Source organism: Streptomyces sp. NPDC013317 (assembly GCF_055563155.1).
The window spans coordinates 115344-173014 of record NZ_JBVHDX010000001.1; the positions used below are offsets into that span (position 1 = coordinate 115344).

The 57671-nt window shown below is 72.5% G+C and carries 47 protein-coding genes and 1 riboswitch (1 of these 48 only partly in view); of the genes, 27 read left to right on the forward strand and 20 right to left on the reverse strand.

Annotated elements, in window-relative coordinates:
* Positions 1-2338: the 5' portion of a DNA gyrase/topoisomerase IV subunit A gene (locus tag ACZ3IJ_RS00475; protein ID WP_467465419.1), read on the reverse strand. The gene continues 119 nt to the left of window position 1, outside the view; only the first 2338 of its 2457 coding nucleotides appear in the window; it begins with the start codon at positions 2336-2338; the stop codon falls past the left edge of the window.
* 224 nt (positions 2339-2562) lie between these two features.
* On the opposite strand from ACZ3IJ_RS00475, the gene ACZ3IJ_RS00480 reads away from it, so the two are divergent.
* The 4 genes from ACZ3IJ_RS00480 (at position 2563) to ACZ3IJ_RS00495 (ending at position 7350) form a co-directional block, all read left to right on the forward strand.
* A complete protein-coding gene (locus ACZ3IJ_RS00480; RefSeq protein WP_467465420.1) occupies positions 2563-3924 on the forward strand; it encodes a M16 family metallopeptidase in 1362 nt (453 codons plus the stop codon).
* A 26-nt stretch (positions 3925-3950) separates the two neighbouring features.
* Positions 3951-5318, forward strand: coding sequence for a M16 family metallopeptidase (locus ACZ3IJ_RS00485; RefSeq protein WP_467466240.1), 1368 nt, complete (start codon positions 3951-3953; stop codon positions 5316-5318).
* A 212-nt stretch (positions 5319-5530) separates the two neighbouring features.
* Positions 5531-5696, forward strand: a riboswitch (cyclic di-AMP (ydaO/yuaA leader).
* A gap of 13 nt (positions 5697-5709) precedes the next feature.
* Positions 5710-6495, forward strand: coding sequence for a M23 family metallopeptidase (locus ACZ3IJ_RS00490; protein WP_391801168.1), 786 nt, complete (start codon positions 5710-5712; stop codon positions 6493-6495).
* A gap of 171 nt (positions 6496-6666) precedes the next feature.
* Complete coding sequence (locus ACZ3IJ_RS00495; protein ID WP_467465421.1) at positions 6667-7350, forward strand: GntR family transcriptional regulator; 684 nt, start codon at positions 6667-6669, stop codon at positions 7348-7350.
* Between the two features lie 252 nt (positions 7351-7602).
* On the opposite strand, the gene ACZ3IJ_RS00500 is transcribed toward ACZ3IJ_RS00495, so the two are convergent.
* The gene (locus tag ACZ3IJ_RS00500; RefSeq protein ID WP_361767649.1) at positions 7603-7884 is read right to left on the reverse strand and encodes an HPr family phosphocarrier protein; all 282 of its coding nucleotides are present in this window, start codon (positions 7882-7884) and stop codon (positions 7603-7605) included.
* Between the two features lie 176 nt (positions 7885-8060).
* On the opposite strand from ACZ3IJ_RS00500, the gene ACZ3IJ_RS00505 reads away from it, so the two are divergent.
* The 4 genes from ACZ3IJ_RS00505 (at position 8061) to ACZ3IJ_RS00520 (ending at position 13844) form a co-directional block, all read left to right on the forward strand.
* A complete protein-coding gene (locus tag ACZ3IJ_RS00505) occupies positions 8061-11264 on the forward strand; it encodes a bifunctional acetate--CoA ligase family protein/GNAT family N-acetyltransferase (RefSeq protein WP_467465422.1) in 3204 nt (1067 codons plus the stop codon).
* Positions 11265-11329: 65 nt separating this feature from the next.
* On the forward strand, positions 11330-11914 hold the full coding sequence (locus ACZ3IJ_RS00510) for a DUF5998 family protein (RefSeq protein ID WP_391801171.1): 585 nt from the start codon (positions 11330-11332) through the stop codon (positions 11912-11914).
* A complete protein-coding gene (locus ACZ3IJ_RS00515) occupies positions 11914-13119 on the forward strand; it encodes an alkaline phosphatase family protein (RefSeq protein ID WP_467465423.1) in 1206 nt (401 codons plus the stop codon). The genes ACZ3IJ_RS00510 and ACZ3IJ_RS00515 overlap by 1 nt, the downstream gene beginning before the upstream one ends.
* 77 nt (positions 13120-13196) lie before the next feature.
* On the forward strand, positions 13197-13844 hold the full coding sequence (locus ACZ3IJ_RS00520) for a thymidine kinase (protein WP_467465424.1): 648 nt from the start codon (positions 13197-13199) through the stop codon (positions 13842-13844).
* A 54-nt stretch (positions 13845-13898) separates the two neighbouring features.
* Here the strand turns inward: ACZ3IJ_RS00520 and ACZ3IJ_RS00525 are convergent, their stop codons facing one another.
* The 5 genes from ACZ3IJ_RS00525 to ACZ3IJ_RS00545 form a co-directional block, all read right to left on the reverse strand.
* Positions 13899-14978 carry a C40 family peptidase gene (locus ACZ3IJ_RS00525; RefSeq protein ID WP_467465425.1) on the reverse strand — a complete coding sequence of 360 codons (1080 nt, stop codon included), beginning with the start codon at positions 14976-14978 and terminating at the stop codon, positions 13899-13901.
* 16 nt (positions 14979-14994) lie between these two features.
* Complete coding sequence (locus ACZ3IJ_RS00530; protein WP_467465426.1) at positions 14995-15477, reverse strand: poly-gamma-glutamate biosynthesis protein PgsC/CapC; 483 nt, start codon at positions 15475-15477, stop codon at positions 14995-14997.
* Between the two features lie 67 nt (positions 15478-15544).
* Entirely contained in the window at positions 15545-17023 is a 1479-nt protein-coding gene (pgsB, locus tag ACZ3IJ_RS00535; RefSeq protein ID WP_467465427.1) for a poly-gamma-glutamate synthase PgsB, read from the reverse strand.
* Between the two features lie 7 nt (positions 17024-17030).
* Positions 17031-19292, reverse strand: a complete 2262-nt coding sequence (locus ACZ3IJ_RS00540) for a HAMP domain-containing protein (protein WP_467466241.1) — start codon at positions 19290-19292, stop codon at positions 17031-17033.
* A gap of 173 nt (positions 19293-19465) precedes the next feature.
* Positions 19466-20644, reverse strand: a complete 1179-nt coding sequence (locus ACZ3IJ_RS00545) for a CapA family protein (protein ID WP_467465428.1) — start codon at positions 20642-20644, stop codon at positions 19466-19468.
* A gap of 104 nt (positions 20645-20748) precedes the next feature.
* Between ACZ3IJ_RS00545 and ACZ3IJ_RS00550 the strand changes: the two genes are divergently transcribed.
* Positions 20749-21687, forward strand: coding sequence for a hypothetical protein (locus ACZ3IJ_RS00550; RefSeq protein ID WP_467465429.1), 939 nt, complete (start codon positions 20749-20751; stop codon positions 21685-21687).
* Positions 21688-21776: 89 nt separating this feature from the next.
* On the opposite strand, the gene ACZ3IJ_RS00555 is transcribed toward ACZ3IJ_RS00550, so the two are convergent.
* Positions 21777-22217: a GlcG/HbpS family heme-binding protein gene (locus tag ACZ3IJ_RS00555; protein ID WP_467465430.1), complete on the reverse strand. Its 441-nt coding sequence runs from the start codon at positions 22215-22217 to the stop codon at positions 21777-21779.
* Positions 22218-22321: 104 nt separating this feature from the next.
* Positions 22322-23566, reverse strand: a complete 1245-nt coding sequence (locus ACZ3IJ_RS00560; RefSeq protein ID WP_467465431.1) for an MFS transporter — start codon at positions 23564-23566, stop codon at positions 22322-22324.
* 331 nt (positions 23567-23897) lie between these two features.
* On the opposite strand from ACZ3IJ_RS00560, the gene ACZ3IJ_RS00565 reads away from it, so the two are divergent.
* The 3 genes from ACZ3IJ_RS00565 (at position 23898) to ACZ3IJ_RS00575 (ending at position 28985) form a co-directional block, all read left to right on the forward strand.
* Positions 23898-26543, forward strand: a complete 2646-nt coding sequence (locus ACZ3IJ_RS00565; RefSeq protein ID WP_467465432.1) for a YfhO family protein — start codon at positions 23898-23900, stop codon at positions 26541-26543.
* A gap of 113 nt (positions 26544-26656) precedes the next feature.
* Positions 26657-27622, forward strand: coding sequence for a glycosyltransferase family 2 protein (locus ACZ3IJ_RS00570; protein WP_467465433.1), 966 nt, complete (start codon positions 26657-26659; stop codon positions 27620-27622).
* A gap of 4 nt (positions 27623-27626) precedes the next feature.
* Positions 27627-28985, forward strand: a complete 1359-nt coding sequence (locus tag ACZ3IJ_RS00575; protein WP_467465434.1) for a polysialyltransferase family glycosyltransferase — start codon at positions 27627-27629, stop codon at positions 28983-28985.
* 22 nt (positions 28986-29007) lie between these two features.
* Here ACZ3IJ_RS00575 and ACZ3IJ_RS00580 read toward each other — a convergent pair whose 3' ends face one another.
* A complete protein-coding gene (locus ACZ3IJ_RS00580) occupies positions 29008-29778 on the reverse strand; it encodes a VOC family protein (protein ID WP_467465435.1) in 771 nt (256 codons plus the stop codon).
* A 289-nt stretch (positions 29779-30067) separates the two neighbouring features.
* Here ACZ3IJ_RS00580 and ACZ3IJ_RS00585 point away from each other — a divergent pair, with 289 nt between their 5' ends.
* Positions 30068-30904, forward strand: coding sequence for a sulfurtransferase (locus ACZ3IJ_RS00585; protein ID WP_467465436.1), 837 nt, complete (start codon positions 30068-30070; stop codon positions 30902-30904).
* Positions 30905-31078: 174 nt separating this feature from the next.
* A complete protein-coding gene (locus ACZ3IJ_RS00590) occupies positions 31079-31288 on the forward strand; it encodes a hypothetical protein (protein ID WP_467465437.1) in 210 nt (69 codons plus the stop codon).
* Between the two features lie 103 nt (positions 31289-31391).
* Here the strand turns inward: ACZ3IJ_RS00590 and sepH are convergent, their stop codons facing one another.
* Positions 31392-32456 (reverse strand): septation protein SepH, encoded by a 1065-nt coding sequence (gene sepH, locus ACZ3IJ_RS00595; protein ID WP_467465438.1) that lies wholly within the window; start codon positions 32454-32456, stop codon positions 31392-31394.
* 417 nt (positions 32457-32873) lie between these two features.
* Between sepH and ACZ3IJ_RS00600 the strand changes: the two genes are divergently transcribed.
* Positions 32874-33695 (forward strand): hypothetical protein, encoded by an 822-nt coding sequence (locus tag ACZ3IJ_RS00600; protein ID WP_467465439.1) that lies wholly within the window; start codon positions 32874-32876, stop codon positions 33693-33695.
* 3 nt (positions 33696-33698) lie between these two features.
* Here the strand turns inward: ACZ3IJ_RS00600 and ACZ3IJ_RS00605 are convergent, their stop codons facing one another.
* Positions 33699-35039 carry a D-arabinono-1,4-lactone oxidase gene (locus ACZ3IJ_RS00605; RefSeq protein WP_467465440.1) on the reverse strand — a complete coding sequence of 447 codons (1341 nt, stop codon included), beginning with the start codon at positions 35037-35039 and terminating at the stop codon, positions 33699-33701.
* Positions 34978-36240 carry an MFS transporter gene (locus ACZ3IJ_RS00610; RefSeq protein WP_467465441.1) on the reverse strand — a complete coding sequence of 421 codons (1263 nt, stop codon included), beginning with the start codon at positions 36238-36240 and terminating at the stop codon, positions 34978-34980. Before ACZ3IJ_RS00610 ends, ACZ3IJ_RS00605 begins: the two co-directional genes overlap by 62 nt.
* A 133-nt stretch (positions 36241-36373) precedes the next feature.
* Here ACZ3IJ_RS00610 and ACZ3IJ_RS00615 point away from each other — a divergent pair, with 133 nt between their 5' ends.
* Positions 36374-37501 (forward strand): ferrochelatase, encoded by a 1128-nt coding sequence (locus ACZ3IJ_RS00615; protein WP_467465442.1) that lies wholly within the window; start codon positions 36374-36376, stop codon positions 37499-37501.
* 9 nt (positions 37502-37510) lie between these two features.
* Positions 37511-38347, forward strand: coding sequence for an inositol monophosphatase family protein (locus ACZ3IJ_RS00620; protein WP_467465443.1), 837 nt, complete (start codon positions 37511-37513; stop codon positions 38345-38347).
* 121 nt (positions 38348-38468) lie between these two features.
* On the opposite strand, the gene ACZ3IJ_RS00625 is transcribed toward ACZ3IJ_RS00620, so the two are convergent.
* The gene (locus tag ACZ3IJ_RS00625; RefSeq protein WP_352188021.1) at positions 38469-38642 is read right to left on the reverse strand and encodes a hypothetical protein; all 174 of its coding nucleotides are present in this window, start codon (positions 38640-38642) and stop codon (positions 38469-38471) included.
* Positions 38643-39035: 393 nt separating this feature from the next.
* Here ACZ3IJ_RS00625 and ACZ3IJ_RS00630 point away from each other — a divergent pair, with 393 nt between their 5' ends.
* From ACZ3IJ_RS00630 to ACZ3IJ_RS00645, 4 genes are all read left to right on the forward strand, one after another.
* Positions 39036-39689 (forward strand): response regulator transcription factor, encoded by a 654-nt coding sequence (locus ACZ3IJ_RS00630; protein WP_024758527.1) that lies wholly within the window; start codon positions 39036-39038, stop codon positions 39687-39689.
* A 4-nt stretch (positions 39690-39693) separates the two neighbouring features.
* The gene (locus ACZ3IJ_RS00635; protein ID WP_467465444.1) at positions 39694-40929 is read left to right on the forward strand and encodes a sensor histidine kinase; all 1236 of its coding nucleotides are present in this window, start codon (positions 39694-39696) and stop codon (positions 40927-40929) included.
* Between the two features lie 394 nt (positions 40930-41323).
* Positions 41324-41620 carry a DUF4193 domain-containing protein gene (locus ACZ3IJ_RS00640; RefSeq protein ID WP_003955561.1) on the forward strand — a complete coding sequence of 99 codons (297 nt, stop codon included), beginning with the start codon at positions 41324-41326 and terminating at the stop codon, positions 41618-41620.
* Between the two features lie 12 nt (positions 41621-41632).
* Entirely contained in the window at positions 41633-42676 is a 1044-nt protein-coding gene (locus tag ACZ3IJ_RS00645) for a hypothetical protein (RefSeq protein ID WP_467465445.1), read from the forward strand.
* Positions 42677-42730: 54 nt separating this feature from the next.
* On the opposite strand, the gene ACZ3IJ_RS00650 is transcribed toward ACZ3IJ_RS00645, so the two are convergent.
* Entirely contained in the window at positions 42731-43237 is a 507-nt protein-coding gene (locus ACZ3IJ_RS00650; protein ID WP_467465446.1) for a DUF3093 domain-containing protein, read from the reverse strand.
* A gap of 58 nt (positions 43238-43295) precedes the next feature.
* Here ACZ3IJ_RS00650 and ACZ3IJ_RS00655 point away from each other — a divergent pair, with 58 nt between their 5' ends.
* The 4 genes from ACZ3IJ_RS00655 to ACZ3IJ_RS00670 all read left to right on the forward strand — a co-directional run bounded on the left by ACZ3IJ_RS00655 (position 43296) and on the right by ACZ3IJ_RS00670 (position 46058).
* Positions 43296-43880: a PaaI family thioesterase gene (locus ACZ3IJ_RS00655; protein ID WP_352188026.1), complete on the forward strand. Its 585-nt coding sequence runs from the start codon at positions 43296-43298 to the stop codon at positions 43878-43880.
* A complete protein-coding gene (dut, locus tag ACZ3IJ_RS00660; protein WP_030146953.1) occupies positions 43880-44392 on the forward strand; it encodes a dUTP diphosphatase in 513 nt (170 codons plus the stop codon). Before ACZ3IJ_RS00655 ends, dut begins: the two co-directional genes overlap by 1 nt.
* Before the next feature lies 1 nt (position 44393).
* Positions 44394-45155 (forward strand): DUF3710 domain-containing protein, encoded by a 762-nt coding sequence (locus ACZ3IJ_RS00665; protein WP_352188027.1) that lies wholly within the window; start codon positions 44394-44396, stop codon positions 45153-45155.
* 168 nt (positions 45156-45323) lie between these two features.
* On the forward strand, positions 45324-46058 hold the full coding sequence (locus ACZ3IJ_RS00670; RefSeq protein ID WP_467465447.1) for an ABC transporter ATP-binding protein: 735 nt from the start codon (positions 45324-45326) through the stop codon (positions 46056-46058).
* A gap of 126 nt (positions 46059-46184) precedes the next feature.
* Here the strand turns inward: ACZ3IJ_RS00670 and ACZ3IJ_RS00675 are convergent, their stop codons facing one another.
* Complete coding sequence (locus ACZ3IJ_RS00675) at positions 46185-48824, reverse strand: SpoIIE family protein phosphatase (RefSeq protein ID WP_467465448.1); 2640 nt, start codon at positions 48822-48824, stop codon at positions 46185-46187.
* Entirely contained in the window at positions 48821-50947 is a 2127-nt protein-coding gene (locus ACZ3IJ_RS00680) for a SpoIIE family protein phosphatase (RefSeq protein WP_467465449.1), read from the reverse strand. Before ACZ3IJ_RS00680 ends, ACZ3IJ_RS00675 begins: the two co-directional genes overlap by 4 nt.
* 259 nt (positions 50948-51206) lie before the next feature.
* Between ACZ3IJ_RS00680 and ACZ3IJ_RS00685 the strand changes: the two genes are divergently transcribed.
* The gene (locus tag ACZ3IJ_RS00685) at positions 51207-51974 is read left to right on the forward strand and encodes an SDR family NAD(P)-dependent oxidoreductase (RefSeq protein WP_467465450.1); all 768 of its coding nucleotides are present in this window, start codon (positions 51207-51209) and stop codon (positions 51972-51974) included.
* Between the two features lie 171 nt (positions 51975-52145).
* On the forward strand, positions 52146-52538 hold the full coding sequence (locus tag ACZ3IJ_RS00690; protein ID WP_467466242.1) for a nuclear transport factor 2 family protein: 393 nt from the start codon (positions 52146-52148) through the stop codon (positions 52536-52538).
* A gap of 122 nt (positions 52539-52660) precedes the next feature.
* On the opposite strand, the gene ACZ3IJ_RS00695 is transcribed toward ACZ3IJ_RS00690, so the two are convergent.
* From ACZ3IJ_RS00695 to ACZ3IJ_RS00705, 3 genes are all read right to left on the reverse strand, one after another.
* Complete coding sequence (locus ACZ3IJ_RS00695; protein WP_467465452.1) at positions 52661-53356, reverse strand: type 1 glutamine amidotransferase domain-containing protein; 696 nt, start codon at positions 53354-53356, stop codon at positions 52661-52663.
* A 168-nt stretch (positions 53357-53524) separates the two neighbouring features.
* Entirely contained in the window at positions 53525-54448 is a 924-nt protein-coding gene (locus ACZ3IJ_RS00700; protein ID WP_467465453.1) for a DNA/RNA non-specific endonuclease, read from the reverse strand.
* A 101-nt stretch (positions 54449-54549) separates the two neighbouring features.
* The gene (locus ACZ3IJ_RS00705) at positions 54550-57582 is read right to left on the reverse strand and encodes a helix-turn-helix transcriptional regulator (RefSeq protein ID WP_467466243.1); all 3033 of its coding nucleotides are present in this window, start codon (positions 57580-57582) and stop codon (positions 54550-54552) included.
* Positions 57583-57671: the final 89 nt, after the last annotated feature.

Below are 57671 nucleotides of genomic sequence, written 5' to 3' on the forward strand. Positions count from 1 at the left end.
CCGGGGTGGCGCCCGCCCAGGCCAGGATCAGCACGTCCTCGCCCTTCAGGAACCGCTGGCAGCGCACACCGCCGGTCGCACGCCCCTTGCGGGGGTACTGGTCGAACGGAGTCAGCTTCGCCGACGTGGCGGCCGAACCGTCCAGCGTGCCCGTGGAGCCCGCGACGGTGAACACCACCGCGTCCGCAGCCGGGTCCACCGCGGTGAACGAGAGCACCTCGGCGCCCTCGGCGAGCTTGATGCCCGCCATACCGCCCGCCGGTCGGCCCTGGGGCCGTACCTGCGAGGCCTGGTAGCGCAGCAGCTGGGCGTCGGAGGTGATGAAGACCAGGTCCTCCTCGCCCGTCCGCAGCTCGGTCGCCCCGACGATCCGGTCACCCTCCTTGAGGGTGATGACCTCCAGCTCGTCCTTGTTCGCCGGGTAGTCCGGCACGACGCGCTTCACCACGCCCTGGAGCGTGCCGAGCGCCAGGCCCGGGGAGGCCTCGTCGAGCGTGGTCAGGCAGACGACCGTCTCGTCGTCCTCCAGGGTGAGGAACTCCGCCAGCGGCGCCCCGCCCGCCAGGTTCGGCGCGGCGGCCGTGTTCGGCAGCTGGGGCAGGTCGATCACCGCGATCCGCAGCAGGCGTCCGGCGGAGGTCACCGCGCCGACGTCGCCGCGCTGGGTCGCCGGGACCACGGAGACGATCGCGTCGTGCTTGGCGCGCTTGCCGTCCGAGGCGGCCGGGATCTCCTCCGTCGCCGTACGGGCCAGCAGCCCCGTCGAGGACAGCAGGACGCGGCAGGGGTCGTCCGCGACCTCCAGGGACGTCGCGGCGATCGGCGCGCCCGCCGACTCCAGCAGGACCGTACGCCGGTCGGTGCCGAACTTCTTCGCCACTGCGGCCAGTTCGCCGGAGACCAGCTTGCGCAGCTCGCTGTCGGAGTCCAGGATCCCGGTCAGCTCGTCGATCTCGCCGTTGAGCCGGTCGCGCTCGGTCTCCAGCTCGATCCGGTCGAACTTGGTGAGCCGGCGCAGCGGGGTGTCGAGGATGTACTGCGTCTGGACCTCGCTCAGCGAGAAGTGCTCGACGAGGCGCTCCTTGGCCTGCGCCGAGTTCTCGCTGGAGCGGATGAGACGGATGACCTCGTCGATGTCGAGCAGGGCGACGAGCAGCCCCTCGACCAGGTGCAGCCGGTCGCGCTTCTTGCCCCGGCGGAACTCGGAGCGTCGGCGCACCACGTCGAAGCGGTGGTCGAGATAGACCTCCAGGAGCTCCTTGAGGCCCAGCGTGAGCGGCTGGCCGTCGACCAGCGCCACGTTGTTGATACCGAAGGACTCCTCCATCGGCGTCAGCTTGTAGAGCTGCTCCAGGACCGCCTCGGGCACGAAGCCGTTCTTGACCTCGATCACCAGGCGCAGACCGTGGTTGCGGTCGGTGAGGTCCTTGACGTCCGCGATGCCCTGCAGCTTCTTGGAGCCGACCAGGTCCTTGATCTTGGAGATGACCTTCTCGGGGCCGACCGTGAAGGGCAGCTCGGTGACGACGATGCCCTTGCGGCGGGCCGTCACGGTCTCCACCGTCGCCGTGGCGCGGATCTTGAACGTGCCGCGGCCGGTCTCGTACGCGTCCTTGATGCCCGACAGGCCGACGATCCGGCCGCCGGTGGGCAGGTCGGGGCCGGGGACGAAGCGCATGAGCGCCTCGAGGTCCGCGTTCGGGTACCGGATCAGGTGCCGGGCGGCGGCGATGACCTCGCCCAGGTTGTGCGGGGGCATGTTGGTCGCCATACCGACCGCGATGCCGGACGCGCCGTTGACCAGCAGGTTCGGATACGCGGCGGGGAGCGTGACCGGCTCCCGCTCCTGGCCGTCGTAGTTCGGCGAGAAGTCGACGGTGTCCTCGTCGATCGACTCCGTCATCATGAGCGCCGCGGCGGCCATCTTCGACTCGGTGTACCGCATGGCGGCCGGCGGGTCGTCGTTGCCCAGCGAGCCGAAGTTGCCGTGGCCGTCGACCAGCGGGAGGCGCATGGAGAACGGCTGGGCCATGCGCACCATCGCGTCGTAGATCGACGCGTCGCCGTGCGGGTGCAGCTTGCCCATGACCTCGCCGACGACGCGGGCGCACTTCACATAGCCGCGGTCGGGGCGCAGGCCCATCTCGTTCATCTGGTACACGATGCGGCGCTGGACGGGCTTCATGCCGTCGCGGGCGTCCGGCAGCGCGCGGGAGTAGATCACCGAGTACGCGTACTCGAGGAAGGAGCCCTGCATCTCGTCGACGACGTCGATGTCGAGGATCCTCTCCTCGAACGCGTCGTCCGGCGGCGGTGTCTTCGTGCTGCGGCGGGCCATCGCGGCTGCGGCTCCTTCACCAACAAGGTTGATCTGACGCGGACCATTGTGGACCGTCCCACCGACAACGCCGACCGCGACCCGGGTACGGGCCGCCGTCAGCCGTGCGCGACGCCCCCGCGACCCGGAAGAGGGACGCCGGGAACCTGCGGGAACTTCGCCAGGTGCCGGTGCGCTTGCATAGGGTGGCAGGACTTTTCCATATCGCGATCGAAGGGACGTACATGCCCATGGGTCACACGGCCACGGCAGAGGCCGGCTCCGGCGGCCTGACAGCGACCGAGCACCGGCTGGCCAACGGCCTGCGCGTGGTGCTCTCCGAGGACCACCTGACCCCGGTCGCCGCGGTGTGCCTCTGGTACGACGTCGGTTCCCGCCACGAGGTCGCGGGCCGCACCGGCCTCGCCCACCTCTTCGAGCACCTGATGTTCCAGGGCTCGAAGCAGGTCCACGGCAACGGCCACTTCGAGCTGGTGCAGGGCGCGGGCGGCTCGCTCAACGGCACGACGAGCTTCGAGCGCACCAACTACTTCGAGACCATGCCCACGCACCAGCTGGAGCTCGCGCTCTGGCTGGAGGCGGACCGCATGGGCTCGCTGCTCTCCGCCCTGGACGACGAGTCCATGGAGAACCAGCGGGACGTCGTCAAGAACGAGCGCCGTCAGCGGTACGACAACGTGCCCTACGGCACGGCCTTCGAGAAGCTGACCGCGCTGGCCTACCCCGAGGGCCACCCCTACCACCACACGCCGATCGGCTCCATGGCCGACCTGGACGCGGCGACGCTGGAGGACGCGCGGGCCTTCTTCCGCACGTACTACGCGCCGAACAACGCGGTCCTCTCGGTCGTCGGCGACATCGACCCGGCGCAGACCCTGGCCTGGATCGAGAAGTACTTCGGCTCCATCCCGTCCCACGACGGCAAGCTGCCCCCGCGCGACGGCACGCTGCCCGACGTCCTCGGGGAGCAGCTGCGCGAGGTCGTCGAGGAGGAGGTCCCGGCCCGCGCGCTGATGGCCGCCTACCGGCTTCCGCACGACGGCACGCGCGAGTGCGACGCCGCCGACCTCGCCCTGACCGTCCTCGGCGGCGGCGAGTCGTCCCGGCTCCACAACCGTCTGGTCCGCCGCGACCGTACGGCCGTGGCCGCGGGCTTCGGTCTCCTCCGCCTGGCCGGCGCGCCCTCGCTCGGCTGGCTGGACGTCAAGACGTCCGGCGGGGTCGAGGTGCCCGTGATCGAGGCCGCCGTCGACGAGGAGCTGGCCCGGTTCGCCGCCGAGGGCCCGACGCCCGAGGAGATGGAGCGCGCGCAGGCCCAGTTGGAGCGCGAGTGGCTGGACCGGCTCGGCACGGTCGCGGGCCGCGCCGACGAACTCTGCCGCTACGCGGTCCTGTTCGGCGACCCGCAGCTCGCCCTGACCGCCGTCAACCGGGTCCTCGACGTCACCGCCGAGGAGGTGCGGGCCGCCGCCGCGGCCCGGCTGCGCCCGGACAACCGCGCGGTGCTGGTCTACGAGCCGGTCGGCACCGAACAGAACGACGCCGACCAGGCCGACAGCGACGAGGAAGAGGGAGCGGACCAGTGACCGACGCTGCCGCGTCTTTGACGAACATGACGTTCCACCCGCAGCCGGAGCCGGGGGTTGCCCGGCCCTGGGCCTTCCCGGCCCCGGACCGCGGAGCGCTGGACAACGGCCTGACGGTGCTGCGCTGCCACCGCCCCGGCCAGCAGGTCGTCGCCGTCGAGATCTTCCTCGACGCACCGCTGGAGGCCGAGCCCGCGGGCCTCGACGGTGTCGCCACGATCATGGCCCGCGCGCTCTCCGAGGGCACGGACCAGCACACCGCCGAGGAGTTCGCCGCCGAGCTGGAGCGCTGCGGCGCCACGCTCGACGCGCACGCCGACCACCCGGGCGTACGAGTTTCCCTGGAGGTCCCCGTCTCCCGGCTGCCCAAGGCGCTCGGGCTGCTCTCCGAGGCCCTGATCGCGCCGGCGTTCCTCGAGACCGAGGTCGAGCGTCTGGTGCGCAACCGGCTCGACGAGATCCCGCACGAGGCGGCCAACCCGGCCCGCCGGGCGGCCAAGCAGCTCTCCAAGGAGCTCTTCCCGGCGGACTCGCGCATGTCCCGGCCGCGCCAGGGCACCGAGGAGACGGTGGAGCCGATCGACGCCGCCGCCGTCCGTGCCTTCTTCGACGCGCACATCCGGCCGTCCACGGCCACGGCCGTCGTCGTCGGCGACCTGACCGACGTGGACCTGGACAAGGTGCTCGCCGAGTCGCTCGGCGCCTGGACGGGCGACACCGCCGAGCCGCGCCCGGTCCCGCCGATCACGGCGGACGACACCGGCCGTGTGGTCATCGTCGACCGCCCGGGTGCCGTCCAGACCCAGTTGCTGATCGGCCGCGTCGGCGCCGACCGGCACGACCGTGTCTGGCCGGCCCAGGTCCTCGGCACGTACTGCCTCGGTGGCACGCTCACCTCCCGCCTGGACCGTGTCCTGCGCGAGGAGAAGGGCTACACCTACGGTGTCCGTGCCTTCGGCCAGGTGTTGCGCTCCGACGGCGAGGGCAACGGCGCCTCGATGCTCGCCATCAGCGGATCCGTCGACACCCCCAACACCGGTCCGGCACTTGACGACCTGTGGAAGGTGCTGCGCACCCTCGCCGCGGAAGGTCTGACGGACGCCGAGCGCGATGTGGCCGTGCAGAACCTGGTGGGCGTGGCGCCGCTCAAGTACGAGACCGCCGCCTCGGTCGCCGCGACCCTCGCCGACCAGGTCGAGCAGCACCTTCCGGACGATTTCCAGGCGCAGTTGTACGCGCGTCTCGCCGAGACCGGCACGGTGGAGGCGACGGCCGCGGTCGTCAACGCCTTCCCCGTGGACCGACTCGTCACCGTGCTCGTGGGTGACGCGTCGGAGATCGAGGAGCCCGTACGCGCCCTCGGCCTCGGCGAAGTGACCGTCGTCACCGGCTGATCGAGTCGCCGTGCCGCCGCGTCCGGCGGCACCGGAGGACCCCGACGTCACGGTACGTCGGGGTCCTCCTCTTTGTCCGTATTGCTGCGGACGGTGGCTGTATGGCCTGTGGCATGTCTTACAAACAGGCGTGTCTGTTTGGTGATTGAAAGACGGTCCGCTTAGCGTCAATCCGGCTGTTCGCCAGTTGCACCCGCCGCACCCGCGGCATCGGACAGTCATCGCCGAGTCCCCGTCAGGCGCGAGCCTGGGGAGCCGGGGACCCACACGAAGTCCCTGGGGTGAATCGGACGCCTTCGCACCCGTGCGGAGGGGCCCGTAGGAGACCTTCCTGCTCCGAACCCGTCAGCTAACCCGGTAGGCGAGAAGGAAGGAAAGGAACAGCCCCTACATGGCGTTCACCCGTGCCACCGGGAAGCATCGTGGTCCGAGTCGTCTGTCGCGCCGCACCGCCGGCATCGCCGGCGTCGCGACCCTCGCCACCACCGGCGTCATCGGAACCCTCGCCTCCCCGGCACTCGCCGTCGACGCGGACGCTGCCCCCTCGGTCGAGGACACCGGGCTGACCCAGATCATCGCCGCCGACTCGCTCGCCGACACCATCGACGCCCAGGCCGCCGCCCAGGAGCGCGAGGCCGCCGAGGCCGAGGCGAAGCGCCAGGCGGAGGCCCGTGCCAGGGCCGAGGCGAAGCGCAAGGCCGAGGCCCGCGCCAAGGAGATCCGCGAGGCCAAGGAGCGCGCCGCCCGTGAGGCGGAGCGCAAGCGCCTGAACTCCTTCCAGCTCCCCGTGGCCGGCTCGTACGTCAGCACCGGCTACAAGACCGGCGGTGCGCTCTGGTCCTCCGGCAGCCATTCCGGCGTCGACTTCCACGCCGCCTCCGGCACCAAGGTCGTCTCCGTCGGCTCCGGCACCGTCGTCGAGGCGGGCTGGGGCGGTGCGTACGGCAACAACGTCGTCATCCGGATGAACGACGGCACGTACACCCAGTACGGTCACCTCTCCGCCATCAGTGTCGGGGTCGGCCAGTCCGTCACCCCGGGCCAGCAGATAGGCATCTCCGGCTCGACCGGCAACTCCACGGGGCCCCACCTCCACTTCGAGGCCCGCACCACCGCCGAGTACGGCTCCGACATCAACCCGATCGCGTACCTCCGCGCGCGTGGTGTGAACGTCTGACCGTTCGAGGTCTTTCCCGGCTTCTCAGAAAAGCCCCGGCTCGTACCGAGCCGGGGCTTTTCGCTGACCGAAAACATATCCATGGATCCTTGAGAGCCGTCGGAAACAAAGCCCTGCTGCAATAGAGTCGCCGGAGAACCGGTTTCGCGCGGATCAAGGCGGAGGTCGAACATGCGCATTCCCGCGCACTCTGTATGCACGGCGATCCGGGACGACATCGTCACCGGGGTCTTCGCGCGCGGCAGCCGGCTGACGGAGGAGCAGCTCGCCCGCCGTTACGGAGTCTCCCGCGTCCCCGTCCGGGAGGCGCTGCGCACCCTGGAGTCCGAGGGCTTCGTGATCACCCGCCGCCACGCGGGCGCCCAGGTCGCCGAGCCCACCGAGCAGGAGGCGGCGGACCTGCTGGACGTCCGGTCCCTGCTGGAGCCGCTGGGGGCCGCGCGCGCCGCGCAGCGCCGCACCGAAGCGCACCTCAAGGTGCTGCGGGGCCTGGTCAGGCTGGGGCAGGAGCGGGCCAGGCGGGGCCAGGCGGAGGACCTGCGCCCGCTCGGCGGCTGGTTCCACGAGACGCTGGCCCAGGCCTCGGGCAGCCCGGCGCTCAGCGCCCTGCTCACCCAGCTGCGGCACAAGATCGACTGGATGTACGCGATCGAGCTCCCGGCCCAGCCGGCCGAGGCGTGGGCCGAGCACGGGGCGATCGTGGACGCGGTGGCACGCGGCGACGCGGAGCGGGCCCGTGCGCTGACCGCGACGCACGCCGAGCGGTCACTGGTGCTGCACCGGCTGAAGCGCCCGGAGCACGGGCGCGTGAGGGTTTCGCAACATGTCGTAAACACCGCGAGCGTCCGGAATTAACGAGCGGGCCGTATACAAAGAGCACTGAATTTCGCGGGCCGGTTCTGTCCTGCCCGGAATGGTGCTTGTCCGGATCGGCGTCCGCCTGGAATGACGTCCGCCCGGAATGGCACTCGGAAATGCGCAGTGCGCGACGCGCCGTGCACAATTCGCTGTCCGTGATGCGTCGCAGGGAATGTGCCCGCGGAATCGGGGGGACGAAAAAGCCGCGCCGCCGGTGTTCCGGCGTGCGCGGCTTCTTCGGAGATCGGGTCAGACGGTCTCGGGAAGCTCCTCGAGCCCCTCGGCAACCAGCTTCGCCAGACGGTCGAGCGCGACCTCGGCGCCCTCGGCGTCCGAAGCGAGAACGATCTCCTCGCCGCCCTGCGCGCCCAGACCGAGCACCGCGAGCATCGACGCGGCGTTGACCGGGTTGCCGTCGGCCTTGGCGATCGTCACGGGGACGCCGGAGGCCGTGGCGGCACGGACGAAGATGGAGGCGGGGCGGGCGTGCAGGCCCTCGGCCCAGCCGACGTTGACGCGGCGCTCAGCCATGGTGTTGCCCTTCAAGTCTCAAGCGGGTTGTCTAGACCAGTCTCCCACAGGCCGCGGGGTGCTCGTGGCCGACCTCCGGCCCCCGCGCGAGGGCCGATCGGTCCTCCTTACCTTGCATGGCGCACAGGTGCCGCGCGACCGGTGCCCGTGTCGGACCCCGGCCGTAGGCTTGCCCCATGCAGAGCGCGTCGGAACAGCCGGGCCGGCCGGGGGAGCCGGTACAGGCAGTGCAGTCGCCACAGGCGGCCCAGGCGACACAGCCGGAGCACGCCTACCCCGACCACTGGGAAGCGGACGTGGTCCTCCGCGACGGCGGCACGGCACGCATCAGGCCCATCACCGCCGACGACGCCGAACGGCTGGTCAGCTTCTACGAGCAGGTCTCCGACGAGTCGAAGTACTACCGCTTCTTCGCGCCGTACCCACGGCTCTCCGCCAAGGACGTGCACCGCTTCACCCACCACGACTTCGTCGACCGGGTGGGGCTCGCGGCGACGGTCGGCGGGGAGTTCATCGCCACGGTGCGGTACGACCGGATCGACGACCGCGGCATGCCCGCCTCCGCGCCGGCCGACGAGGCCGAGGTCGCCTTCCTGGTCCAGGACGCCCACCAGGGGCGCGGCGTGGCGTCCGCGCTGCTCGAACACATCGCGGCGGTGGCGCGCGAGCGCGACATCCGGCGGTTCGCGGCGGAGGTGCTGCCGGCGAACACCAAGATGATCAAGGTCTTCACCGACGCGGGGTACACCCAGAAGCGAAGCTTCGAGGACGGCTCGGTACGGCTCCACCTCGACCTGGAGCCCACGGACCGCTCGCTCGCCGTGCAGCGCGCGCGGGAGCAGCGGGCGGAGGCGCGTTCCGTGCAGCGGCTCCTCACACCCGGCTCGGTCGCCGTCGTCGGCGCCGGACGCACACCGGGCGGCGTGGGCCGGGCGGTCCTGCGCAACCTCCTCGACGGCGGGTTCGGCGGACGGACGTACGCGGTGAACCGCGCGCTCCCCGCGGAGACCCACACGCTCGACGGAGTACCGGCCTTCCGCTCCGTCGGGGACATCGGCGAACCGGTGGACCTCGCGATCGTCGCCGTTCCCGCCGAGCGCGTGCCGGAGGCGGTCGCGGACTGCGGGGAGCACGGGGTGCGGGGACTTGTCGTGCTCTCGGCGGGCTACGCGGAGACGGGCACGGCCGAGGGCCGGGACCGGCAGCGGGAGCTGGTGCGGCAGGCCCGCTCGTACGGGATGCGGATCATCGGGCCGAACGCGTTCGGGATCATCAACACCTCGGCCGGTGTCCGGCTGAACGCCTCGCTCGCGCCGCAGGCGCCGGCCGCCGGACGCATCGGGCTCTTCACCCAGTCCGGCGCCATCGGTATCGCGCTCCTCGCCGGGCTGCACCGGCACGGCGCGGGCATCTCCTCCTTCATCTCGGCGGGCAACCGGGCCGACGTCTCCGGCAACGACTTCCTCCAGCACTGGTACGACGACCCGGAGACGGACGTCGTCCTGCTGTACCTGGAGTCCATCGGGAACCCCCGGAAGTTCACCCGGCTCGCCCGTCGCACGGCGGCGGTCAAACCGGTCGTCGTGGTCAAGGGCGCGCGGCACAGCGGGAGCGCGCCGCCGGGGCACCGGGTGCCGGTCACCCGGATCCCGCACGCCACGGTCTCGGCGCTGCTCCGGCAGGCCGGGGTCATCCGCGTCGACACGGTCACCGAACTCGTCGACGCGGGGCTGCTCCTGGCGGGCCAGCCGCTGCCCGCCGGGCCGCGCGTGGCGATCCTCGGCAACTCCGAGTCGCTCGGGCTGCTGACGTACGACGCCTGTCTGACGGAGGGGCTCCGTCCGCACCGCCCGCTGGACCTGACGACGGGCGCGAGCCCCGCGGACTTCCGCGCCGCGCTGGCGGCGGCGCTCGCGGACGACGCCTGCGACGCGGTCGTCGTGACCGCGATCCCCTGGGTCGGCGAGAACGGGGCGGTCGAGTCCGGCGACGGCGAGGTCCTCGCGGCGTACCTCCGCGAGGCGGTCGCCTCCGCCCCGTCCCCGGCGAAGCCGGTGGTGGTGGTCCACGTGGAGATGGGCGGCCTGGCGGAAGCGCTCTCGGCGGCGACGAGCACCCGCCCGCCCACCCGGGCCCGCCGACTTCCCGAGCCCGCGGCCCCAGACAACGCCCCCCCGGCCGGCGCGCCCGTACGCCCCGACGCCACCGTGCCCGGGGGCCCGGGCGCCCGCCCGACCTCCACCGACCCTGCGACCGGCGGGCCGACGCCGCCGGACAGCGCCGCGCCGCCGCGCCGATCGGCGGACGGCACCCCGGCGCCCGGCGCCGACGGCTCCGGCGGCGCCATGGGCGACCCGCGCACCGGCGGCTCCGGCGGCGCCGGGGATCTCGCCTCCGGCTCGGGCGGTCCTGGCGCCGGCGCCGCCGCAGCCCACCCCCGTGCCGGCGCCGCCGTCCCCCGCGACGCCGGCGAGGGCTCGGCCGCCGCAGACGGCGCCGGGCCCCTCGGCGGGGGGATTCCCGCCTACCCCGCCGCCGAGCGGGCCGTGCGGGCGCTGGCCGAGGCCGTGCGGTACGGGCAGTGGCGGCGACAGGCGGCCGAGCCCGGGCGGGTGCCCGAGTTCGAGGACATCGACGAGGGCGGGGCCGCCGCACAGATCGAGCGCGTACTCGGGGAGGACACGGACACCCGGGGGGCCACGCTCGACGCCGACGCGGCGCGCGAACTGCTCGGGCGGTACGGGATCGACGTGCTCCCCACCCTCCCCGCGCCCACCCCCGACGACGCCGTCCTCGCCGCCGCCCGGCTCGGATACCCGGTCGCCCTCAAGACGACCGCCCCCCACCTGCGCCACCGTCCCGACCTCGGGGGCGTACGGCTCGACCTGGCGGGGGAGGAACAACTCCGCACCGCCTACGCCGAACTGACCGAGGCGCTCGGCAAGCCCGCCGAGCTCCAGCCTGTCGTCCAGGCCATGGTTCCCCGCGGCGTCGACACCGTCGTCCGCTCGGCCATCGACCCCGCCGTCGGTGCCGTGCTCTCCTTCGGACTCGCCGGAGCCGCCTCCGAGCTGCTCGGGGACATGTCCCACCGTCTCGTCCCCGCCACCGACCGCGACGCCGCCGAACTCGTCCGCTCCATCCGCACCGCCCCGCTCCTCTTCGGCTGGCGCGGCTCCGCCCCCGTCGACACACCCGCCCTGGAGGAACTGCTGCTGCGCGTCTCCCGGCTCGTCGACGACCATCCCGAAGTGGTGGCGATCACGCTGGAGCCCGTGGTCGTCGCCCCGCACGGCCTCTCCGTGCTCGGCGCGACGGTCCGGCTGGCCCCGCCCCCGCCCCGCACGGACCTCGGTCCCCGCAGCCTTCCGAGCTACTGAAACCCGCCTCAACCCGGCCCCGGAGCGTCCCGGAGTGCCCCTTCCGACGGATTAGGATGGAGTCCATGGCGAAGACCGGTACGACGACCCAGGGGCTGCGCGCGGCGATCGAGCGCAGCGGCTACTACCCGGCCCTCGTGGCCGAGGCGGTGGAGGCCGCCGTCGGTGGCGAGGCGATCGCGTCGTACGTGGTGCACCAGGAGACCACGTTCGACTCCAACGAGGTCCGTCGTCATGTCACGGTCCTCGTCCTGACGGCCAACCGTTTCATCGTCAGCCACACCGACGAGCAGGCCGCCGACAACAGCTCCCCGACGCCGTACGCCACGACGTCCACCGAGTCGGTCAAGCTCGACCGGATCTCCTCCGTCGTCGTCAGCCGCGTCGTCGCCAACCCGGAGTCCTACACGCCCGGCACCCTGCCCCGTGAGGTCGTCCTCACCATCGGCTGGGGCGCCGTCTCGCGGATCGACCTGGAGCCCGCCGCCTGCGGCGACCCCAACTGCGACGCCGACCACGGCTACACCGGCAACGCCACCGCGGACGACCTCAGCCTGCGCGTCAGCGACGCCGGAGACGGCCCGGACACCGTGCGCCAGACCCTCGCCTTCGCCCAGTCGCTCTCCGAAGCCACCGCGGCGACCCGCTGATGGTCCAGCCCACCGCCGTCACCCCCGGCTGGCCGGACGAACCCGTCCCGCTCGACCCCGCCACGGCACCGGTCCCCGCGTACGGCACGGCCTCGCTCGCCGACGTCCTCCCGACGCTCGTCGCCGGCCAGGGCGTCCCCGGCTTCGAGGCACGGATCTCCGAGCTGTCGCCCGCCGACCGGAACTGCGTCTTCCTGATCGACGGACTCGGCTGGGAGCAGATCAAGGCCCACCCGGACGAGGCCCCGTACCTCACCTCGCTCCTCGGCACCTCGCGTGGCGGTACGGGCCGTCCGGTCACCGCCGGTTTCCCGGCCACCACGGCGACCTCGCTCGCCTCGGTGGGCACCGGTCTCGTCCCCGGCGCGCACGGACTGCCCGGCTACACCGTCCGCAACCCCGACACGGGCGAGCTGATGAACCAGCTCCGCTGGAAGCCGTGGACCTCGCCGCAGGTCTGGCAGCCGTACCCCACCGTCTTCGGGCTCGCGCACGAGGCGGGCATCCACACCGCCCAGGTCTCCTCGCCGATCTTCCAGGACACTCCCCTCACCAAGATCGCGTTGAGTGGCGGAACGTTCCACGGCCGGCTCTCCGGCGAGGAGCGGATGGACTTCGCCGCGGAGCAGCTCGCCGGCGGCGACCGTTCCCTGGTCTACACGTACTACAGCGAACTCGACGGGGCCGGACACCGCTTCGGCATCGACTCCGACGCCTGGCGCGGGCAGCTGATGTTCGTCGACCGGCTCGTGCAGCGGCTCGCCGAGCAGCTGCCGCCCCACTCGGCCCTGTACGTGACGGCCGACCACGGCATGGTGGACATCCCCTTCGACGACCGGCACCGGATCGACTTCGACGAGGACTGGGAGCTGCGCGCCGGGGTCGCCCTGCTCGGCGGCGAGGGCCGTGCCCGCCATGTCTACGCGGTGCCGGGTGCCGCGGCCGATGTGCTGACGTGCTGGCGGGAGGTGCTCGGCGAGCAGTTCTGGGTGGCGAGCCGCGACGAGGCCATCGCGCTCGGCTGGTTCGGCGACGCGGTCGACGAGCGCGTGTACGGCAGGATCGGCGACGTGGTCGCCGCCGCCCATGACGATGTCATCATCACCGCGTCCGTCAACGAGCCCCACGAGTCGGCGATGGTCGGCGTGCACGGTTCGATGACGCCGGCGGAGCAGCTGGTGCCGCTCATCGAAGTCCGTTCCTGAGCCGTACCTCCTCGTCCCCTCCTCCCGGATTCCCCCGGATTCCCCGCATCCCCTCGCCTGAAAGGCCCCGACTTCCCATGCCCGAGCTGGTGTTCTTCTCCGGAACGATGGACTGCGGGAAGAGCACATTGGCGTTGCAGATCACCCACAACCGCTCGGCCCGCGGCCTCCAGAGCGTGATCTTCACCCGCCAGGACCGCGCCGGCGAGGGCAAGCTCTCCTCCCGTCTGGGCCTGGTCACGGACGCGGTCGAGGTGACTGACGCGATGGACCTGTACGCGTACGTGGTCGGTGAGCTGTCCCAGGGTGGGAGAGCGGACTACGTGATCGTGGACGAGGCCCAGTTCCTGGCATCGGAGCAGATCGACCAGCTGGCCCGGATCGTGGACGACCTCGACATGGACGTCTTCGCCTTCGGGATCACGACGGACTTCCGCACGAAGCTCTTCCCAGGCTCTCAGCGCCTCATCGAACTCGCGGACCGCATAGAGCAGCTTCAGGTGGAGGCGCTCTGCTGGTGCGGTGCACGTGCCACCCACAACGCCCGTACCGTGGACGGGGAGATGGTGGTCGAGGGCGAACAGGTCGTCGTGGGCGACGTCAACCGGACCGTCGAGGTCGGTTACGAGGTCCTCTGCCGTCGCCACCACCGCCGGTTCATGACCTCGGCCACGGCGCACGCGGGTGCGCTCTCCCCCGATGTCCTCCCCGTCAATTCGGACTGACGCCTTCCCCTCGGCGCGGCAGGGCGAGAGGGCCCTGCCGGCCGCAGCGGTGCCTCACAGCCGCTTCGCGCTGCGCAGGGTCTTGGCGTAGTAGCCGTTGCCGTCCAGTCGGGAGACCCCACCGATGTCGCCGATGGTCGGGCCGTTCACCTCCTCGCGGCTGGACACGAAGATCAGGTGACCCTGGGTGTCGTAGCCGAGCACCATGCCCACGTGGTCCAGCCGCTTTCCCGTACGCCCGTCGAGCTTGAAGAAGACGATGTCGCCCGGCTGCAGCTCGTCGATGGTCGCGGGACGGTCCTTCGCCGACACTCCGGTCAGCGGCAGGATGTTCACGCCCTGCCGGGAGCGTGCCATGCCGTTGGCGGTGCGCGGCAGACCGTCGCCGGCCTTGTCCGACGACATCAGGGGGTAGCGCGCGCGGTAGCCCAGGACCATGCGGATGAAGCCGGAGCAGTCCAGTGACCGGGCGCGCATGGCTTCCGGCGTGCCGACGGCACCGTCCCGGAAGGGGTACGGGACGCCGAGGTAGTCGTAGAAGTCGGACTGCTCGAGGCGCAGGTCGCCGCCCTCGGCTCCGGAGGTGTTGAGCGGGCCGAAGTTGGCATCACCAGCGAAGGCGACGCCCTCCTTGTCCTTCTGCCGTGGCGCGCCCGCCACGTACTGGAAGGCGAAGGCGAAGAGGTCGTCCTTCTTGCTGCCGGCGTACTCGTCGTACCAGTCCTTGAACCACTTCTGCTTCTCCGCGCCCTTGGACCAGGGCCGAGGCATCAGGCGTACCCAGTCCGTCGTGGAGACCTTGGACGCCGTGGAGGCGGGTTCGGCGAAGACCCGGGCGGGGCCGGTCAGTCTCGCGGTCCGCGCTCCGTCGGTCATGGTGGCCTTGACCTGCCCCTGCGCGTCCCGGAGGACGCTGCGTCCGGGGTTCTCCATCCGGGACCACCGTTCCACGGCCGCGTCCTCGGCCATGCCGGCCTTCGCCCGGCCGCCGTCGAGTACGCCGACGTTCCGTATCTCGGTGACACCCGGCTCCTCCTGCTTGCGCAGTTCCAGGGTGAGGTATCCGGAGGTCGCGACGAGTCCGAGGATCACGAGGCCCGTGACGAGCGGGCGCGTCTTCTTCTTGCCTGCCATGATTCTTCCTCGATTCTCAGACGGCGGGCATGACGCCGAGCAGCAGGCCGGCGGCCACGACGATGTAGGCCAGCAGGGAGACGGAGGCCGTCGCCAGCAGCGTGGGCCCCTTGGGCTGGCGAACCAGCTGGTAGGCGATGAGGCCGGGGACGATGAAGCCGAGGGTCTGGTTGCCGTAGAGCAGGGGGAACTCGATCGACAGGACGATCATCACCGTGGCCTGCAGCAGGACGCCCAGCAGGACCACCGCGGCGAACAGCCTCTTGCCGTAGAGGATCACCAGCCGCTGCATGAGCTTGGTGCCCGCGTAGGTCAGCGCCGTGACGCCCACGACCATGGCGGCCCGCTGGAGGTCCTCGATGAGGGTCAGGGCGAGCCAGCCCGGGGTGATCATGCCACCGGGGGAGAGGTTGGTCGTGAGGTAGCACAGCAGGGAGAAGAACAGACCTATGGCGATGCCCAGGGCGGCCATCTCGGGGGTCAGGGCGGCGGTGGTCAACGGGAGCTCCGGGCGCGTGGGCGCGTAGTCAGGCGGGAGGGTCGGCAGGGGCCGGTGGCCGGCAGGGTCAGGAGTGCGGAGAGGGGCGGTCGGCCTCGTGGGCCGAGGGCTGGAACCATCCGTAGGTCTCGTCCTCCGCGTGCCCGCTCCGTATGTCCTCGGGTTCCGGCCACACGGTGGACGGCGCGGGTCCGCGTCCCTCACCCACCTGTCGGACCGGGATCCGTACGAGGGGGATCTCCTGGGTCTGGGCAGCCTGGTACCGCTCCTCGTGGGCCGAGGGGTAGGACGCGTAGGGGTCCAGACGCGCCGACTGGGAGGGGATGCTGTCGCGCGCCGCGCCCGGACCGGCTTCGGAGCCACTGTCGTCCGCCGGGAGTTCGGCGAGGTACTCCAGCAGTTCTTCGCCCTGGCCGTGGATGTTGCCGATGGCGACGAGTGAGGAGCCGTCGGGCATCCGCCCGAGCATGGCGGGCATGAAGTCCTCGGCGGGGCGCTTCTCGCCGCCCAGGTCGACCGCCCGGTCGCGCCACTCGGCGGGAATGGCGTCGATGGCACTCTTCGCGGGGTGCCCGATGACGAAGACGTTGTCCGGCTGCAGGTCGGGAATGATCTCCCCCATCTGCCCGTTGCGTTCGACGCGGTCGGGCCGGCAGTTGATCACGACGTTCAGCGGGCGGCCGACGGCCCCCAGGTCGAGCAACTGGTTGACGTTCATCAGCGTCGACTCGGGGTCGTTCGCCGCGAAGACGTTGGCGAAGGAGAGACGCCTGTTCTCGGGGGTGACGTAGCGCTCCACGGACAGGACACCCGGGTCCGGGGGCGCGTCGTACATGCCCTGCAGAGCGACCTGCCGTTCGATGCCGAGGAGTTCCGCCACGGCCAGGGCGATGGCGACGTTCTCCTTGAAGGTGAACCAGCTGAAGCCCCGAAGCTCCGCGTCACTGACCGTCTCGGGGTCGGCGTAGACGAGCTGACAGTCACGGGCGTCCGCCTCCTCCTGGAGGATGTGGAACCGCTCCTTCTCCGCCGTCACGCAGATGCCGTGCTCCGGCATCGAGCGGCACAGGGACCGGGCCACGTCGTCCAGGGTGGGGCCCATCTCCGCGAGGTGGTCTTCGCGGACGTTGCAGAGGACGCCGATGGTGGAACGGATCAGCTTGCTCTGGTTGACCTCCTGCAGGGCCGGCATGACGGCCATGCACTCGATGACGAGGGCGTGCGGCCGGTACGTCGCCGCCCGCCGCACGATGCCGATCTGCTCCACCACGTTCGCGATGCCGAACTTGCGGTAGACCGGCTCCTCCGTCGCGTCGGGGTGGATGAAGCGCGCGGCCGTCCCCGTGGTCTTCGCGACCGTGACGAGCCCTCCGCCGCGCAGGGCTCCGGCGCACAGCCGGGTGATCGAGGACTTGCCCCGGATGCCGTTGACGAGGACCCGGGTGGGGATGGTGTGCAGGGCGGCGTAGTGCCTGCGCTGTTCGACGATGCCCGCGATCAGCAGGAACACCCCGCCCGTCAGCAGGACGAAGTAGAGGTAGAGCACGGCCTTGTCACCTTCCGCCGACGCTGGACCGCGGCTCGGCGAGCCGGCGCGTCTGGTTGTGTCTGTGGGCCTGCGACTGCTGGCGCAGCAGTTCCAGGCTGCGGACGACGGCGCCGACCTCGTCCTGGTACCGGGGGTACAGCACGGTCTTGAGGTCGCCGTCCGCGAGCTTCTCGGCGGCTGTGGCGAGAGCTCGCAGCGGTCGTACGACGACCAGGTAGATCCACCCCAGGCAGAAGATGATCGCGGCCAGCCCGAGCATCCCGGCGAGCACGCTGCGGTCCTCACGTTCGTACGGGGCGATCTGGAAGCGCTCGGCGTCCTGATGGCTGACGATCGTCCAGCCGATGTCGGCCGTGACGCCGCCACCGGAGAACGGGGCCGCCGCGGCGACGCTGACACGGTCCCCCTCGCGGACGAGCAGGGCGTTCTCGACCGGGCCCGCGCCGATCCGGACGCCGGCCGCCCGGACGAGGCCGGGCAGGACCGTGCCGGGCAGTTCCTCGAACGCGAGGAAGCCGTCGCTGGCGGCGAGCGTCCGGCCGGCGGAGTCCACGATACGGACCTCCCCGAGGCCGGGCCGGGCGAGGAGCGAGTTGAGGAACTCCACCCGGATCTCTCCGACGAGGGTGCCGCCCTTGAGCTCGGGCACCGGAGCTCCGGCCTGGATCACCGGCTCCTTGCCGCCTTCGCCGGACACCCGGACCAGGGGCAGCTCCTCGCCCTGCTCCCAGGGGTGGGGCTCCGCGCCCGCGCGGGCAGTCACCCGGCCCGCGGGGTCCACGACGTACAGCGCCTGGTAGCGGGTGTGCTTCTGCAGGGTGTCCTCGAGGAGGCGGGTGGTGCCCTCGTGACCGTCCGCGTCGAGCAGACGGGAGGTGGAGACGAGGTCCGCCTGTGCCTCGTTGAGTGCCCGGCGGACCCGGTCGGCGATCAGATCCGTACGGTCGCGCTGGTCGTTGACCATGGTGGTCGGGACGCTGACGGACTCGTCGGTCCGGTTCAGCAGCAGACCGACGGGCACGCACCACAGGAGCAGCAGAGCGGCCGTCACCACGAGCGGTCCCCGGCCTCCGACCAGGTTCCTCTTCCGACGGGCGGAGCCGCTGTCGGCGTCGGTGTCATGTACGGAGCCGTCACTGCCGAGCTGCCGGCGCAGGGTCTCCAGGGCGGCCCCGACGCGGGCGGCCTCGCCCCAGCGGGGCGACGTGACCGGCCGGACGAGATCGCCCCGGGCGATCCGGCGTGACTCCAGGAACAGTCGCAGCAGGGGCCGCTGCACCGTCGCCCAGAGCACCCCCACCGCCAGCAGCCCGAGGAGCACGAGGGCGCCGGCCGCCACCAGGCCGTACAGCTCACGGCCCTGGTCGGCGGTGTCCTGCTGGATGACGGGCAGCAGTGCCACGACGGTCAGCCCGAGACCGGCGGCCACGCTCTGCTTCTCCTCCGGGTCGGAGGAGGCGAGCGAGGCGTACCCGGCGGTGGCCACACGGCCGTTGTACTCGTCGCCGACGAGTGTGCCGCTGACACCGGGGTAGCCCCGTGCGCCGGGTTCCTTGGCGCGGACGGGATGCTGCTCGGTCCGCGTCGCGGCCTGGTCGGAGAGCAGGCTCATCTGCTTCTGGAGGAAGGCGAGTTCCTTGCGCTCCTGGTCGGAGTTGAGTGCCTCGGCCCGCTCGAAGCCGGCCGTGCCGAGGACCTCACCGTCCTCGGCGACCACCGCCATGGTGCGGAACGGGCCGAGGTTGATGGCGGGCACGGACAGGCTGCTGGACGCGATCAGAAGTTGCTGCGGCCGGTCCTGCCAGTCCAGGACCGCCGTGGTCATCAGGCGTACGTCCCCGGTCTCCAGCCGCACCATCCGCGGTGTCAGAGCCCGCTCGCCGGTGAGGACGTCCTTGTCCAGCCAGGCGAGAGGGATCGCTTCCCCCCGCGCGGCGAGGATCTCTCCGCTCTCCAGGTCGAGCACGGTGGTGCCGGTCCATTTCTGGTAGGTCCGGCCCAGGTCCGACAGGACGCGTTCGGGCTTCACCGGGGCACCCGCGCTCAGCGCCGCGGCGGTGCGCTCCAGGTCCGTCAGCCGTTCGTCGATCGAGGCGCGCAGGGCGATGGCGCCGTCCTCCGCGAAGTGCTGCTGCGAGGACAGCACCGCCTGCGGCGCACCGATGTCCTTGCCGGGGCCGAGTACCCGCGCCGTCAGGCCGGCCAGGGCGAGGACGAGCACGCACAGCACCGCGATCGGGGGGCGGATGCCGCCGAGGAGCGGCATGTCCGCGCGTCGGCGGCTCCGTCGCCGCCCTCCGCGGACGGAGTACGCGGCATTTCTCGATGTCACTGGGGTTCTTTCCTGATGTCTACGGCCATGGCTCACTCGGGCGAGCGCACGTGGCGCGGGCCCGGGACGCCGGAAGGCGAATGCGCGAGACGGGGTTGTGCTGCCGCTCAGTCCTTCAGGGAGAGCTCGGCCAGACCGTCGCCGCCCGGGGCCCCCCGGTTGAAGAGGTAGCCACTCGTCCGGTCCGCGGCGAGGCGGTATCGGGCGAGGCGGTCCGCCGACAGTTCGCCGGGGCTGTCGAGCACCTGCCTCACGTCCACGAGCCGGTGCTCCTCGACTGCGCCTTCCGGGAGCTTCTCGCCCGGCTCGACCTCGGGCGGAATGTCCACCAGCGTGGTGCGGTACCGGGCTTCGACGTCCCATCCGGACGCCGTCTCCCGGAACTCGAACCAGCCGATCGCCCCTTCTTCGGTGAGCCCCGTCGGCGAGGAGTGGCGGGCCACCTGGTTGCCCAGGCTGTAGGCGACCCAGGTGCCGTTCAGCTTCTGGATCGGCTGCACCACGTGCGCGTGGTGGCCGATGACCAGATCGATCCCGGTCTCCTTGGTGATCCGCTCCGCGAGCTGCAGCTGCGGGACGCTCGGCTCGTTGTAGTGCTCCAGGCCCCAGTGGACCGAGAGAAGCACCACCTCGGCCCCTTGCTTCCGGGCCCGGGACTCGGCTGCCTTGATCTCGTCCGTGCTGATCCGGTTGAAGGCCCAGCGTTCCTTCCCGGGTGTCGGGTTGAGGAACGACTCCCACGAGTAGGACAGGTGGGCGACCTTGACGCCCTTGACGTCGCGGATGTTGATCTTCTCCGCTTCCTCGGGGGTGCGTGCCGAGCCGGCGTGGCCGAGCCCCACCCGGTCCATGGTGTCCAGGGTGCGGCGGATGGCCTTCAGTCCGTGGTCATAGGTGTGGTTCGAGGCGGTCGAGCAGGTGTCGTACCCCACGTCCTTGAGGGAGGTGAGGATCTGTGGCGGCACCAGGAACTCCGGGTACCCCTCGAAGGGGCCCCGGGGCTTGCCCACGGGGGTCTCCATGTGACAGATGGCCAGGTCGGCCTTGCTGATGACCGGCTCAACGCCGGCGAGCAGCGGGCCGAAGTCCAGGCCTGCGCTGCCCTTGCCGGTCTTCTTCGCGTCCTTGGCGGCCTGCTCCACCAGCTCCGGATGGATGAGAACATCTCCTGCGGCGGCGACGGTGAACGACCGGCCGCCCGGCTTGCTCTGCGACTCGTCGGGGGTCGGTGCACAGCCGACCGCGAGGACCGCGAAGGCCGCCACCCCTGTCAGCACGCGATGCATGCGGAGAGAATCACAGAATGTCACTGCCTGATTTTCACACGCGTTCCAAGATCCAATGCGCAAGGGTCGTCACAAGATCATCACATTCCCTTCGCATCGTCAGTGTGATAAGCGTGCTTCTGCTGCTGTCGGGCTGCCAGGCGATCCAGGGCAGCGACGGGGAGGCGGGGCGCTCGAACTACCGCGAACTGGTCGACCTCGGCGACCGGATCCTCGAATACGCGGACGAAGCCCAAGCCGGGGCGCGCTACACGCCCCCGAGCGACACCCAGCGGGAACGCCTCGCACGCGGGGTGGGCCACCTCCTGGACGGCGATGCCGAGAAGGCCGAACAGGTCCTCGACACCGTCGGCTTCCGGGTGACCGCGCTCATGGACACGGCCTCCGGCCGCCGCTACGACGAGGTCGCCGCCCGCGACTCCGGGGCCGAGGCGCGATGGGGGCGGCTGTACGTCAACGCGGACTCAGGCGTCCGCTGGAGCGTGCAGGTGCCGCATCCGGTGGCGGACCGCGGCACGGAAGCCCTCGGGGCCCGGCTTCTGGAGGAGACGCCGGGCGGCGCGCTGGTCCTCGCCGGCGCCCACCGCACCTCCGGGAGGGGTGACGCGGCGGATGTCGCGCACCGCACCGACAGCGTCTTCCATGCGATCGTCTCGGAGCTGCAGAAGCGGGGCGTTCCGGGCATGCAGGTGCACGGCTTCGCCAGAACGCCCGACCGCCCCTACGACGCCATCCTCTCCACCGGTGCCGCAGAGGCTGCACCCGGCGATGTCGCCATGCTGGCCGACCTCATGGAGGACGACGATCTCCGCGTCTGCCGGGGGTGGGCTGATCGGTGCCCCCTGGAAGGGACGACGAACGTCCAGGGGAAGGCGGCGAAGCGGCACCGTTCGACGTTCGTCCATGTCGAACTCGCTCCGGCGGCCCGGGGTGACGAACCTGAGGCCGCGCGAGCGCTGACCGCCCTCAGCAAGCTCCTCTCGACCTGGTCCGACACCGGTGGATCGAGCGCCACTGCTCCAGCCGACGGCTCCGAGGAGTGACTTCGGGCGGGCCGACCGCGGCGCACGCGACCCGGTGCCGAAGGCACCGGGCGGGCGCATGATCGGGTGAGCGGCGTCCCCGTGCCGGGTCAGCGTGTACCGGCGCCGAGGGAGTCGACGGCCGCCGTGGCGAAGCCGTGGTCCTGCTCGGGCGCGCCGCCGCCGACGCCGATGGCGCCGACGAGCCGGCCGTCGCGGTGGACCGGCAGGCCGCCGGCGATGAAGAGCAGCGGACGGTCGAGCGCCGTGGTGAGGCTGTGGAACGGGCCGTCGGGCTTGACCAGGTCGACGAGGTCGGCGGTCGGGGCGTCGAGCTGGAGGGCCGTGTACGCCTTGCGGGTGCTCGTCTCGCCCGAGATCAGTACGGCGCGGTCGTCGCGGCGGAAGGCGAGCAGATGGCCGCCCGCGTCCAGGACGGTGACGCTGACGGTGACCCCGCCGGCCTCGGCGGCGCGGACGGCGGTGGTGAGCAGGATCTCGGCGTCCCGCGTGCTCAGCGGGGTGACGGCGGGGGCGGTGGTGGTGCTCACGGTGGTGACTTCCTTGTAGGCGGGGGATGGATCTTCGGGGGTACGGGGGTACGGGGGTACGGGGTAAGGGGGTACGGGGTACGGGGGTGCCGGGGTGCCGGGGTTCAGCGCAGCCCGGCCGGGACCCGCTCGGCGTCGCTCCGGACCCGGACGGCAGCGTCGTCGGCAGCGGCCCCGGCCTCCGTACGGATCGACGCGGCGGCCCGGGTCCGCCGGTCCAGGAACGCGGCGAGGAAGGCCAGCAGGAGGGCGGTTCCGGAGAGGAGCGCGCCCACCCGGTTCGGGGCGGTGAAGCCGAGGCCCGAGGCGATGACGACACCGCCGAGCCAGGCGGCCAGGGCGTTGCCGAGGTTGAAGGCGCCGATGTTGGCGGCCGACGCGAGCGTCGGGGCCTGCTTCGCCTGGTCCAGGACCCACTTCTGCAGCGGGGGCACGGTGGCGAAGCCCAGCGCGCCGATCAGGGTGAGCGTGATCGCGGCGAGGACCTTGTGGTGGGCGGTGGCCGTGAAGGTCAGCAGCGTCAGGGACAGCGCGCCGAGGGCCACGAAGAGCATGGGCATCAGGGCGCGGTCGGCGAACTTTCCGCCGAGCAGGTTGCCGAGGAACATGCCGATGCCGAAGAGGACGAGCAGCCAGGTGACGGCGCCTTCGCTGTAGCCGGCGACCTCGGTCATCATCGGGGTGATGTACGTGACGGCCGCGAACACGCCTCCGTAGCCGAGGACGGTCATCGCCATGGCGAGCCAGACCTGGACGTTCCTGAAGGCGGCGAACTCGGTGCGGACGCCAGAGGTCTCCGGCGGGCCCGTCTCGGGCACGAGCCTGGCCACGCCGAGGAAGCCGACCACGCCGAGCGCCGCGACGACGGTGAAGGTGACGCGCCAGCCGGCCGCCTGCCCGATGTAGGTGCCGAGCGGGACGCCGACGACGTTGGCGACGGTCAGGCCCATGAACATCAGCGAGATCGCCGACGCCTTCTTCTCCGGGGCGACCAGGTCCGCGGCGACGACCGAGCCGATGCCGAAGAACGCGCCGTGGGCGAGGGAGGCCACGATCCGGCCGGTCAGCATCATCCCGAAGGTCGGGGCGACGGCGGAGAGCAGGTTGCCGACGACGAAGAGGCCCATCAGGAAGAGGAGCATCTTCTTGCGGGACACCTTGGTGCCGAGCACGGTCAGGAGCGGGGCGCCGAACACGACACCGAGGGCGTAGCCGGTCACCAGCCAGCCGGCCGTGGGAATGGTGACACCGAAGTCCCCGGCGACCTGAGGCAGCACGCCCATGATCACGAACTCGGTGGTGCCGATCCCGAAGGCCCCGATGGCCAGGGCCAGGAGCGCGAGAGGCATGGTGAAGCACCTTCCAGAAATGATTGCAGGGGGGTCTTGCACGCCTCGACAATAGTTGCAGACGCTGGCTAAGTGCAAGCGGAGGGTATTGCGGACGGCGGATACCGCCGTGCGCAGCGATCCGATCCCGTCGGTCCCGCACGACGGTGGCACCTCGTGTTCACCTCCGGTGTGCCGGAAGACCGCCTGCTGATCGGATTCGAGACGCCCGGCTCGGCGGTAATGGCCCTCTGCCCGTGACGTGGACGTGGACGTGACCACCGGGCCCACGCCCGAACGACCGCGCGCCGCCCGACTGACCGCGCGCCGCCCGACACACCCCGGAGGACATGTGCCCCCTGCTGCCGAGACCGTGCCCGACCAGGGCGAAGGCGCGCGCACCGAGGGCGGGCAGCCCGGCGCGGCGAAGGAAACGGGGAACCGGACGGGGAAGCGCCCGCGGCGGTACCTCGACCGGGCCCGGCACAGCATCCGCGTACGCGGCGCCCTCGCCGCGGCCCTGCTGACGTCCCTCGTCTTCTGCCTCGGCACACGGCTCGCCGGCAGCCATCCGTTCGGGTCCACCACCCGCAACACGGTCGACCTCGGCCAGCAGTACCTGCCGTTCCACGCCCACTGGCGCAAGGTCCTGCTCGGCGAGGCCGACGGCGACCTGTTCCTCAACTGGAGCGCGGGCTTCGGGTCGAACTTCCTCGGCGACTACGGCACGTACCTGAGCAGCCCGTTCGACCTGATGGTCGTGCTCTTCCCGGCCGACCGCATGGAACTGGCCCTCTACGTCATCACCGCAGCCAAGATCACCGCCGCCGGTGCGGCCATGGCGATCCTGCTCCTCAGGCTGCGCCGCGGCCCCTGGCAGGTGGCGGCCGTCCTGGGCGCGGCGTACGCACTGTGCGGCTGGACCCTCAACTACGGCGCCACCGTCCCGATGTGGCTCGACGGACTGCTCGCCCTTCCCCTGCTCTGTCTGGTGGGGGAGTGGGCCCGCACCGCGCGCCGCCCCGTCCTCGGCCCGCTCGTCGTCGCCCTCGCCTGGTACGCCAACTTCTACACCGCGTACATGGCCACCCTCGGCGCCGCCGTCGTCCTGACCGTCCGTCTGCTCACGGAGGGCACGACCGCCCGCCGGCGACTGGCCGGACTGCTGCGCGCAAGCCGCTCCGTCCTCCTCGGCATCGCGCTCGCCTCCCCGCTCATCCTGGTGATCTTCCTGGCCACCCGGGTCGCCGACCCGACCCCCGAGGTGACGTTCGCCCCCGTCACCTGGACCGAGGTGTTCGCCCGGCTGCTCCCGGCCACGGCCAGCGTCGCCACCCCCGCCCTCTTCATCGGCACCCCTGCCCTCGCACTCGCGCTGACGCTCCCCTTCAACAGCGCCGTGGCCCCCGGGCCCCGTATCGCCTGGACCGCCGCGATCGTCCTGGTCGGGCTCTCGCTCCAGTGGGGCCCCACCCATCTGCTCTGGCACGCGGGCGCCTCGCCCAACGGGCTGCCGTACCGTCAGACCTTCGTACTCTGCGGGCTGCTGATCGTCGCGGCCTGGCTGTCCACCGCCCGCGGACTGCCCCCGTTGCCCGCCCTCCTCGGCGGCGCCGCACTCCTCGCCGCCCTCGCCCTCGTCGCCCGCGACAGCCTCGTCGTCGACCGCTGGACCTATCCCGCCTTCGCCGCCGCCCTGGCCCTCGCGGTGCTCGCCGCCGTCGCCGTGCTGCTCGCCCGGCGGTACGCGGCCGGAGCCCGAGGCCTGTCGGCCCTGGCGGTCGTCCTCCTCGTCGTCGCCCAGGCCGGGGAGACCGCGCTCACCGGAGGCAGGATCGCGGAGCAGGAGCTGACCAAGGTCCAGTGGAACCCGCGCCTCGGACCCTGGCAGGAGGACATGGCGCGCGCCGTGGAGGCGCAGGACGCCTGGCCGCGCCACCGTACGGATCCGGGCGAGATCCCGGGCGGCAACGACGTCCTGCTCGTCGGCGGCCAAGGAGCCGAGTACTACTCCAGCCTCACGGCGGACACGTACGCGCGCACCCTCTCCGCCCTCGGCTTCGGCTTCTGGGCCAAGGGCCGCCACCCGGTCACCCTCGACAACCCGGTGACCGACGCGATCTTCTCCATCGGCACCCGGATGCGCTCCACGCCCTCGGCGCCGGTCACCCCGGACACCCTGCCCGAGGGCCGGATCACGGTCACCGACACACCCGTGCCCCCGCTCGTGACGGTCCGTCCGGACGTGAAGCTGCCCGCGCGGGACGCCGCGTTCGGCGACTCCCCGTTCGCCAACCAGGAGTTGCTGCTGGGCTCGACCGTCTACACGGTGCCGGGCTCGCTCCGCCGTACGGACGGTCCCGGCCGCGTCACCACGCTCAACGCCTCGTGCCCCGCGGGCAGTCAGGTCTGGCTCTGGGCGCCCGAGCTCAAGGGCACCGCCGCCCTGGCCGGGCAGCCGGCCGTGACCTTCTTCGGCGGACTGCCCTCGGTCCAGGGCCCGATGCAGACGCTCGGCGCGGTACCCGCATCCGGCGCCGTACGGATCGAACTGCGCGGCGACGCGCGGGCGGCCTCCCTGCCACGGGAGCCCGTGGCCTGCCTGGACAGGGCGCGCCTCGACACCGCCGTACAGCGGCTGACGGCGACCGGCGCCACCTCCGTCCATGTCGCCGGCCACACGCTCACCGCCGAACTCCCGGCGGGCAGCGGAGGAACGGCCCTCATCGCCGCCCCCCGCGTCTCCGGCTGGAGCTGCGCGGCCGGGGACGCCTCGCCGGCCCCCGCGCAGCGCTACCTCGGACTCCTGGCCGTCCCGATCGACCCCACGACGACCTCGGTCAGCTGCACCTTCCGGCCCCCGGGGCTGCGCCTCGGCGGCGCGGTCGCCGCCACAGCGCTGCTCGTCCTGCTCGCGCTCGGCTTCCGGCACCGGTTCGCACGCGCGGCGACAAGAGTTCATCTGGAGGCCACATCGGGCTCCACCGGCGGGAGATGACGACGGATACGCTGCCCGCCTGACCGGCGTCCGCCCTGGTGAAGACCGTGAGCCGAGTCGCCTGAGTGATCGATTGCCTGTCAGTACGTCTGGTTGAGTGTGGGGATCTCCGAGTGCCGAAGTTGTCCGTCATCGTCCCGTTCCACAATGTCGGGATCTATGCGCCCGACACCATGCGAAGCCTCGCGAACAACGCGGACCCGGAGTTCGAGTTCCTGCTGATCGACGACTGCTCGACGGACGAGACGCCGTACGTCCTCGACCGCTGGCAGAGCCGCATCCCGAACGCCAGGGTCATCCGCCACGAGACCAACCTCGGCGTGGCGCAGGCGCGCAACACCGGGATCGACGCGGCCACCGGCGACCACATCACCTTCCTCGACGGTGACGACTGGTACGCACCGGGCCATCTGCGCGGCATGGTCCGCGGCATCGAGGCCCTCGGCTGCGACTTCGCCCGCACCGACCACGTCCTGTCCACCGGCACCAAGCGCGCCATCCGGTACGCCCCCGCCAAGCGCCGTGAGACGGTGATGGATCCGCGCGACGGGATCGCGCCCGCCAGCATGGTGACGATGGTCGACTACCCCTTCGTCCCCTTCGGGATCTACAGCGGCCGGCTCTTCGAGAACGGCGAGTCCCGCTTCGAGACGAAGCTGCGCACGGCCGAGGACCGGCTCTGGATCTGGCGCCTCCACCTGAAGGCCACCAGCTACGCGGCCCTCAACCTGCACGGAGTCTTCTACCGGCGCGGCGTCACCACCTCGCTCACCCAGATCACCGACAACCGCCAGCTCGACTTCATCCCCTCGTACGACCTCCTGCTCGACGAGGTGTCCGCCGACCGTGACGCCGACCGCTTCCTGCCCAAGGCGGTCCGCACGTACTGCGCCATGATCGCCTTCCACATGGGCAAGGCCGGTCAGTACGAGCCTGCCGTCACCAAGCGACTCAAGCGGAACGTGACCGATGCCCTGCGCCGCATGCCGCAGCAGGTGCTCGACGAGACGCTGGCGACGATGGACTCCGCGCGCAGCACCCTGCTCCGCGGCCTGCGCGCCACCGGAAGGACGGCCTGACCCCATGACCGCGACGACAGCGAAGAGCGCGACCGCGCGTATCCAGATCTTCGAGGTGTCCACGCTCTACGGCGCGGCCACGCTCGCGGCGGCGGTCGACGCCGGCCGGTTCGGAGCCCCCGACGACGCCCGGCGCATCCTGCTCGTGTCGAACAACGCGGCGATCCCGGAGACCTCGCTGCGCCTGGAGACGATGACCGGCTACGACCGGATCGCCTCCCGCTTCGACGAGGTGATCGACTGGAACGAGGCCATCCACCCGCACCACCCCGCCACCTGGGCGCCCCGCCCGGAGGAGGCACCGCTGTGGCAGCGGGTGTTCCGGACGGCCTGGGAGCTGGGCACCGCACCGGTCGAGTTGATCGTCGAGTCCATCCAGGTCAACCCGGCCAAGGCCCTCGCGGCGGTCTTCGCCGAGAGCACCGTCGACGTCTACGCCGACGGCCTGATGAGCTACGGCCCGACGCGCGAGGAGCTGCCGCAGTCGATCGCCTGCCGGATCGGACGGCTGCTCCACCTCGACCTCGTGCCCGGTCTGCGTCCCCTGCTGCTCTCCGAGTACGGCGTCGAGCCCGAGCTCGTACCCGACGAGGCGTTCCGGCGGGTCCTCGCGGAGATCGCCGAGGCCGCCGAGGGCGACCGGCAGGTCGCCGCGGCGGTCGAGGCCGAGCCGACGGCGCTTCTCCTCGGCCAGTACCTCGCCTCGCTGGGCATCCTCACCGCCGACGAGGAGGAGGAGCTGCACATCCGGATGCTGCGCGGTGCCGCGGCCGCCGGGCACACGTCGGTGATCTTCAAGCCGCACCCGACGGCGCCCGCCCGTTACGGCACGGCGCTGAACGAAGCCGCGGACGAGGCCGGCGTACGGCTGACGGTCCTGGACGGCCCCCTGCTCGCCGAGACCTTCTACGAGCGCTGCCGGCCGACGCTCGTCGTCGGCTGCTTCTCGACCGCGATGGTCACCGCGTCCGTCTACTACGGGGTCCCCATCGCCCGGGTGGGCACGGAGACGGTCCTGGCCCGGCTCACGCCCTTCGAGAACAGCAACCGCATGCCGCTGACCGTCGTCGACCACATCGTGCCCGACCTCGGGACCGGTACGGGACCGGCCGTCCCCGGAGCCGGACCGGAGACCCTGACGCCGCTGGTCCGTGCCGTGGGCTTCTGCATGCAGTCCAGGCTCCACCCGCTGCTGCGCGACGAGACCGCCGCGTTCCTGGAGAGCCACCGCGGCGACGCGGACACCGCGCGGTACTTCGACGCCGAGCGGCTGACGAAGCTCGGCCTGCCCGGCGGCGATCCGGCCGGTCCGCCCGGCGCCTCCCGGCTGCGCCGGACCCTGACGCGCAGCGGCAGGAGCTGAACCCGGGGCGCGGCCCGTTCGGTCAGTTCGCCGAGTGGACGATCGTGAAGACCGCGCCCTCCGGGTCCGCCACCAGCGCGCTCCGGCCCCCCGCACCCTCCCTGGGCGGCCGCAGCACGTGGCCGCCCAGCTCGGTGACGAGCCTGGCGGCCGCGTCGGTGTCGGTGACCTCGAAGTACGTCAGCCAGTGCGCGCCCCGGTCACGGGGGAGCGCGGTGCCGGCGCCGTGCAGGGCCGCCACCGGACGTCCGTCGAGGTGGAGGGTCACATAGTCGAAGTCGGCCGAGACGACCGGCTCGGCGTCGTACCCGAACACCGACCGGTAGAACTTGGCGATCGCCGACGTCTCGTACGTCAGGAGCTCGTTCCAGACCGGCGTGCCCGGAGGCCCCGCCGCCGCCGTGCCCCGGTGCGCCCCGGCCTGCCATACGCCGAACACGGCGCCGACCGGATCCGAACAGATCACCATCCGGCCGGCCTCGCCCGCGTCGAGCGGGCCGACGGCGACCGTGCCGCCGCAGCAGCGGATGGTCTCCGCGGTCTCGTCGGCGTCGTCGGTGGCCAGATACGTGGTCCAGGCGACCGGCAGATGCCGGTCGGGGGGCAGCTGGCCGATGCCCGCCACCTCCCTGCCGTCGAGCAGGGCGCGCACGTACGGGCCGAGCTGTTGCGGGCCGGGCTCGAACTCCCAGCCGAAGAGCCCGCCGTAGAACTCCTGCGTCGCGTCAATGCCGTGCACCATCAAGCTCACCCAACAGGGTGTACCGGGTGTGCGCCGAGTCGCCTCGGTCATCGTCACTCTCTCCTCGGACCATCGTCGTGGCCGTGCGGGGGGACCGAGCGTGCGCACGAGCTCGTACGGGCGGGTGGGAGCGGGGCCCTGGGGCCCGCCTCGGGTTCCTGCCCGCCGATCACCCGCCGTACACGCGCGGTCGCGCGTCCCGTGCAGATGCTCGCACCCCTGAGCCCTTCTCGCGCCACGGCCGCGCCGCCGCGGGGCCGCCGTGCCGTCCTGGCGTCACCGTGGCACGGTCCGGGGGAAGGTGCTCCGGGGCAGCGCGGGCTGCGCGAGGATGGCACCCATGAAGCCCATCATCACCGCAGGCGAACTCGCGAGCGAGTCGGCCGGGGCCCGCCGCCCGGTCCTCCTGGACGTCCGCTGGCAGCTCGGCGGCCCGCCGGGGCTGCCCGACTACGAGGCCGGGCACATCCCCGGCGCGGTCTACGTCGACCTGGACACGGAACTCGCCGGGCCTCCCGGCAGCGGCGGTCGGCACCCGCTGCCCGACCCGGAGGTCTTCGGCGCGGCGATGCGCCGGGCGGGTCTCTCGGCGGACACCCCGGTCGTCGTCTACGACGGCGGACTCGGGTGGGGCGCCGCTCGCGCCTGGTGGCTGCTGCGCTGGACGGGCCACACGGACGTACGGGTCCTGGACGGCGGTCTCGCGGCGTGGACGGCCGCCGGGCACGAGCTGTCGAAGGAGACCCCGGAGCCCGAGCCGGGCGACTTCGTGCCGCACCCGAGCGAGGTCGGGCTGCTGGACGCGGACGGGGCGGCCGCGCTGGCGCGCTCCGGGCTGCTGCTCGACGCGCGGGCGGCGGAGCGGTACCGGGGCGACGTGGAGCCGATCGACCCGGTCGGCGGCCACATCCCGGGCGCGGTCTCGGCGCCGACGACCGGGAACGTGGACGAGGAAGGTCTCTTCCTCCCGGCGCGGGCGCTGGCGGCCCGCTTCGCCGAGCTCGGCGCCCGGGAGGACGGCGCGGTCGGCGTGTACTGCGGCTCGGGCGTCTCGGGCGCGCACGAGGTGCTCGCCCTCGCGATCGCGGGCATCCCCTCCGCGCTGTACGCCGGCTCCTGGTCGGAATGGTCGAACGATCCCACGCGCCCGGTCGCCAAGGGCGCGGACCCGCAGTAGCCGTCGGCGTCCGGCCGGCTCGTGAGCCGGCCGGACGCCCGGCCGGCTTCGCCGAGCCGAGCACGGAAGGGGGCCACAGCATGAGCTGGGTTTCCGGCTGCGGCCCGGGGCCTCCTCACCCGTTCCCACGGCACGGGCGGTGGCGACCCGGAGGGCCAGGGCACCAGGACCCCCTTGCCCTGGTTGCGGTGGGCCTCCAGATCTGCTTGGGACCGGGACGCCTCCGCCAGCCATGCACTGCACAAGGAAGTCGCACAGCTGTGGCGTCAGCTCGAAGACGCCACCGTCGGCGACGCCACGGACGAGGAACAGGCTTCCGTCCTGCGCGCCCTGGAAGGCATCGAGAAGCGGCTCACCCGCACCGCGGCACAGCTGGAAACCTGACGGCGCGCCACGGCGGGGAATTGGCAGGCCCCTACGTGTCTGTCCGGGAACGAGACGAGGGGCCCGCACCGATCGCCGGTGCGGGCCCCTCGTCGTACGGGCGTCAGTCCTGCTTCTTCCTTCGCGTGCCGAAGACGATCTCGTCCCAGCTCGGGACCGCCGCCCGGCGGCCCGGGCGGACGCCGTCCGCCTCGGCCTGACGGTCCGTCGTGCCGGTGAGACGGTCGCGGTGGCCCGACACCGCGCGCGGCATCAGGACGTCGGCGTAGGCCGAGCCGGCGCCGGCCGAGGCCGCCGGGGCCGGCGGTTCCTCCGCCTCCGGCTCGTCGGTCGGCTCGGTGGAGGCCGGGTCGGCGCCGCGGTCCGGGACGACCATGTCGCCACGGAAGCTCGGCACCGCCTCCAGCAGGCTGGTCAGCGAGTCCCGTTCCTCCTCCGGATCGGGAACCGGCGCCGGACGCTCGATCTGGCGGTCGAGCGCGCGGTCCAGCGGACGGTCGCGCGGCAGCCGTGCGATCCGCGGGACGAAGGGGAAGCTCGGCTCCGGCGCGGCGGCGATCGTGTCGTCGGTCTCGCCGATCAGCGCGCGCGCCTCGTCGTCCACGGCCTGGACGAGCCGCCGGGGCGGGTCGTACGTCCAGCTGGCCGTGTGCACCTCGCCCGCCACGCGGTAGACGAGCAGCACCTCCCATGTGCCGTCGTCACGGCGCCAGGAGTCCCACTGCACGGTGTCCTTCTCGGCGCCGCGCAGCAGCAGCCGCTCCTGCACCGCCTCGCCGAGCTGAGGACCGGTGTTCTCGCCGGGCCGGCGCACGGGCGTCTTGCGGGCCCGCTCGGCCATGAACGCCCGCTCCGCGAGCACGGGGCCCTCGAAGCGCCGTACGCGGTCGACGGGGATCCCGGCGAGCTGGGCGACCTCCTCGGCGGAGGCACCGGCACGTATCCGCGCCTGGATGTCGCGGGGGCGGAGGTGGCTCTCCACCTCGATCTCGATCTGACCGAGCCGCGCGCGGTCGTTGCGCACGGCGGCGCGCAGCCGCTCGTCGATCGGAAGCGTGTACTCCGTGCTGTCAGCAGCCTTCAGCACCAGTCGTGTGCCGTCGTTGGAGACGGCCACGACACGCAGTTCGGGCATGGGGACCTCCCGGGTGGTGCCTGCCGACGTCACGTGCGTCGCTGCTTCCGCTAGTCGAGTGTGGCCTGCCCGGGTGCAGCCTGCCACAACCTTGCCGAGTTGCCCGGCGTGTCGGGCCTGGACCCTGGAACGCCGTTATGGCACGGTTACCCGTCTGCGACGCAGAGTGACCGATGGTCACGCTCTGCAGCGGGCTACCGCGCGATGCCTTGGCGCCGCCGGTTCGAGTGCCGTTTTCGGCCCCCTCCCCGCGTCCCGGCACCCATGAGGGAGCCCAGACCCAGGGATCGCCACAGTACTCCATTCGGGCCACCTGGGTGGACCGGCGCGCCGCCCAACTTCTCCGGGGGTACGGGAGTTGAGTCTCCGTGGTCGCCGCCGCCGCGTGGCGCTCTTCACAGAAACCGCAGAAACGGAACTTTTCACTTCGCCCATTTGTCCCTTCTGGGTATGGATCACGAGAAGAACGGTGAGAAGAAGAAGCTCGACCTGAGCATCGCTCAGGTCTCGGGCTCCGCGGTCGCCGCGGTCATCGCGGCCAAACTCGCCTCCACGCTCGGCGTGTACGGCACGATCCTGGGCGCGGGTGTGATCAGTGTCATCGCGACCTGCGGCGGCTCGGTCTTCCACCACCTCTTCACGCGCACGGGGGAGCAGATCCGGGAGGTCACCGTCCCCGCCGAGCCGTCGAAGCCCCAGGCGCTCCGGACGACTCCCGACCGGACCCAGGTCCTCACGGCCGTCGGCGGGCCCGCCGCGCCGCCGTACGACGGGGAGTTCGGCTCGGCGACCACGCACGGCACGCGCGTCCGAGGCTGGAAGCGCTCCGCCGTCGGCGCCGCGCTCGTCTTCCTGGTGGCCATGGGAGGCATCACCGCCTACGAACTGATATCCGATCAGGACTTCAGCGGCACGAAGGGGCGGACGACCTTCGGCTCGGTCGTCCGCGGCGACGGAGAGGCGAGGAACGGGACGGCGCCGTCCGACGACGAGCCGACGCGGCAGCAGGGGCGACCGGCGCAGCAGGACGACGGCGGCACCCCCGCCGACGGCGGGACGCGGGGCACGGGCGAGAGCGCCGCCCCCGACCCTTCGCCGACCCCCTCCGGCTCCACGGGCGAGGACCCGACGCCCACACCGCCCCCGACCCCGCCCGTGACGCCGACGCCCACTCCGGCGCCGTCGGACCCGACTCCGACGCCTCCTCCGACTCCCACGGGCACGCCGTCCGCCGGCGCGGGCGCCCCGGAGGACGGGGCACCCGCCGAATGACCGTCAGTCGCCCAGTACCCGGCGCAGATAGTCGTTGGCGAAGAGCCGAGCGGGGTCGAGCCGGTCACGCAGCGCCGTGAACTCGCCGAAGCGCGGGTAGACCTCGGAGAAGTAGGCGGCGTCCCGGGTGTGCACCTTGCCCCAGTGCGGCCGGCCGCCGTGCGCGGTCATGATGCGCTCCACCGCGGTGAAGTAGGCGCGGTGAGGCGTGCCCTTGTAGAGGTGCACGGCGATGTACGCCGTCTCCCGTCCCGAGGCCGTGGAGAGCGCGATGTCGTCGGCGGGCGCCGTCCGCACCTCCACCGGGAAGCTCACCTTCAGCGGAGAGCGCTCGACCATCGCCTTCACCTCGCGCAGCGCCGAAACGGCGGCCGCTCGCGGCAGGGCGTACTCCATCTCCATGAAGCGCACCCGGCGCGGGGACGTGAAGACCTTGTACGGGATGTCGGTGTACGTACGGGCCGACAGCGCGCGGCTGGAGACCTTGGCCAGCGAGGGGATGACCGGAGGGACCGCGCGACCCAGCGAACAGGCCAGCTGGAAGACCCCGTTGGAGAGCAGCTCGTCCTCGACCCAGGAGCTGACCTTCCCGGGCGGGGCGGCGGGACCCGCGCTGCGGTTGTTGCGCTTGGTGTTGCAGTTGTCCGTGTGGGGGAACCAGTAGAACTCGAAGTGCTCGTTCTCCGCGTGCAGCGCGTCGAACTCCGAGGTGACCCTGTCGAAGGTCATCGGCTCCTCGCGCGCGGTGAGCAGGAAGACCGGCTCCACCGCGAAGGTGATCGCCGTGACCACGCCGAGCGCGCCGAGTCCTGTCCGGGCGGCGGCGAAGACCTCCGGATTCTCCTTCCCGGAGCAGGTGAGCAGCTGTCCGTCCGCGGTGACCAGCTCCAGCTCCCGGATCTGCGCGGCGATGGAGGCCGAGTCGCGGCCGGTGCCGTGCGTTCCGGTGGAGGTGGCCCCGGCGACCGTCTGCTCCATGATGTCGCCCATGTTCGTGAGCGACAGACCCTCGCGTGCCAGCGCCACGTTCAGCCGCTTGAGCGGAGTGCCGGACTCCACGGTCACGGTCATCGCCTCGCGGTCGATCCGCCGGATGCCGGTCAGCAGGTCCGGGCGGATCAGCACCCCGTCCGTGGCGGCGATCGCGGTGAAGGAGTGCCCGGTGCCGACCGTCTTCACCCGCAACCCGTCCGCGGCCGCCTGACGCACCGCGTCGGCCAGCTCGTTCGCCGAGGCGGGCGTCACCTCCCGCGCGGGGCGGGAGGTGACGTTCCCCGCCCAGTTACGCCACGGGCTGTTCGTCGCCCTCGTGCTCGTCCACCGCTTCGTCGGCGTACTGCTCACGCTGCCCCTCCCGTGTCGGCACCGGCCTGCCCAGCCGGCGATACCCCAGGAGACCCACCGCGACCGCGAGCGCGCCCGAGACGACGGGCACCACGTACGCCGCTTCCGCGCCCGACGCGTCGACCACCCAGCCGGCGGCCGAGGAGCCGAGCGCCACTCCGACGGCCAGCCCGGTCCCTGTCCAGGTCATGCCCTCGGTCAGCTTGGTGCGGGGTACGTGCGCTTCGACGAGGGCCATGGAGATCACCATCGTCGGTGCGATGGAGAGGCCCGCGACAAAGAGCGCCACGGCCAGCAACGGCAGGTTCCCGGCCAGTAGGAGGGGGATCATACTCACGGCCATCGCACAGACACCCAGGAACCACATGCGTGACGGCTCGCCCTTGAGGTGCAGCAGACCGAAGACGGCGCCGGCCAGACACGAGCCCAGCGCGTAGACCGCGAGCACCAGGCTGGCGGCCGCCTTGCTGCCCTGCTCCTCGGCGAAGGCCACGGTCACCACGTCGATCGAACCGAAGATCGCGCCCGTGGCGACGAAGGCCAGGGCCAGTACCTGCAGTCCGGGGGAGCGGAGCGCGGAGCCGCCCGAACTTCCGTCGTGCGGGTGGGGCGTGGGCTCGGTGGCGGTCAGCGAGGTCAGCCAGAAGACACCGACGGCGAGGAAGACGGCCGCGAAGAGCGGGCCGGCCTCGGGGAACCAGATCGTCGACAGACCGATCGAGATGATCGGCCCGAAGATGAAGCACACCTCGTCGACGATCGACTCCCAGGAGTACGCGGTGTGGAGCCGGCGGGCCTCGCCGTGGTAAATCGCCGCCCAGCGGGCCCGGGTCATCGCCCCGAGACTCGGCACACTGCCGATCAGGGCCGTGAAGACGAACAGCGACCAGTCGGGCGCGCCCAGCTGGACGCAGAGCAGCAGCCCCGCCGCCGCGGCCAGCGAGACGAGCGTGACCGGGCGCAGCACGCGCCGCTGGCCGTAGCGGTCGACGAGCCGGGAGACCTGCGGGCCCAGCACGGCCGCGGACATCGCCATGGTCGCGGAGAGCGCGCCCGCGAGTCCGTACCGCCCCGTGACCTGGGAGATCATCGTGACCACACCGATGCCCATCATGGACAGCGGCATCCTGCCGACGAAGCCGGCGACCGAGAACGATCTGGTGCCGGGCGCCGCGAAGATCGCGCGGTAGGGACTGGGCAAGGGGATCTCCGGGGCGTTCGCTCAACACGTGTAATTAATAGCTAAAGCCTACGGCGTTGAACTCGATGGCGCACCAACTTTCTCGGTCGGGGCGGGCCGTCGGCCGTCACAGGGGGGTGGGAGGATCGGTGCCATGTCCGATCAGCACGATCCCGCACCGTACGACGCCCTCCTGCTTCTCTCCTTCGGCGGCCCCGAGGGCCCGGACGACGTCGTCCCGTTCCTCGAGAACGTCACCAGAGGCCGGGGCATCCCCAAGGAGCGGCTGAAGGAAGTGGGGCAGCACTACTTCCTCTTCGGCGGCGTCAGCCCGATCAACGACCAGAACCGCGCGCTGCTCGACGCGCTGCGCGAGGACTTCGCGGAGGCCGGGCTCGACCTGCCGGTCTACTGGGGGAACCGGAACTGGGCGCCGTACCTCACCGACACCCTGCGGGAGATGGTCACCGACGGCAGGCGCCACATCGCCGTCCTCGCCACCAGCGCCTACGCCTCGTACTCCGGCTGCCGCCAGTACCGCGAGAACCTCGCCGACGCGCTCTCGGAGCTGGAGGCGGAAGGCTTCCCGCTGCCCCGGGTCGACAAGCTGCGGCACTACTTCAACCACCCCGGCTTCGTCGAACCCATGGTCGAGGGCGTGCTCACCTCGCTCGCCGAACTCGACGAGTCCGTCCGGGCCGGCGCCCACCTCGCCTTCACCACCCACTCCATCCCCGACTCGGCCGCCGACTCCTCCGGTCCCCTCGGCGAGCACGGCGAGGGCGGCGCCTACGTCAAGCAGCACCTGGACGTGGCCCGCGTGATCGTCGACGAGGTCCGCCGCAGGACCGGCGTCGAGCACCCCTGGCAGCTCGTCTACCAGTCCCGCAGCGGCGCCCCCCACATCCCCTGGCTGGAACCGGACATCTGCGACCACCTGGAGGAGCTGCACGGCGCCGGCGTCCCGGCGGTCGTGATGGTCCCGATCGGCTTCGTCTCGGACCACATGGAGGTCCTCTACGACCTCGACACCGAGGCCACCGCCAAGGCCACCGAGCTCGGCCTCCCGGTGCGGCGCTCGGCGACCGTCGGGGCCGACCCCCGGTTCGCCGCCGCCGTACGGGACCTCGTCCTGGAGCGCGCGTCGAGTGAGCGCGGTGCCCGCGTCGAGCGCTGCGCCCTCGGCGCCCTCGGACCCTCCCACGACCTCTGCCCGATCGGCTGCTGCCCCGCGCGGGCGGAGCGGCCCGCGGCGGCCGGCGCCGACAGCCCGTACGCCTGAGGAGCCCCTGTGACCGAGCCCGTGAACCCCGCCTCGACCGGCGCCCCGGACCCCGCCCTGCTGACCGAACTGCTCGGCCTCGCCCTGGAGGCCGGGCGCCGGGCCGGCGCGCTGCTGCGCGACGGCCGGCCGGACGACCTGACGGTGGCGAAGACCAAGTCCAGCCCCATCGACGTCGTCACGGAGATGGACATCGCCGCGGAGAAGCTGATCACCGGCTTCCTCGCCGACCACCGGCCGGACGACGGCTTCCTCGGCGAGGAGGGCGCCGCCAGCCCCGGTACCAGCGGCGTCCGCTGGGTGATCGATCCCCTCGACGGGACGGTGAACTACCTCTACGGCCTGCCGACCTGGGCGGTCTCCATCGCCGCCGAGCTGCACGGCGAGACCGTCGTCGGCGTGGTCGAGGCGCCGATGCGGAACGAGACGTACCGGGCGGTGCTCGGCGGCGGAGCGCACCTCGGGGGCCGCCGCCTCGCGGTCCGTCCCGCGCCGCCGCTGGACCAGGCGCTGATCTCCACCGGGTTCGCGTACGTCCAGACCCGTCGCGCCCGTCAGGCGGACATCGCCCAGCGGATGATCCCGCTGCTGCGCGACATCCGGCGCGGAGGGTCGGCGGCGATCGACCTGTGCGACGTCGCCGCCGGCCGGCTCGACGGCTACTACGAACGCGGCCTCAACCCCTGGGACCTCGCCGCCGGGGACCTCATCGCCCGTGAGGCGGGCGCCCTGACCGGTGGACGGCCCGGTGAGCGCCCGTCGGGCGATCTGGCCGTCGCCGCCCCACCCGGTGTCTTCGAGCCCCTCCAGGAGCTTCTGGAGGACCTCGGCGCCTGGCACGACTGAACCCCGGCGGGACGGTCGCGCGGCGGCCGTCCCGGAAGGCGGTCGCTCGCGGGACGGCCCCGACCGAGGACGCGAAGAGGCCCCGGTGTCGATGGACACCGGGGCCTCTTCGAGTCAGGGGTCAGGCGCTGGCGGCGCCGACCTCCACGCCGTGCTCGGCGGCGAGTCGGTGCAGGTCGTCGAGCTCGGCCTGCTCGACCTCCGCGAGGAAGTCGTCGCCCGTCTCGCGTGCCCGTGTGAGGTCGGTCTGCGCAGCGCTTATGCGCTGCAGCAGTCCTGCGGTGAAAGCGTCCATCGTGCGCCCCCTCGTCATGGGTCGGTGGCACGGGGGTGTGCCGAGGGTGGGTGGATCACACGCTGCTACCTCTGGGGGACAGAGCGGCATGTGGCGTGCCACGTACGTGCCACATTCAGGGCGTGATCACGGGGTGTGCAGACGTCCTCCCCCGGAGTTTCCTCACAGAAACCTCAACTGGCCCGTGAAGTCAGGTGAATTCTTCGTACGCCCCCTCCAACCCCGCCCGCGCTTCCACGCGCCCCCGACCTTCCCGGAGCCCCTCCCTCCCCGCCTGTACGCCGCCTTACAGCCGGTTTACGCGCGTACGGGGCAGGATGGACACGCACAGTCAGTGCTCACCATCGCCCGGTCCGCATCAGTGGCAGGGGCCCGTAGGAAGGAATGACCGACGTGCGCGTACTCGTCGTCGAGGACGAGCAGCTGCTCGCCGATGCGGTGGCCACCGGACTGCGCCGGGAGGCCATGGCCGTCGACGTCGTGTACGACGGCGCCGCCGCGCTGGAGCGGATCGGGGTGAACGACTACGACGTCGTCGTCCTCGACCGCGACCTCCCGCTGGTCCACGGCGACGACGTCTGCCGGAAGATCGTCGAGCTCGGGATGCCCACGCGCGTCCTGATGCTCACCGCCTCCGGTGACGTCAGCGACCGTGTGGAAGGCCTGGAGCTGGGCGCGGACGACTACCTGCCGAAGCCCTTCGCCTTCACCGAGCTCACCGCGCGCGTGCGCGCGCTGGGCCGGCGCACCACGGTGCCGCTGCCGCCCGTTCTGGAGCGCGCCGGCATCAAGCTCGACCCGAACCGCCGTGAGGTCTTCCGAGAGGGCAAGGAGGTCCAGCTCGCCCCGAAGGAGTTCGCGGTCCTGGAGGTCCTCATGCGCAGCGAGGGCGCGGTGGTCTCGGCCGAGCAGCTCCTGGAGAAGGCCTGGGACGAGAACACGGACCCGTTCACCAACGTCGTACGGGTCACGGTCATGACCCTGCGCCGGAAGCTGGGCGAGCCGCCGGTCATCGTCACCGTCCCCGGCTCCGGCTACCGGATCTGACCCCGTGGCCGCGACCCCCGCGCCCCCACAGGCGCCCCCGAAGCCGACCTGGGACCCCAGGGACCCGGTCAGGCCGCTGCTCCGGCCGACCATCCGGATACGGCTCACGCTGCTCTACGGCGGGATGTTCCTGATCGCAGGCATCCTCCTGCTGTCGATCATCTACCTCTTCACCGCGCAGGCCCTCGGCGACAGCGCATCCGAGCTGCCCTTCAAGGTCGTCAAGGGCGAGGTCCAGCCGACCACGTCCTGGTGCCAGCTGCCCGCCACGGGAACCGGCGAGCAGCTCAACGAAGCCGTCTCCGCCTGCCTCCAGCACCAGCGCGACCTGGCGCTCGACGATCTTCTGCGGCGCTCCCTGTTCGCCCTCCTGGGACTGAGCATCATCGCCTTCGCCTTCGGCTACGCCATGGCCGGCCGGGTGCTCTCCCCGCTGGGCCGGATCACCCGGACCGCCCGCCAGGTGGCCGGATCCGACCTGGCGCGCCGGATCGAGTTGGACGGCCCGGACGACGAGCTGAAGGAGCTGGCCGACACCTTCGACGAGATGCTGGAGCGGCTGGAGCGGGCCTTCACCGCCCAGCAGCGGTTCGTCGCCAACGCCTCGCACGAGCTGCGCACGCCGCTGGCGATCAACCGCACGCTCCTGGAGGTGCACCTCTCCGACCCCGGGGCGCCCGTCGAGCTCCAGCAGCTCGGCAAGACCCTGCTCGCCACCAACGAGCGCAGCGAGCAGCTGGTCGAGGGCCTGCTGCTGCTCGCCCGCAGCGACAACCAGATCGTCGAGCGCAAGCCGGTCGACCTGGCGGAGGTCGCCTCGCGCGCCGTCGACCAGGTGCACGCGGAGGCCGAGTCCAAGGGCGTGGAGATCCGCGCCGAGTGCGAGCCGGCCGTCGTCCAGGGCAACGGCGTCCTGCTGGAGCGGATCGCCCTGAACCTGGTCCAGAACGCCGTGCGGTACAACGTGGCCGAGGGAGGCTGGGTGGAGGTCGCCACGCGGACCGAGCACGGCCAGGCGCTCCTGGTCGTCTCGAACACGGGTCCCGTCGTGCCCGCGTACGAGATCGACAACCTCTTCGAGCCGTTCAGACGGCTCAGGCAGGAGCGCACCGGGAGCGACAAGGGCGTCGGACTCGGCCTGTCGATCGCGCGTTCCGTCGCGCGCGCCCACGGCGGCCGTATCATCGCGGAGCCCCGCGAAGGCGGCGGGCTCGTGATGCGTGTCACTCTCCCGATCTGACACACTTCGGGTACCAGCCGGTTCCGTTCGCTTTGCGCGGAATTTCGGATCCCGTTCCTGAGACGCTCATGTGTGATCGATCACAGGGGTGCGCATCCGACACTCCACTCTCCGTGATCGAGAATTCCAGTGGAAAACCCGGAAAAGTCCGGGTTTCCGGGGCTCTGGATGACGGGAAGTACACGGGGTGGCGCCCGTGAAGGACGGCAGGTGGACCGTGTACGGTCCCGTTCGCCACCCAACGCCGATCACTCGTGAGAGGGCCGGTTGGGTGTCGATTGAGTAACAGACCTTGATGTGAGGCAAAATCTCCGCCTCAGGTCGGGCACAAGTCCGGCCTCTCACGCGTTACGTGCGCTGGAGACACCGCAACCACCCAGAGGGGGAGAGCGACATGGCAACGGATTACGACACCCCACGCAAGACCGACGACGACGTCGATTCGGACAGCCTTGAGGAACTGAAGGCCCGCCGGAACGACAAGTCCACCTCGACGGTCGACGTCGACGAGTTCGAGGCCGCCGAAGGCCTCGAGCTGCCCGGCGCGGACCTCTCGAACGAGGAGCTCGCCGTCCGGGTCCTGCCGAAGCAGGCCGACGAGTTCACCTGCATGAGCTGCTTCCTCGTGCACCACCGCAGCCAGCTGGCTCGGGAGAAGAACGGTCAGCCGATCTGCCGCGACTGCGACTGAGATCGGTCGGCCGTGGCAGGCGACACACCGTCTCGGAAGCGTCGCTTCCGGCTTCCCAGGAGGCCGGAGGCGAATCAGGGCGGCAACGCGGCGGCGGAGGGTGCCCAGGAGGCACCGGAAGCCGAGGAGACCGCCCTCCTGCCCTCTCTCGGCGCACGTGACGACGAGCGGGGCCGCTCGGCCTCGCTCGAAGCGGCAGCGTCCGGCACACCGACGTCCGGCGTGTCCGACGCCGACGTGTCGGGTGCGCCCGGAACCGACGCGTCCGCGTCACCGGTACCGGCGGAGCGGGGCGGACGCCGTGCCGGCGTCGGCCGGCGCCTCACCGAACCGGCCCGCGCCCAGCTGGACCGTATGAAGCTCGACCGCGCGCGGATCGACGCCGTCAAACGCGGCGTGAAGCGTGGCGGCGAGAGCGCCAAGGCCGGCATCGGCTATCTCGCCGACCGGATCATCGAGATCGCCCCCCGCGTGCCGGTGCGGGACCTGGCGACCCTCCGCAAGCACTTTCCGGGGCTCGGCCCCGAGCAGATCGCCGACAAACTCGTCGCGGGCGCCTGCAACGCCAGCTCGACGGTCGGCGCCGGCATCGGAGCGGCCGCCATGCTCCCCGTGCCTCCCGCGATGCCCGCGGAACTGGCCGCGGAGATCACCGGAGTCGCCGCGATCGAGATCAAGCTCATCGCCGAGCTGCACGAGGTGTACGGGCACCGGCCGCCCGGCACGCTCACCCAGCGGTCCACGGCCTATCTGACCTCGTGGACGGAGGAGCGGGGCATCGACCCCACCAGGCCCACGACCGTCAACGCGGCCCTCGGCGGGCAGCTCAAGCGCGAGCTGCGGCAGCAGATCATGAAGCGCATGGTGCGCAACCTGCCCAACCTGATGCCGTTCATGGTCGGCGCGGCCGTCGGAGCCGTCATGAACCGCCGCGACACCCGCAAGCTCGCCCAGCACGTCCGCAAGGACCTGCGTGCGCGCCAGGTGCCCTGGGACGCCCTGGAGGGACTGCCTCCGCTGGAGCAGCCCGAGAACCCCAAGGAGATCGGCTTCTAGCCCCCGGGTGCGGGCGCCGGCCCTCGGTGCGGGCGCCGACCCCTCGCTTCCGGGCTAGCCCTCGGTGCGGGCCGGATCACCCTCGGCGCGGGCCGCCTCGACGGCCGCGGCGAGACCCTCCGGGTCACGGCTGGAGAGGTACACGTAAGGCGTCGGGTCCTCGGGGTCCGTGACCTCGATCCGTACGGCACCCGGCACATAGCTGCGCAGCAGCATGAAGGCGCGCGGGTCGGCCTTGAACGTGCGCCAGGCCCGTGCCTCCTCCGCGTCCAGCACCTCCGGCGTCCCGAGCGCCGAGACCGGGATACGGGCGTCCCCCGCGACGAGCGAGCCGGCCACCACCCGGATCCGGGCGGAGCCGTACGAGGAGACGCCCACGGCCGCCAGCGCGCCCGCGGTGATCAGCCCGCCCAGCGTCGCCACCGTGCCCAGCGGGAACATCACCAGACCGCCGCTCAGGGCCAGCAGAACCGTGATGACCCACCACGAGCCGGGAGCGGTCAGCCGCTCGTCGAAGCGCGGCGCGGCAGTCGGAACGGGGGAGGCGGGGGAAGGCTGCATGCGTCCAAGCTTGGCACGGCGCGACCCGCGGCCGACCTCGCGGGTAAGGTCTGCGCCTGTGACCGCAACATCTCCCGCCCTCACCCCGCCGGCCGACGCCATACCGCCGGTACGCCACCCCGACGCGCCCGCCCCCGGCGAGCTGCTCGGCGCGCACTACGAGCACTGCTTCGGGTGCGGTGGCGGGCAGCCCCACGGCCTCCACCTGGAGGCCCGGGCCGGCGAGGGCGTGACCGTCACGGCCGAGTTCACCGTGACCCCCGACCACCAGGGCGCCCCCGGCCTCGCGCACGGCGGCGTCCTCGCCACCGCGCTCGACGAGACCCTCGGCTCCCTGAACTGGCTGCTGCGCGTCATCGCCGTCACCGGACGCCTGGAGACGGACTTCGCCCGGCCCGTCCCGGTGGGCACCGTCCTCCACCTGGAGGCCGAGGTCACCGCCGTGCACGGGCGCAAGATCTACTCGACCGCCGTCGGCCGGATCGGCGGGCCGGAAGGCCCCGTCGCGGTCCGCGCCGACGCCCTCTTCATCGAGGTGAAGGTCGACCACTTCATCGACAACGGCCGCCCGGAGGAGATCCAGGCCGCCATGTCCGACCCCGACCAGGTCAGGCGCGCCCGCGCCTTCGAGGTGAACCCCTGATGCGCAACCCTGTCGACGTACTGATCCGGCGAGTGGACCCGGACGTACCGATCCCCGCCTACGGCCACCCCGGTGACGCCGGCGCCGATCTCGTGACCACCGAGGCGGCCGTCCTGGCCCCCGGTGAGCGGGCGGTGCTGCCCACCGGGGTCTCCATCGCCCTGCCCGACGGCTACGCCGCCTTCGTGCACCCGCGCTCCGGGCTCGCTGCCAGGTGCGGAGTCGCCCTCGTGAATGCCCCAGGGACGGTGGATGCCGGGTACCGTGGAGAGATCAAGGTGATCGTGGTCAATCTCGACCCGCGTGAGAGCGTGCGGTTCGAACGGTTCGACCGGATTGCCCAACTGGTCGTCCAGCAGGTCGAGAAGGTGCGCTTCCACGAGGTGGCGGAGCTTCCCGGCTCGGCGCGGGCCGAGGGGGGCTTCGGGTCCACCGGCGGTCATGCCGCCGTGGACGGCACAACGGGTGGGAATCGATACGCTTCGGTCGTATCCGACCGGGAAGGACAGTGACGTGTTCGGACGTCGCAAGAAGAGCGGTGCCGCTGAGGACGCAGCGGGCGAGGCCGAGCAGGTCGTCGACGAGGTCGACACTGACGACACGGCCGGTGCGCCGCGTCGGGTGAACCTTCCGCCGGCGCCCCGGCCCGACGGACCGTGGGACATCTCCGAGGTCTCCAAGCCCGAGGACGGGCGCGTGGATCTCGGTGGCATCTTCGTGCCCGGAGTCGAGGGCATGGAGCTCCGGGTCGAGGTGGCGGGCGACGCGATCGTCGCGGCCACCGTCGTGCTGCGCGACAGCGCCGTGCAGCTGCAGGCCTTCGCGGCACCGAAGAAGGAAGGCATCTGGGGCGAGGTCCGCGAGGAGATCGCCTCGGGCATCACCCAGCAGGGCGGTGTCATCGACGAGGTCGAGGGACCGCTCGGCTGGGAGCTGCGGGCCCAGGTCCCGGTGCAGCTGCCGGACGGTACCGGCGGAGTGCAGCTCGTGCGCTTCGTGGGCGTCGACGGCCCGCGCTGGTTCCTGCGCGGAGTCATCTCCGGTCAGGGCGCGGTGCAGCCGGAGGCCGCCGGCCTCCTGGAGCAGATCGTCCGGGACACCGTGGTGGTCCGTGGCGACGGCCCGATGGCCCCCCGTGACCCGATCGTCCTGAAGCTGCCCAACGACGCCCAGATGGTGCCGGACGGCGTGCAGCAGGAGGAGCAGGAGGGCTCGCGCTTCTCCGGCGGCATGGGCCAGCTCCAGCGCGGGCCGGAGATCACCGAGGTCCGCTGACCCCGCTCCGTAGCCCCTGTAGAACGAGGCCGGTGGGCCGCATTCCGAACACCTTGTCCGGAATGCGGCCCACCGGTGCGTTTCCGCCCCTGGCCGGACCGCCCCTCGGCGACCGATACTGACGGGCGCGCCGAGGGGCGCACCCGTTCGACGAGGGGGAGCACAGGGATGAGCGAGAGCAGCGCGCGGACCGGCACGGCGGTCGCCGAGGACCCGGCCGGCGGGCCCATGGTCCGCGTCGAGAACCTGCGGCGCTCGTACGGTACGGACGCGGCGGCCGTCCACGCCCTGCGCGGGGTCTCCTTCGACGTCCACCGCGGCGAGCTCGTCGCGCTCAAGGGGCGCTCGGGCTCCGGCAAGACCACCCTGCTCAACCTGGTCGGCGGCCTGGACACCCCGGACGGCGGCCGGATCACCATCGACGGGACGGATCTCGCGGAGCTCGGCGAGGACGGGCTTCTGGAGCTGCGCCGGGACCGCATCGGCTTCATCTTCCAGTCCTTCGGACTCATCCCGATCCTGACCGCCGCGGAGAACGTGGGCGTGCCGCTGCGGCTGCGCAGGGCGGACCCGAAGGAGCGGGAGGAGCGGGTGGCCCTCCTCCTCGCGCTGGTCGGCCTCGCCGACCACGCGGCGCAACGGCCCGGTGAGCTCTCCGGCGGCCAGCAGCAGCGCGTGGCCATCGCGCGGGCCCTGGCCAACAGGCCGGCCCTGCTGATCGCCGACGAGCCGACGGGGCAGCTCGACGCGGAGACCGGCCTCGCGGTGATGGAGCTGCTGCGCGCGGTCGTCCGCAGCGAGGGCGTCACGGCGCTCGTCGCCACCCATGACGCGCAGCTCCTGGGGCTCGCGGACCGCGTGCTCGAACTGAGCGACGGCGAGATCGTCGAGCACACCCGGTGACGCGGACGCGGTCGCGGACGCGGTCGGCGACATCGACGCGGTAGCGCGGTCGCGGCAGCGGGGGGGGGGGGGGGGGGGGGGGGGGGGGGGGGGGGGGGCGGCCCCCCCCCCCCCCCCCCCCCCCCCTCACTCCGTGGGGACGGGCGGCGGGAAGTCCTGTTCCGCCCAGATGGTCTTGCCGCTCCGGCTGTAGCGGCTCCCCCAGCGGGTGGCCAGCTGCGCGACCAGATAGAGACCGCGACCGCCCTCGTCGGTCAACCGCGCCCGGCGCATGCGCGGGTGGGTGGCGCTGGGGTCCGAGACCTCGCAGATCAGCCGGCCGGCCCGGACGATCCGTACCTCGATCGGCCCCCCGGCGTACCGGATCGCGTTGGTGACCAGCTCGCTCAGCACCAACTCGGTGGTGAAGACGAGCTCTTCGAGTCCCCACGCCCGCAACTGCGCCGTGGCGGCCTCCCGTACGGTGCCGACCGCCGCCGGATCGGCTTCGATCGGCCAGGAGACCGCGTCCTCGGCGGGCACGGCGCGCGTACGGGCGAGCAGCAGGGTGACGTCGTCACCGAGTCCCTGGGTCTGGGACTGGTTCTGGTTCCGGCCCTGCCCCTGACTCCGGCCGAGTCCTTGGCCGGGGCTCGCGCCCTGGGACTGACCGCCTTCGTCGTGGCGGGCCGTGGCGATCTCCCGGCCGAGTTCGCGCAACGGCCGGGCGAGGGCCCCGGGTCGGCCGAGTCGCGCGGCGAGGTCGGCCATGCCCGCGTCCAGGTCGCCGTCCTGCCCCTCGATCAGCCCGTCGCTGTACAGCGCGAGGACGCTCCCGGGGGCCAGCTCGATCTCCGTCGTCTCGAAGGGCAGCCCGCCGACACCCAGCGGGGGACCGGGATCGACGGGCAGGTACGTCACATGGCCCTCCGGGTCCGCCACGGCGGGCGGCGGATGGCCGGCGGAGGCCACCGAGCACCGCAGAGAGACCGGGTCGTAGATCGCGAACACGCAGGTCGCGCCGGTGGGGGAGGAGGGGTGGCCGATGTGCCAGCCCTCGTCGCGGTCGTCCTCGGTGTCCTCGTCGCCGTCACCGCCCCCGTCACCGCCCCCGTCCCCGTACGCGTCCGCATCCTCGTCCCGGCGGTCCCGTTCGTCGGTCTCGGACTCGCTGTCCGACTCGTCCGGCTCGGCGAACAGCTGGGTGACCAGGTCATCGAGATGGGCGAGCAGCTCGTCCGGTTCGAGGTCGAGATCCGCGAGGGTGCGGACCGCCGTCCGCAGCCTGCCCATGGTGGCCGTGGCCGCCAGGCCGTGACCCACGACGTCGCCGACGACGAGGGCGACCCGCGCGGAGGAGAGCGGGATCACGTCGAACCAGTCACCGCCGACCCCGGTCGTGGTGTCGGCGGGGAGGTACACGCCCGACGTGGACGCCGCGGTGGTCTCGCTCTGCGTGGGCGGCAGCATGCTGCGCTGCAGGCCGAGCGCCGCCCGGCGCTCGCGGGTGAAGCGGCGGGCGTTGTCGAGCGCGAGCGCCGCTCGGTCGGCGATCTCGCGCAGCAGGTCCCGGTCGGCGCCTTCGTACGGGCCACGGTCCGGGTGCCGGCCGAGGGACACCCGGCCGAGGACCATCCCCCGGGCGCGCAGCGGCGCGGTCATGAACGTCGAGTACCCGCCGACACTGCCGATACCGTCGACCCCGCCTGCGCCCGCACCGGCGCCCCCGCGGTCGGCGGTTTCCGCGTCGCCGTCGACGGCGACGAGGGCGGTGCGCGCCCGGGTGGCGTCGGCTCCTGCCGCCGGCTGCCCCGCCACCGCCGTACGGCGCAGACGCAGCCGTCCTCCGGGGCCGGGCACCGGCTCCTCGCCCAGCATCACCGCGTCGGAGATCTCCACGACGGCGAGATCGCCGAGGCCCGGCACCAGTGCGTCGGCCAGTTCCCTGCCCGTGTCCCGGACCGAGAGTGAACCGCCGACGTTCGCCGTCGCGCGGTGCAGCAGCGCGAGGCGCTCGCCCGACCGGCGCAGCTCGGTGACGTCGGTGAAGAGGGCCGTGACGCCCAGGACGTGCCCGTCGGGTGCCTGCAGGCGGAAGGCCGAGATCGAGATGATCACCCCTCCGGCCGGGTCCTCGACGGTCCGCAGGATCTCCTCCGTACCGATCGACGGCCGGCCCGTTCGCAGCACCTCGCGCAGCTTCTTCTCGATCGCCGCCGCGTCTCCCGGCCAGAGGAACTCGCTCAGCCGCCGCCCCCGGAGGTCGCGCGGCACACCCGTGTACGGAAGGAGATGGGTGTTCGTCCGCAGGAGCCGCAGCTCCGCGTCGAAGACGGCGAGCCCCACGCGGTCCTGGAGGAACAGCTCCCTGACGAACGCACGGTCCTGGTGCCAGCGGGCGGCCAGCGGAGCGGGGGCGGCCAGGACGAGACATCCCCCGCCCGCCCCGCCGGCACTCTCGCCGTCGTCGTCGCCGTCGTCCGGCGCGTCGGCGGCGAGAGCGAAGGCCTGGTAGACGACGGGGACGCCCTCACCCCCGCCCCTGCGCAGCACGGTCTCGCCGCCCGCCTCGCCCCGGCTGTACGCCGCCACGAGCGCCCGCCAGGCCGCGGGGTCCGCGAGGAACTCGTGCGCCGGGCGGCCGACGGCATCGGCGGCCGCCCGGCCGAGCAGCGCCCGGGCTTCCGGCGACCAGCCGCTGATCCGCCCCCGGGCGTCGAGCAGCGCCCCGGCCGTGCCCTCGGGGAAGGGCAGGAGGCTGTCACCCGGGAAGGGCGTCTCGTTCACGGGGCCTCCCCCTCTCGGCTCCGCCCGGTCTCGTGCGGCGGCTGGGCCCGGGCGATCAGCAGCGCCACGTCGTCGTGGTCGTCGGGGCCGCGCAGCGCACCCAGGAGCAGGTCGCAGGTCTCCTCCAGGGGGAGGGACGACTGACCGAGCAGGTCGGTGAGGGCCGTGAGCCGTACGTCGATGTCCTGGTCACGGGTCTCCACCAGGCCGTCGGTGTACAGCACCAGCTCGTCGCCCGCCGCGAACTCGATCTCCTCGGTCTCGAAGGGGACGCCGCCGACGCCCAGCGGCGCACCCGTCGAGAGGTCGAGCAGGCGGGGTGGCAGCCCCATCGGGACGTGCACGGGCGGCGGATGACCGGCATTGGAGAGGCGGCAGGTTCCCCGCTCGGGGTCGTACACGGCGTACAGGCAGGTGGCCATCTCGTCCAGGTCGACGACCGTCCGGTCCAGCTGGGTCAGGACCACGGAGGGCGCCAGTCCGAGCCCGGCGAGCGTGCGGGCCGCCGTGCGCACCTGGCCCATCGTCGCCGCGGCCTTGATCCCGCTGCCCATCACGTCGCCCACGACCAGGGCCGTCTTGCCGTCCGGGAGCGGGATCGCGTCGAACCAGTCACCGCCGACCTCGACCGCCTCGGAGGCCGGCTGGTAGCGGTAGGACACGTCGAGCCCGTTCAGCCGTGCCGGGCCGTGCGGCAGCAGATGGCGCTGGAGTGCCAGCGCGGCCTGGCTCTGGTGCCGGTACCAGCGGGCGTTGTCGATGGCCACGGCCGCGCGGGCCGCCAGCTCCCCGGCCAGCAGGACGTCGTCCTGGTCGAACGGCACGGAGTTCCGCGCCCGCTTGAGGTCCAGCACCCCGAGGACGATGCCGCGGGCACGCAGAGGGACGGCGAGGTACGAGTGGACACCGGCCTTCCGCAACAGCGCGGCCGCCGGCCCGGCCCGGGCGATACGGGTCAGATCACTCTCCGTGACGTTCTCGACGAGGACCGGGCGGCCGGTACGGGCGCACTGGGTGACCAGCCGCTCGATGCCGTAGCGGGCGGGCTGGCCGACCGGGTCGGCCGCCTCCTCCGCGGGAGTCGGGTAGGCGGCCTTGACCGCCAGGGCGCGGAACACGGCAGGACCCGAGGCCCGCGTCCCGCCGGGGTGCGGTCCGGTCAGGATGTCCTCAAGGACGTCGACGGCGGCGATGTCGGCGAACTCCGGGACGACCAGATCCGCCAGCTCGTGCGCGGTGAGGTCCAGGTCCAGGGTGGTGCCCACGCGCTCGGACGCGTCCGCGATCACCGCGAGGCGCCGCCTGGCGCGTGCGGCCGCCCGGGCGGCGTGGTGCTGGTCGGTGATGTCCACGACCGAGACGGCGACTCCGGCGACGCGCTGAGCCGAGTTCTCCAGGCGGTACAGCGACACCGACCAGACCTGCTCCCGGCCGCCGGGCCGGTCGGGGCCCCGCACGCTCCTGGACAGGACGGGCACGCCCGTCTCCAGCACGTCACGGAGCGCCGCCTCCAGGGCGTCGCCGTCCGGTGACGTCAGCGCCTCGCGGAACGTACGGCCCAGATGGCCGGCGGCGGTCCGGCCGTCGATCTGTTCGAGTGCCGGGTTGACCAGGACGAACCGGAGGTCGGAGTCGAGGACGGCCAGGCCGATCGGGGAGTGGGCGACCAGCCGGGAGGAGAGCGCGAGGTCCTGTTCCACGCGCCTCGCCGTTCCCGCGTCCGTGGCCAGACCGAGCGCGTAGAGCTGCCCCTGGTCGTCCTGGAGCCTGGTGTTGCGGAACTCGACCGGGATCGTACGGCCGTCCTTGTGGCGTACCGAGAAGATGCCGGACCAGGGCGTGCCGGCCCATGGTCCCCGCACCGACATCACCCGCTCGAACAGCGAGAGCGCCTGGTCGCGGTGGCGCTCCTCGACCAGCAGCCGGGCAGCAGGGCTGCCCAGCGCCTCCGCGGCGGGATACCCGAAGATCGCCTCCGCCTGTGGGCTCCACAGGACGATCCGCCCGCTCGCGTCCACGACGACGGCGGCCACCCCGAGCACATCGAGAAGCCCGCCGGGCTCCACGGCGAAGTCGGGCTTCGCCGGGTCCTGGCCGGCAGGGGGAATCGCCGCCGCACTCATCCAGACCGCATCCCTCCTCCACCCCCCTCCGCCCCGCGGCCACCACGCCGTCGCTGTACGTCGACGGCGCGGACGCGCGGGTCCTCTCCATCATCCGTCAGACGGCGCCCGTCGGCTTCACGGCGGCGACCGGCGGAGCCGCCGTCGCCGTCGCCGGCCTCGTCCGGATGATCGGCGTCCCCGCCGCGATGATCTTCATGAAAGGGTGAACGTGTCGTCGCAGCAGCGCAGAACGTCGTCGTCAGAGAGGCGAACTCCCATGAACCTGCCCGCATCAGGCCGTCGCGTCCTCGTCAGCGGAGCGTCGCGGGGCCTGGGCCGCGCCGTGGCTCAGGCGTTCGCCGCGAACGGGGACCGGGTCGCCGTCCACTTCGGTTCCCGTGCCGAGGAGGCCCGCGAGACGCTGGACTCCCTCACCGGCACCGGGCACGTCCTGATCGGCTGGGACCTGACGGACCCGGCGGGGGCCGCGGCCGTGGTGGACACGGCCGTGGAGGCGCTCGGCGGAATCGACGTCCTCGTGAACAACGCGGCGGTGAACACCCGGCACCCCCTGGCGGAGACCTCGTACGAGGAGTGGGTCGCGGTCTGGCAGCGGCACGTGTCGGTGAACCTGCTCGCCACGGCGCACCTGAGCCATCTCGCGGCCCGACGGATGATCGAGCAGGGCAGGGGCGGACGGATCGTCAACATCGGTTCCCGGGGAGCCTTCCGCGGCGAACCGGACCACCCGGCCTACGGGGCGACCAAGGCGGCCGTCCACGCGCTGGGCCAGTCCCTCGCGGTCTCCCTCGCGCCGCACGGCATCGGCGTCGCCTCGGTCGCGCCCGGCTTCTTCGCCACGGAACGGGTCGCGCCCCGCCTGGAAGGCCCCGAGGGCGCCGCGATCCGCGCCCAGAGCCCCTTCGGCCGGGTGGCCGCGCCCGAGGAGATCGCGTCGGCGGTGCTCTGGCTCGCCTCCCCCGAGGCGGAGTGGTCGTCGGGCACGATCCTCGACCTCAACGGCGCCTCGCATCTGCGGAGTTGAGGCAGAGGCTGCCGTGTGCCGAGTCCTGCGGCGGCGCCTGCGGCAGTCCTGTGCCGAGTCCTGCGGCAGTCCTGCGCCGAGTCCTGCCGAGCCGGGCGGCCTGGACAACGGGCCGTCCCGTCCATAGCCTCACTCCACCTATTCAATTAGTTGAGTACTGCGAGGCTCTCCATGCACGCGTTCCGCAAGGCGGTCGAGAACCGGGACGAGGACGCCATCGTGGCGCTGCTCGCCGAGGACGTCGTCTTCACCAGTCCCGTGGCCTTCAAGCCGTACCCCGGCAAGGCGATCACCGCCGCGATCCTCCGGGGAGTGATGCGTGTCTTCGAGGACTTCGCGTACGTCCGGGAGATCGCGAATCCCGACGGGCGCGACCACGCCCTCGTCTTCACCGCGACCGTGAACGGCCGCCGGATCCAGGGGTGCGACTTCCTGCACTTCGACGAGGACGGGCTGATCGACGACTTCACCGTCATGGTCCGGCCGCTGTCGGCCGCGCAGGCGCTCGCCGAGGCGATGGGCGCCCAGTTCGACCGCATCGCGCGGGAGGCGGCGGGGGAGTAAGGACCGGCATTCGTCGCGGGGGGCGCGTACGGGCAGGGCCCGTACGCGGGGGAGCTCGGCCGGGCCCGCCAGACGCACGGGGGCCACACGGCGCGGCAGGTGCCGCAGCCCGGCGGCGCGCCTCAGGACAGCTTCTTCAGCAGCTCCTCGGCGAGCGGGGCGGCGGAGGCCGGGTTCTGGCCCGTCACCAGGTTGCGGTCGACGACGACGAACGGCGCCCACGCCTCGCCGGACCGGAACGTGACGCCCGTCTCGACCAGCCGGCTCTCCAGGAGCCACTTTGCCTTGTCGGCGAACCCCGCCTGCCGCTCCTCGGTGTCCGTGAACGCGGTGACCTCGTATCCCGCGAAGGCGTTCGTGCCGTCGGCCCTCGTGGCCGCGAGCATCGCCGCCGGGCCGTGGCACACCACGGCGAGCGGCTTGCCCGAGTCGAGTGCGTCGACCAGGATCCGGCCGGAGGCCCGGTCGGCGGAGAGGTCCTCCATCGGCCCGTGACCGCCGGGGTAGAAGACGGCCGCGTAGGCGTCCAGGTCGACCTCCTCCAGGCTGATCGGGTGGTTCAGCTCGTCGATCGAGGCGAGCGCGGCGGCCACCCGGTCGGCGCCCTCCTGGCCGCCGTTGAACTCGGGCGCGAGACTGCCCTTGTCCACGGTCGGGACGGCGCCGCCGGGCGTGGCGACCACGACGTCGTGGCCGGCGGCCTTGAAGGCCTCGTACGGCGCTACGGCCTCCTCGGCCCAGAAGCCGCTGGGGTGCTCGGTGCCGTCGGCGAGGGTCCAGTGGTCGGCGCCGGTCAGTACGAAAAGGATCGTGGACATCAGGGTCTCCCGGGGTTCGGATCGCCGGTGCGGTGATGTCCTCGACGCTATGCCCGCCGTCGAGAGGTTTCCATGCGGAGCCCGACGGCCGGCGGCGGAACTCCGATGGGCCGGCAGGAGCACCGAAGGAGCGCCCCCGGCGAACCCGATGGCGGTACGAAGGACCCTTCAGCCCTGCAGGGCGATGTCCTCGAACGACTCCAGGCGCCGCCAGCGATCCTCCGGCGAACGGAACGCCGGCATCAGATCGACGTCAGGCAGCGGACCGAACTCCAGCTCCGTCAGCTCCGCGACGTCCGAGACCGGCACCTGGTACGTACGGAACGGGCCGAGCGGCGGCGGCGCGCCGTGCTTCGCCCCGGCGAGCGCGCGCTCGGCGTCGCGGCTCAGGTCGGGGCTCTGGTCCAGCACGAACGCGGACGAGGCGAGCGCCCCCTCCTGCATGAACGCGGCCACCTTCCAGAAGCGCAGCGGCACCTGGATGCCCCGGTAGGGCGGATCGGAGTCGTGCAGCACCGGGCCGGTGAGCACCGTCAGCCGGCGGTCGAACTCCGCCGCGTGCTCCAGGAAGTAGTTCTCGAGCCCCTGCCAGATCTGTCTGCCCTGGTTGAACCCGTCCGACTGCGGAACCGCGTTCGGGTAGTGGAGGGTGTCGGTGCCGCCCTGGGCCGCCACGGCCGCCGGGCCCCACACCGGATCGAGCCGGCGCACCAGATGGCCCCGGTCCAGGCTGTTGTTCCGGTAGACGTCGTTGCCGGCCTGCTGCTCGTCGGGCAGGCGCGGGTCGAACTCCCAGACGTCGTCCCCGTGCACCCCGTTCGGCCCCAGCGCCCCGTGCGCGTCCTCGGACGGACGGCCGCCCTGGATGCAGACCGCGGTCGACGCGGCGAGCCGCCGGTCCGGCCGGAAGACCACCGTGAAGTGGGTGTACGGCAGGATCACCGTCTCCACCGAGGCCCGGACGGGCAGCGGCAGCGGCACGGTCGGGCCCAGGAAGTCCTCGTCGTAGCCGGAGCGGTCCGCGAACGACTCATGGCGCTGTCCGCCCGCACGGGGATGCGGCGGGGAGGGCGGGGGATCGGTCGGTTCCATACGACGTACCTACCGCGCATCACGGGTCCGCGCGCGGAGCCGGGCCCGCGGGCCACTCGATCAGCCGCCTCAGGCGGCTCGACGGGGCGCGGCGGTGCGGGTCAGCCGTGGAGCGCGGTCGCCAGCTGCGCCCGCGAGCGCACGTCCAGCTTCTGGTAGATCCGGGTGAGGCGGGCCTCGACCGTCTTCACGCTCAGATACAGCTTGGCCGCCGCCTCCTGGTTGCTGGCGCCCTGCCCCACCAGGTGGGCCAGGCGCAGCTCGGCGTCCGTGAGCGAGGAGAGCGCGGGCAACGAGTCCTCCCCGGCCGGCGTCTCGCTCGCCAGCGCCAGCCACGGCGCCGCACCCGCCCGCTCGAACACCGTCGCCGCGGCCTGCAGCGCGCTCTGCGCCGCCGACCGCCGACGGCGTCTTCGCTCGACCCGCGCCAGCGAGATCAGCGCCCGCCCGTGCTCCAGCGGCAGCCCCGCCTCGGCGAACCGCTCGGCCGTGCGGGTGAGCAGCTCCGCCGCCTCGTCCGTCCGGCCGGCCCCGGCGAGATACAGGGCGTACGCCCGGTCGCAGCCGAGCAGGACGGTCGTACGCCGCAGCTCCTCGGCCACCGGACGCACCTCGTCCAGCAGCTCCACCGCCTCCTGCGCCGCGTCGTTGGCGAGCAGGGCCTCCGCCAGCTCCTCGTGCCAGCGGAGCATCGACGGGTCGACCGTCGACTGCGCCCGCTCGTTCGCCTGCACCCTGCGCAGGGTCTCCAGGGCCGAGGCCACGTCCCCGTTGATCAGCTGTACGCGCCCCAGCGCGTACAGGCTGCGGGAGAGGAAGACCCGGTCGCCCTCCTCCTCCGACGCCTGGACACTGCGCCGGGCATAGCTGGCCGCGCGGGCGAAGCTGCCGCCGGCCGTCTCCGCAAGCGCGAGGGTGTACCAGGCCGGCCCGGGGGAGAGGCCCGCCTCCAGCGTCAGCGCGAGGGACTGTCCGGCGTGGACGAGCGCCGCCGGGCAGGCACCGATACGGGACTCGATCGCGGCGAGCGTGGAGAACAGCTCGATCGTGTCCTCCACCGAACCGCGCCGCTGCACCAGCGGAAGCAGGGCGTTCACCTGGTCGCGGGCGTCGGTGAGCCGGTCGTCGAAGAGCGCGTGACGGAGCGTCAGGATCTGTGCGGCGTTACGGATTCCGAGCGGGCGCTCGGCCATCTCCAGGCCGCGGGCCTGCGCCAGGACCGACTCCGCGTCCGAGGCGCCGAGCGCCCGGTCCATCCGCGCCTGCACGGTCAGCGCCTGCGCCGCCGTCCTGGGGTCGCCCACCGAGGCCGCGAGCGCGGCCGATTCGACGGCAGCGGCCCGCGAACGCAACGGATCCCCGTCCGCCAGAACGTACTTGACCGCCAGTCGGAGAAGGACGCCCGCCCGCAGCGCGGTGTCGCCCTCGGAGTCCTCCATGGCGTGCACGTACATCTCGTCGAGGCCGGTCAGTCCCTGGCCCGCGGTGTCGAGGACGGCGAGCCGGGCGCGTACCCGGTCCGAGGGCGCCGCGTCGCGGGCCAGCAGATCGGTGGCGGCGCGCATCGCGAGATCGGCGCGGGCCGCGCGGGCGGCCTCCTCGGCCGCGTCCACGAGCCGCGTGATGCGCTGCGTGGAGTGCCGGACGGGGGTCGACCCGGCCGCGAGCAGGGCCAGCTCGGCCGCGAGTGCGCTGTTGCCGCGGCGCCTCGCGAGATCGGCGGCGGCGGCCACCTCGGCGGCGAGCGACTCGTCGGGGACGTCGGTGGCCAGCGCCCGGTGCCGTACCGCCTCGACCGAATCGTCCACCACTCCGGCGAGCGCCGCGTGCCCGGCGCTGCGCTCGGCCCAGCAGGCGTCGTGCACCAGCGTCGAGGGGAGGAGACCGGCGGTGAAGGCGACCGTGCCGTCCTCGGCGAGCGAGACCAGGTCGGCGCGCTCGGCGGCGGCGAGGTCCGCCTCCGCGTTGGGCCGCCCGGCCCTTCGTATCAGCGCCGCCGTGGGGCGCAGCGCCAGAGCGGCGAGCAGCAGCGTCTGCCGTACGTCGAGCGGCGCCGCACCGAGGAGCTGCCGCGCCAGATCGCGGGCGCGGCCGGAAAGGGTCAGCGCCTCGGCGTGGTGGACGGGGGTGTTGCGCGCGTCGGCCAGGGAGCGGCCCACGGCGAGCGCGAGGCGGGGGTTTCCGCCGCTCGCCTTGTGGATCCGGCCGGCCATCCGCGACGGCAGACGGTGGTGGATGAGGAGTTCGGCGATCTCGTCGGCGTGCAGGGGCGGCACGAGGAGGATGTCGGCCTCCGACGGCACCCAGAGCCGGGCGTCGTGGCCGTCCTCGGCGCCGTACGCCTCGGGTGTCTCGACGGCGATGACCCGCAGCGCGGGCGGGGCAAGGTGCAGGGCGAAGCGCAGCAGGTCGGCGCTGTCGGCGTCGATGTGCTGCACGCCGTCCACGACGAGCAGCGCGGGGCCCCGGGCGGTGAGCGCCCGCAGGATCTGCGCGATGCCGAGGCGCAGCGCGATCGGGTCCCAGCCGCCGTCGTAGAGAGGCGCCTCGCGGCACAGCATCGCGACGGCGGTCCGCTGGGGGCCGGGGAGCCCGTCGAAGACCCCTGACGCGGTGACGGAGCCGACGGCGGTACGGAATCCGTCGGGGTCCTCGGGGTGGCCCGGGTGACCCTGGTGACCTGGCTGGCCGGTGATCCCCTGAGGTCCGGAATGCCCCTGATGGCCCGTGCCCTCGGAATGACCGAAGTGTCCGGCGTGCGCGGACTGGGTGGCGGGAACGGTGTCACCCGCCGGTGCGCCGACGGGGGGAGCGGAGGGACGGGCGACGTCACCGCCGGACGGTGCGTCGGCGCGGGACGTCTCCGGCCCTGCGGTGCCTGTCGCGTCGGTGGCTCTCGGCCAGGTCACCGTCGCCGCGGCCGAGGCGACGAGCGCGGCGGCTGCCGCGCCGGGTATGTCACGGTCGGCCGGCAGGGTCGCGAGCCAGAGGACGGTTTCGCCGCGGGCCTCGGCACGCGCCGCCTCCGCCAGGGCGACCTCGGTCTTGCCGACGCCCGCGGTACCGGTGAGCAGCGCGCGGCCGCGGGAGTGCAGCACGCGTTCGAGGCGGGAGAGCAGCTCCTCCCGGCCCACGGGCGCCGGGGAGCCCCCCACGCCCGCAGGGCGCAGAGGAACGTGCGGCGTCGTCGTCACGTGTCCACCCCCTCCGGCACTCGGGCCCT

What these genes read in the sequence shown, in the direction of transcription:
- ACZ3IJ_RS00545 (WP_467465428.1), bottom strand. Translation starts at nt 20,644, where the DNA reads ATGCATCGCGTGCTGACAGGGGTGGCGGCCTTCGCGGTCCTCGCGGTC.
- ACZ3IJ_RS00680 (WP_467465449.1), bottom strand. Translation starts at nt 50,947, where the DNA reads ATGAGTGCGGCGGCGATTCCCCCTGCCGGCCAGGACCCGGCGAAGCCC.
- ACZ3IJ_RS00690 (WP_467466242.1), top strand. Translation starts at nt 52,146, where the DNA reads ATGCACGCGTTCCGCAAGGCGGTCGAGAACCGGGACGAGGACGCCATC.
- ACZ3IJ_RS00650 (WP_467465446.1), bottom strand. Translation starts at nt 43,237, where the DNA reads ATGCAGCCTTCCCCCGCCTCCCCCGTTCCGACTGCCGCGCCGCGCTTC.
- ACZ3IJ_RS00500 (WP_361767649.1), bottom strand. Translation starts at nt 7,884, where the DNA reads ATGGCTGAGCGCCGCGTCAACGTCGGCTGGGCCGAGGGCCTGCACGCC.
- ACZ3IJ_RS00640 (WP_003955561.1), top strand. Translation starts at nt 41,324, where the DNA reads ATGGCAACGGATTACGACACCCCACGCAAGACCGACGACGACGTCGAT.
- ACZ3IJ_RS00560 (WP_467465431.1), bottom strand. Translation starts at nt 23,566, where the DNA reads ATGCCTCTCGCGCTCCTGGCCCTGGCCATCGGGGCCTTCGGGATCGGC.
- ACZ3IJ_RS00540 (WP_467466241.1), bottom strand. Translation starts at nt 19,292, where the DNA reads ATGCCGCTCCTCGGCGGCATCCGCCCCCCGATCGCGGTGCTGTGCGTG.
- ACZ3IJ_RS00685 (WP_467465450.1), top strand. Translation starts at nt 51,207, where the DNA reads ATGAACCTGCCCGCATCAGGCCGTCGCGTCCTCGTCAGCGGAGCGTCG.
- ACZ3IJ_RS00700 (WP_467465453.1), bottom strand. Translation starts at nt 54,448, where the DNA reads ATGGAACCGACCGATCCCCCGCCCTCCCCGCCGCATCCCCGTGCGGGC.
- ACZ3IJ_RS00585 (WP_467465436.1), top strand. Translation starts at nt 30,068, where the DNA reads ATGAAGCCCATCATCACCGCAGGCGAACTCGCGAGCGAGTCGGCCGGG.
- ACZ3IJ_RS00575 (WP_467465434.1), top strand. Translation starts at nt 27,627, where the DNA reads ATGACCGCGACGACAGCGAAGAGCGCGACCGCGCGTATCCAGATCTTC.
- ACZ3IJ_RS00525 (WP_467465425.1), bottom strand. Translation starts at nt 14,978, where the DNA reads ATGGCAGGCAAGAAGAAGACGCGCCCGCTCGTCACGGGCCTCGTGATC.
- ACZ3IJ_RS00505 (WP_467465422.1), top strand. Translation starts at nt 8,061, where the DNA reads ATGCAGAGCGCGTCGGAACAGCCGGGCCGGCCGGGGGAGCCGGTACAG.
- ACZ3IJ_RS00580 (WP_467465435.1), bottom strand. Translation starts at nt 29,778, where the DNA reads ATGACCGAGGCGACTCGGCGCACACCCGGTACACCCTGTTGGGTGAGC.
- dut (WP_030146953.1), top strand. Translation starts at nt 43,880, where the DNA reads ATGCGCAACCCTGTCGACGTACTGATCCGGCGAGTGGACCCGGACGTA.
- ACZ3IJ_RS00515 (WP_467465423.1), top strand. Translation starts at nt 11,914, where the DNA reads ATGGTCCAGCCCACCGCCGTCACCCCCGGCTGGCCGGACGAACCCGTC.
- ACZ3IJ_RS00670 (WP_467465447.1), top strand. Translation starts at nt 45,324, where the DNA reads ATGAGCGAGAGCAGCGCGCGGACCGGCACGGCGGTCGCCGAGGACCCG.
- ACZ3IJ_RS00495 (WP_467465421.1), top strand. Translation starts at nt 6,667, where the DNA reads ATGCGCATTCCCGCGCACTCTGTATGCACGGCGATCCGGGACGACATC.
- ACZ3IJ_RS00510 (WP_391801171.1), top strand. Translation starts at nt 11,330, where the DNA reads ATGGCGAAGACCGGTACGACGACCCAGGGGCTGCGCGCGGCGATCGAG.
- ACZ3IJ_RS00600 (WP_467465439.1), top strand. Translation starts at nt 32,874, where the DNA reads ATGGATCACGAGAAGAACGGTGAGAAGAAGAAGCTCGACCTGAGCATC.
- ACZ3IJ_RS00480 (WP_467465420.1), top strand. Translation starts at nt 2,563, where the DNA reads ATGCCCATGGGTCACACGGCCACGGCAGAGGCCGGCTCCGGCGGCCTG.
- ACZ3IJ_RS00625 (WP_352188021.1), bottom strand. Translation starts at nt 38,642, where the DNA reads ATGGACGCTTTCACCGCAGGACTGCTGCAGCGCATAAGCGCTGCGCAG.
- ACZ3IJ_RS00520 (WP_467465424.1), top strand. Translation starts at nt 13,197, where the DNA reads ATGCCCGAGCTGGTGTTCTTCTCCGGAACGATGGACTGCGGGAAGAGC.
- ACZ3IJ_RS00490 (WP_391801168.1), top strand. Translation starts at nt 5,710, where the DNA reads ATGGCGTTCACCCGTGCCACCGGGAAGCATCGTGGTCCGAGTCGTCTG.
- ACZ3IJ_RS00485 (WP_467466240.1), top strand. Translation starts at nt 3,951, where the DNA reads ATGACGTTCCACCCGCAGCCGGAGCCGGGGGTTGCCCGGCCCTGGGCC.
- ACZ3IJ_RS00615 (WP_467465442.1), top strand. Translation starts at nt 36,374, where the DNA reads ATGTCCGATCAGCACGATCCCGCACCGTACGACGCCCTCCTGCTTCTC.
- ACZ3IJ_RS00695 (WP_467465452.1), bottom strand. Translation starts at nt 53,356, where the DNA reads ATGTCCACGATCCTTTTCGTACTGACCGGCGCCGACCACTGGACCCTC.